General features: G+C 47.3%; 50 protein-coding genes (2 of these 50 only partly in view). 28 read left to right on the top strand and 22 right to left on the bottom strand.

Features of this window, described 5'->3' with window-relative positions; all coding sequences use genetic code 11:
- Positions 1-251 carry the beginning of an acyl transferase gene (locus L3C95_RS07740; protein ID WP_236386386.1) on the bottom strand. Its footprint begins 733 nt before the window's first position, so only the first 251 of its 984 coding nucleotides appear in the window; its start codon is at positions 249-251; the stop codon falls past the left edge of the window.
- 128 nt (positions 252-379) lie between these two features.
- On the opposite strand from L3C95_RS07740, the gene L3C95_RS07735 reads away from it, so the two are divergent.
- From L3C95_RS07735 to bioB, 5 genes are all read left to right on the top strand, one after another.
- Positions 380-820 (top strand): hypothetical protein, encoded by a 441-nt coding sequence (locus L3C95_RS07735; RefSeq protein WP_236386384.1) that lies wholly within the window; start codon positions 380-382, stop codon positions 818-820.
- 69 nt (positions 821-889) lie between these two features.
- Complete coding sequence (locus L3C95_RS07730) at positions 890-2,428, top strand: acyl-CoA carboxylase subunit beta (protein ID WP_236386383.1); 1,539 nt, start codon at positions 890-892, stop codon at positions 2,426-2,428.
- 98 nt (positions 2,429-2,526) lie between these two features.
- Positions 2,527-3,369 (top strand): UbiA family prenyltransferase, encoded by an 843-nt coding sequence (locus L3C95_RS07725; RefSeq protein WP_236386381.1) that lies wholly within the window; start codon positions 2,527-2,529, stop codon positions 3,367-3,369.
- Positions 3,370-3,443: 74 nt separating this feature from the next.
- Positions 3,444-4,544: a M42 family metallopeptidase gene (locus L3C95_RS07720; protein WP_236386379.1), complete on the top strand. Its 1,101-nt coding sequence runs from the start codon at positions 3,444-3,446 to the stop codon at positions 4,542-4,544.
- 122 nt (positions 4,545-4,666) lie between these two features.
- Positions 4,667-5,662 carry a biotin synthase BioB gene (bioB, locus tag L3C95_RS07715; protein WP_236386377.1) on the top strand — a complete coding sequence of 332 codons (996 nt, stop codon included), beginning with the start codon at positions 4,667-4,669 and terminating at the stop codon, positions 5,660-5,662.
- A 501-nt stretch (positions 5,663-6,163) separates the two neighbouring features.
- On the opposite strand, the gene aroQ is transcribed toward bioB, so the two are convergent.
- The 3 genes from aroQ to ytxJ form a co-directional block, all read right to left on the bottom strand.
- The gene (aroQ, locus tag L3C95_RS07710) at positions 6,164-6,577 is read right to left on the bottom strand and encodes a type II 3-dehydroquinate dehydratase (RefSeq protein ID WP_236386375.1); all 414 of its coding nucleotides are present in this window, start codon (positions 6,575-6,577) and stop codon (positions 6,164-6,166) included.
- Between the two features lie 44 nt (positions 6,578-6,621).
- Positions 6,622-7,191, bottom strand: a complete 570-nt coding sequence (locus L3C95_RS07705) for a UbiX family flavin prenyltransferase (RefSeq protein WP_106602662.1) — start codon at positions 7,189-7,191, stop codon at positions 6,622-6,624.
- Positions 7,192-7,283: 92 nt separating this feature from the next.
- Positions 7,284-7,613 (bottom strand): bacillithiol system redox-active protein YtxJ, encoded by a 330-nt coding sequence (gene ytxJ / locus L3C95_RS07700; protein ID WP_089832944.1) that lies wholly within the window; start codon positions 7,611-7,613, stop codon positions 7,284-7,286.
- Positions 7,614-7,945: 332 nt separating this feature from the next.
- Between ytxJ and L3C95_RS07695 the strand changes: the two genes are divergently transcribed.
- The 8 genes from L3C95_RS07695 to L3C95_RS07660 all read left to right on the top strand — a co-directional run bounded on the left by L3C95_RS07695 (position 7,946) and on the right by L3C95_RS07660 (position 17,499).
- Positions 7,946-9,298 (top strand): UDP-N-acetylmuramate--L-alanine ligase, encoded by a 1,353-nt coding sequence (locus L3C95_RS07695; RefSeq protein ID WP_236386373.1) that lies wholly within the window; start codon positions 7,946-7,948, stop codon positions 9,296-9,298.
- A 9-nt stretch (positions 9,299-9,307) separates the two neighbouring features.
- Positions 9,308-10,081 carry a 3'-5' exonuclease gene (locus L3C95_RS07690; protein WP_236386371.1) on the top strand — a complete coding sequence of 258 codons (774 nt, stop codon included), beginning with the start codon at positions 9,308-9,310 and terminating at the stop codon, positions 10,079-10,081.
- Between the two features lie 68 nt (positions 10,082-10,149).
- A complete protein-coding gene (locus tag L3C95_RS07685) occupies positions 10,150-10,896 on the top strand; it encodes a polyprenol monophosphomannose synthase (RefSeq protein ID WP_236386369.1) in 747 nt (248 codons plus the stop codon).
- 6 nt (positions 10,897-10,902) lie between these two features.
- Positions 10,903-11,784: a DMT family transporter gene (locus L3C95_RS07680; RefSeq protein ID WP_236386367.1), complete on the top strand. Its 882-nt coding sequence runs from the start codon at positions 10,903-10,905 to the stop codon at positions 11,782-11,784.
- Between the two features lie 60 nt (positions 11,785-11,844).
- Positions 11,845-14,613: an alpha/beta hydrolase family protein gene (locus L3C95_RS07675; protein ID WP_236386365.1), complete on the top strand. Its 2,769-nt coding sequence runs from the start codon at positions 11,845-11,847 to the stop codon at positions 14,611-14,613.
- Positions 14,614-15,191: 578 nt separating this feature from the next.
- Positions 15,192-16,016 (top strand): DUF6597 domain-containing transcriptional factor, encoded by an 825-nt coding sequence (locus L3C95_RS07670; protein WP_236386363.1) that lies wholly within the window; start codon positions 15,192-15,194, stop codon positions 16,014-16,016.
- A gap of 95 nt (positions 16,017-16,111) precedes the next feature.
- Positions 16,112-16,624 carry a cupin domain-containing protein gene (locus L3C95_RS07665; protein ID WP_236386361.1) on the top strand — a complete coding sequence of 171 codons (513 nt, stop codon included), beginning with the start codon at positions 16,112-16,114 and terminating at the stop codon, positions 16,622-16,624.
- A gap of 260 nt (positions 16,625-16,884) precedes the next feature.
- Positions 16,885-17,499 carry a DUF4230 domain-containing protein gene (locus tag L3C95_RS07660; RefSeq protein WP_236386359.1) on the top strand — a complete coding sequence of 205 codons (615 nt, stop codon included), beginning with the start codon at positions 16,885-16,887 and terminating at the stop codon, positions 17,497-17,499.
- A 120-nt stretch (positions 17,500-17,619) separates the two neighbouring features.
- Here L3C95_RS07660 and L3C95_RS07655 read toward each other — a convergent pair whose 3' ends face one another.
- Complete coding sequence (locus tag L3C95_RS07655; protein ID WP_236386357.1) at positions 17,620-18,339, bottom strand: hypothetical protein; 720 nt, start codon at positions 18,337-18,339, stop codon at positions 17,620-17,622.
- 191 nt (positions 18,340-18,530) lie between these two features.
- Here L3C95_RS07655 and L3C95_RS07650 point away from each other — a divergent pair, with 191 nt between their 5' ends.
- Positions 18,531-18,857, top strand: coding sequence for an RNA recognition motif domain-containing protein (locus L3C95_RS07650; protein ID WP_089832925.1), 327 nt, complete (start codon positions 18,531-18,533; stop codon positions 18,855-18,857).
- Between the two features lie 256 nt (positions 18,858-19,113).
- On the opposite strand, the gene L3C95_RS07645 is transcribed toward L3C95_RS07650, so the two are convergent.
- Genes L3C95_RS07645 through L3C95_RS07630 form a run of 4 tightly spaced genes read right to left on the bottom strand, consistent with a single transcriptional unit; the run spans position 19,114 to position 22,738 of the window.
- On the bottom strand, positions 19,114-20,520 hold the full coding sequence (locus L3C95_RS07645) for a dihydrolipoamide acetyltransferase family protein (protein WP_236386356.1): 1,407 nt from the start codon (positions 20,518-20,520) through the stop codon (positions 19,114-19,116).
- A gap of 42 nt (positions 20,521-20,562) precedes the next feature.
- Entirely contained in the window at positions 20,563-21,819 is a 1,257-nt protein-coding gene (locus L3C95_RS07640; protein WP_236386354.1) for a CinA family nicotinamide mononucleotide deamidase-related protein, read from the bottom strand.
- Between the two features lie 3 nt (positions 21,820-21,822).
- On the bottom strand, positions 21,823-22,290 hold the full coding sequence (locus L3C95_RS07635; RefSeq protein ID WP_236386352.1) for an acyl-CoA thioesterase: 468 nt from the start codon (positions 22,288-22,290) through the stop codon (positions 21,823-21,825).
- 40 nt (positions 22,291-22,330) lie between these two features.
- A complete protein-coding gene (locus L3C95_RS07630) occupies positions 22,331-22,738 on the bottom strand; it encodes a DoxX family protein (protein ID WP_236386350.1) in 408 nt (135 codons plus the stop codon).
- A gap of 533 nt (positions 22,739-23,271) precedes the next feature.
- Between L3C95_RS07630 and L3C95_RS07625 the strand changes: the two genes are divergently transcribed.
- The 3 genes from L3C95_RS07625 to L3C95_RS07615 all read left to right on the top strand — a co-directional run bounded on the left by L3C95_RS07625 (position 23,272) and on the right by L3C95_RS07615 (position 29,248).
- Complete coding sequence (locus L3C95_RS07625; protein ID WP_236386348.1) at positions 23,272-26,343, top strand: tetratricopeptide repeat protein; 3,072 nt, start codon at positions 23,272-23,274, stop codon at positions 26,341-26,343.
- A 17-nt stretch (positions 26,344-26,360) separates the two neighbouring features.
- Positions 26,361-28,010: a hypothetical protein gene (locus L3C95_RS07620; RefSeq protein WP_236386345.1), complete on the top strand. Its 1,650-nt coding sequence runs from the start codon at positions 26,361-26,363 to the stop codon at positions 28,008-28,010.
- Between the two features lie 131 nt (positions 28,011-28,141).
- Entirely contained in the window at positions 28,142-29,248 is a 1,107-nt protein-coding gene (locus tag L3C95_RS07615) for a hypothetical protein (RefSeq protein WP_236386343.1), read from the top strand.
- 351 nt (positions 29,249-29,599) lie between these two features.
- On the opposite strand, the gene L3C95_RS07610 is transcribed toward L3C95_RS07615, so the two are convergent.
- The 3 genes from L3C95_RS07610 to L3C95_RS07600 all read right to left on the bottom strand — a co-directional run bounded on the left by L3C95_RS07610 (position 29,600) and on the right by L3C95_RS07600 (position 34,454).
- On the bottom strand, positions 29,600-30,493 hold the full coding sequence (locus tag L3C95_RS07610; protein ID WP_236386342.1) for an SDR family oxidoreductase: 894 nt from the start codon (positions 30,491-30,493) through the stop codon (positions 29,600-29,602).
- A gap of 313 nt (positions 30,494-30,806) precedes the next feature.
- Positions 30,807-32,111, bottom strand: coding sequence for a hypothetical protein (locus tag L3C95_RS07605; protein ID WP_236386339.1), 1,305 nt, complete (start codon positions 32,109-32,111; stop codon positions 30,807-30,809).
- A gap of 267 nt (positions 32,112-32,378) precedes the next feature.
- Positions 32,379-34,454, bottom strand: a complete 2,076-nt coding sequence (locus L3C95_RS07600; RefSeq protein ID WP_236386338.1) for a prolyl oligopeptidase family serine peptidase — start codon at positions 34,452-34,454, stop codon at positions 32,379-32,381.
- Between the two features lie 383 nt (positions 34,455-34,837).
- Here L3C95_RS07600 and pfkA point away from each other — a divergent pair, with 383 nt between their 5' ends.
- Both pfkA and pyk read left to right on the top strand, forming a co-directional pair.
- A complete protein-coding gene (gene pfkA, locus L3C95_RS07595) occupies positions 34,838-35,818 on the top strand; it encodes a 6-phosphofructokinase (protein ID WP_089832908.1) in 981 nt (326 codons plus the stop codon).
- Between the two features lie 11 nt (positions 35,819-35,829).
- Positions 35,830-37,320, top strand: a complete 1,491-nt coding sequence (gene pyk / locus L3C95_RS07590) for a pyruvate kinase (protein ID WP_236386336.1) — start codon at positions 35,830-35,832, stop codon at positions 37,318-37,320.
- An 81-nt stretch (positions 37,321-37,401) separates the two neighbouring features.
- On the opposite strand, the gene L3C95_RS07585 is transcribed toward pyk, so the two are convergent.
- On the bottom strand, positions 37,402-40,248 hold the full coding sequence (locus tag L3C95_RS07585) for a TonB-dependent receptor domain-containing protein (RefSeq protein WP_236386334.1): 2,847 nt from the start codon (positions 40,246-40,248) through the stop codon (positions 37,402-37,404).
- Between the two features lie 512 nt (positions 40,249-40,760).
- Between L3C95_RS07585 and L3C95_RS07580 the strand changes: the two genes are divergently transcribed.
- The 4 genes from L3C95_RS07580 (at position 40,761) to L3C95_RS07565 (ending at position 44,806) form a co-directional block, all read left to right on the top strand.
- Positions 40,761-41,765 (top strand): helix-turn-helix transcriptional regulator, encoded by a 1,005-nt coding sequence (locus L3C95_RS07580; protein ID WP_236386332.1) that lies wholly within the window; start codon positions 40,761-40,763, stop codon positions 41,763-41,765.
- A gap of 102 nt (positions 41,766-41,867) precedes the next feature.
- Positions 41,868-43,226 (top strand): NAD-dependent succinate-semialdehyde dehydrogenase, encoded by a 1,359-nt coding sequence (locus L3C95_RS07575; RefSeq protein ID WP_236386330.1) that lies wholly within the window; start codon positions 41,868-41,870, stop codon positions 43,224-43,226.
- A 48-nt stretch (positions 43,227-43,274) separates the two neighbouring features.
- A complete protein-coding gene (gene coaA, locus L3C95_RS07570; protein ID WP_236386328.1) occupies positions 43,275-44,216 on the top strand; it encodes a type I pantothenate kinase in 942 nt (313 codons plus the stop codon).
- A gap of 17 nt (positions 44,217-44,233) precedes the next feature.
- On the top strand, positions 44,234-44,806 hold the full coding sequence (locus tag L3C95_RS07565) for a Crp/Fnr family transcriptional regulator (RefSeq protein WP_236386326.1): 573 nt from the start codon (positions 44,234-44,236) through the stop codon (positions 44,804-44,806).
- Here the strand turns inward: L3C95_RS07565 and L3C95_RS07560 are convergent.
- Positions 44,803-45,249, bottom strand: a complete 447-nt coding sequence (locus L3C95_RS07560) for a DoxX family protein (protein ID WP_236386324.1) — start codon at positions 45,247-45,249, stop codon at positions 44,803-44,805. The genes L3C95_RS07565 and L3C95_RS07560 overlap by 4 nt on opposite strands.
- Positions 45,250-45,423: 174 nt before the next feature.
- On the opposite strand from L3C95_RS07560, the gene L3C95_RS07555 reads away from it, so the two are divergent.
- Both L3C95_RS07555 and L3C95_RS07550 read left to right on the top strand, forming a co-directional pair.
- Positions 45,424-45,957 carry a YceI family protein gene (locus tag L3C95_RS07555; RefSeq protein ID WP_236386322.1) on the top strand — a complete coding sequence of 178 codons (534 nt, stop codon included), beginning with the start codon at positions 45,424-45,426 and terminating at the stop codon, positions 45,955-45,957.
- Positions 45,958-45,965: 8 nt separating this feature from the next.
- On the top strand, positions 45,966-46,361 hold the full coding sequence (locus tag L3C95_RS07550; RefSeq protein ID WP_236386320.1) for a hypothetical protein: 396 nt from the start codon (positions 45,966-45,968) through the stop codon (positions 46,359-46,361).
- Positions 46,362-47,732: 1,371 nt separating this feature from the next.
- Here the strand turns inward: L3C95_RS07550 and tssD are convergent.
- The 5 genes from tssD to L3C95_RS07525 form a co-directional block, all read right to left on the bottom strand.
- Entirely contained in the window at positions 47,733-48,119 is a 387-nt protein-coding gene (tssD, locus tag L3C95_RS07545; protein ID WP_089832892.1) for a type VI secretion system tube protein TssD, read from the bottom strand.
- Between the two features lie 115 nt (positions 48,120-48,234).
- A complete protein-coding gene (gene tssO, locus L3C95_RS07540; RefSeq protein WP_236386318.1) occupies positions 48,235-48,747 on the bottom strand; it encodes a type VI secretion system TssO in 513 nt (170 codons plus the stop codon).
- Positions 48,748-48,768: 21 nt separating this feature from the next.
- A complete protein-coding gene (locus L3C95_RS07535; RefSeq protein WP_236386316.1) occupies positions 48,769-49,944 on the bottom strand; it encodes a hypothetical protein in 1,176 nt (391 codons plus the stop codon).
- A gap of 103 nt (positions 49,945-50,047) precedes the next feature.
- Positions 50,048-50,908, bottom strand: a complete 861-nt coding sequence (locus tag L3C95_RS07530; RefSeq protein ID WP_236386314.1) for a TssN family type VI secretion system protein — start codon at positions 50,906-50,908, stop codon at positions 50,048-50,050.
- Positions 50,909-50,982: 74 nt separating this feature from the next.
- Positions 50,983-51,936 (bottom strand): type VI secretion system baseplate subunit TssG, encoded by a 954-nt coding sequence (locus tag L3C95_RS07525; RefSeq protein ID WP_236386312.1) that lies wholly within the window; start codon positions 51,934-51,936, stop codon positions 50,983-50,985.
- Between the two features lie 149 nt (positions 51,937-52,085).
- Here L3C95_RS07525 and L3C95_RS07520 point away from each other — a divergent pair, with 149 nt between their 5' ends.
- From L3C95_RS07520 to L3C95_RS07510, 3 genes are read left to right on the top strand one after another with little or no spacing between them, the layout of a single operon-like run.
- Positions 52,086-53,156, top strand: a complete 1,071-nt coding sequence (locus L3C95_RS07520; protein WP_236386310.1) for a PKD domain-containing protein — start codon at positions 52,086-52,088, stop codon at positions 53,154-53,156.
- Positions 53,157-53,173: 17 nt separating this feature from the next.
- A complete protein-coding gene (locus L3C95_RS07515) occupies positions 53,174-53,605 on the top strand; it encodes a GPW/gp25 family protein (RefSeq protein WP_236386309.1) in 432 nt (143 codons plus the stop codon).
- Between the two features lie 9 nt (positions 53,606-53,614).
- A complete protein-coding gene (locus L3C95_RS07510) occupies positions 53,615-55,444 on the top strand; it encodes a hypothetical protein (RefSeq protein WP_236386307.1) in 1,830 nt (609 codons plus the stop codon).
- Between the two features lie 193 nt (positions 55,445-55,637).
- On the opposite strand, the gene L3C95_RS07505 is transcribed toward L3C95_RS07510, so the two are convergent.
- The 3 genes from L3C95_RS07505 to L3C95_RS07495 all read right to left on the bottom strand — a co-directional run.
- Positions 55,638-56,687 carry a transglycosylase SLT domain-containing protein gene (locus L3C95_RS07505; protein ID WP_236386305.1) on the bottom strand — a complete coding sequence of 350 codons (1,050 nt, stop codon included), beginning with the start codon at positions 56,685-56,687 and terminating at the stop codon, positions 55,638-55,640.
- 12 nt (positions 56,688-56,699) lie between these two features.
- The gene (locus L3C95_RS07500; protein WP_236386303.1) at positions 56,700-57,572 is read right to left on the bottom strand and encodes a hypothetical protein; all 873 of its coding nucleotides are present in this window, start codon (positions 57,570-57,572) and stop codon (positions 56,700-56,702) included.
- A 90-nt stretch (positions 57,573-57,662) separates the two neighbouring features.
- On the bottom strand, positions 57,663-57,671 hold the end of the coding sequence (locus tag L3C95_RS07495) for a DUF5458 family protein (RefSeq protein ID WP_236386302.1). It continues 1,368 nt past the right edge of the window; the window shows 9 of its 1,377 coding nt (coding positions 1,369-1,377); its start codon lies off the right edge, out of view — the gene reads right to left on this strand; it ends in the stop codon at positions 57,663-57,665.

Here is a 57,671-nt window from a genome sequence, read left to right as displayed (position 1 = left end):
GTACCACTGCTTTCAAAAACCAGTTCCGGCTCGAAGCTGCCGCAGGTAACGGTATGCGTTTTAAAGAACTGGATAGGCAGAAAAGGGATCTGTTCCAATGAGCGTACATCCGACGGCCGTCTGCGCAGGGCATCCGTATAAGCCCGGTAAAGGGCATTTTCCCTGTACTGGTAATGGAACAGCTCCAGGGCTGCCGCTTCCATATCCTGCTCCCGCAATGTAAATAACGCTGCCGTATTAATGCCACTCATGTCGCTTGCTTTAAACGCACAAATTTAGGGGATACGTAACAATCAACCCAGATTTTACGTTATACCGGCAGTGGGCCGCTTATCCGTGCGCATTAGCTATAGTAAAAAAAATAATGTAGGTTTGTTATATGAAGAAAATACTCGTTTTATCCCTGTTTGCATTGGCAGTTATATCCGGGTCTGGCTGCGGAAAGGACACTATAGGCACCAAGCCGATGATCAGTTTCCTCTCCTACTCTTCCGACCCTGTAATACCTTCCATCGGACTGGATGTTCACTTCCAGATCAAGGATGGTGACGGAGATGTTGAAAATACGCTCAGCTTCGCGGCTATTTACGATCTCCAGCCAGAACCCGATACGGCGTTTACCCACCGTGATATGCCGAATCTGGATGCCCATAACGGAACGAACCTGACGGCAGAAGTAATATTGCACCTCGAGCCCATAGACTTCCCCAACACCGGTATTCAGAAGGACAGCGTGCATTTTGTCGCTTATATAACCGATAATGCCGGTAATATCAGCGATACCATCGCTACACCCAAAGTAGAGATCATCTACCAATAAATACACGTCAGGGATCAGGAATGTGTATACAGACATGTTCAATTCCTGATTCCTGATTATATTTGTTCCATGGACAAATTCCACGAACTCCGGAACAAGATCGCTACAGCCATCCTTGGTGGCGGCGAAGCACGCATCTCCTCCCAACATAAAAAAGGAAAACTTACAGCAAGGGAACGATTACAACTCCTGATGGACGAAGGTTCATTCGAAGAGCTGGACATGTTCGTACATAACCGTAACCGTGGTATGACCACCGACCAGGAACAATTTCCCGGCGATGGCGTCGTAACTGGCTATGGGACTATCAACGGCCGTTTGACCTATGTCTTTTCGCAGGACTTTACCGTGTACGGTGGTAGTCTTTCGGAGCCCCATGCCCGTAAGATCTGCAAGATCATGGACCTGGCCATGCAGAACGGCGCGCCTGTTATTGGTCTGAACGACAGCGGCGGCGCCCGTATACAGGAAGGCGTGGTAAGCCTGGGTGGTTATGCGGATATATTTTACCGCAATACCCGCGCTTCCGGCGTCATCCCGCAGATCTCCGCTATTATGGGGCCCTGCGCCGGCGGTGCTGTATACTCTCCCGCCATCACCGATTTTATATTAATGGTGGAAGAAACTTCCTACATGTTCGTAACCGGACCTAACGTTGTTAAGACAGTTACACATGAAGAAGTGACAGCAGAAGAACTGGGAGGTGCACACACCCATGCTGTGAAAAGTGGTGTAACCCATTTCTCCTGTACCAACGAGGTGGAATGTATCAATAACATCCGGCAGCTGCTCAGTTATGTGCCGCAGAACTGTGAAGAAGATGCACCTGTCTATCCATACGAACCTGCCGATGAGATCCGCCCCGGACTGAATACGATCATACCAGCCAGCTCTAATCAGCCTTATGATATGAAGGATGTGATCAGCGAACTGACGGATCCGGAGAGTTTCTTTGAAGTACATAAGGACTTTGCTGAAAATATCATTGTAGGCTTTGCCCGTATTGCCGGCAGGAGTATAGGCATTGTGGCCAATCAGCCGGCCCACCTGGCTGGGGTACTCGATATCCACGCCTCTGTAAAAGGCGCCCGCTTTACCCGCTTCTGCGATGCGTTCAACATCCCGCTGCTGGTACTGGTGGACGTACCAGGCTTCCTTCCGGGTACCGACCAGGAATGGAATGGTATCATCACCAATGGGGCTAAACTGCTTTTTGCATTGAGCGAAGCCACCGTTCCGAAGATCACCGTTACCACCCGCAAAGCCTACGGCGGCGCTTATTGTGTGATGAACTCAAAACACATCGGTGCAGATCTCAACTTCGCTTTCCCGCAGGCAGAGATAGCCGTAATGGGACCTAAAGGCGCCGTAGAGATCATCTACAAAAAAGAAATAGATGCTGCCGCTGATCCTGAAGCCCGTACCAACGAGCTGGTGGCAGAATATACCGAACGTTTCGCCAATCCTTACCTGGCCGCAGAAAAGGGATATATCGATGAAGTGATCGTTCCGGACCAGGCCCGTATAAAATTGATTAAAGGATACGCCATGCTGGAGAACAAAGTAGTGACAATGCCGAGGAAGAAGCATGGTAATATCCCGCTTTAATTGCGCATAAGAATCAGGAATTAATGCCATCTTCGGACCTATAATTCCTAATTTCGCATTCCAATTTCTGATTCTTAATTTCCTAATGCCGATTGTTAATGCTTCGCGGTCTCTTTAATTTTATCATCTTCTCGTCTCTTTACGTAGCCTGCTGCGCCATACTCATGATATGGCAGACAAATACGCTGCTGCACATCGGGGACATTAACGAGGCTTATTACTTTTTCGTCTTCTGCTCTACCATCTGCAGCTATAATTTCCACTGGTACCTGACGCCGGCAGATTATTCCACCTCTGAACGCATTCTGTGGGGCGCCCGTCATAAGACCTTGCAGCTAACGCTTTGTGCGTTGGGCGCAGTGGGCGCTGCCTATGGTTTCTGGTTGCTGAAGGAACACTGGTTACCACTCGCAGGCGCTGCCGTGCTCACTTTCCTGTATTCCGCGCCTAAATTACCACAGAGGGCGTTTGTATGGCTCCGGAAGATCGCCATCGGCAAAACCTTATTCCTGACCGCTGTCTGGATCTATGTCACCACATTGCTGCCCGTATTTATAGAAAAACAGCCTTATTCGCCCACTATATTATTCCTGACCTTACACCGCTTCTTCCTGGTGTACGCCATCTGCATCCTGTTCGATTACCGGGACCTGGAGTCAGATAAAAAAGAAGGCATCCGCTCTCTGATTACCTATCTGAGCGCACCAGGCCTTAAAAAACTATATATCGGCTCTCTGGTGCTCGCGACTATCTTTGCGCTGGCGCTTTTCCCTGTGGACGGCTGGATGCTGACCATCATCCTGCTGGCCCCGGTAGTGATAACAGCGCTGCTTACACGATACGCTATCCGTAACCGCTCAGATCATTTCTACTATTTTGTGCTGGATGGCATGGTAATGCTTTCCGCCCTGCTCCATTTTATAATAGCAACATTGGCATAACTAACACCGGGCTTGCCGTAAGCTGGCAAACACTTACTTTTGCAGCAATTAACTTAACAGCTAACTTAACAGCGATGTCTAAAAAGCAAAAATCCATACTCAGTAAAGAGGCGCTTACGTTCCTGCGTAAATATCTCAACAATCCCTCCCCTACCGGGTTTGAGAAAGAAGGACAGAAATTGTGGCTGGAATATCTGCAGCCGTTTATAGACGAGTATTTTGTGGACGCATACGGCTCGGCAGTCGGTGTTATCAACCCGAAGGCCCCGTTTAAAGTGGTGATTGAAGCACATGCTGATGAAATATCGTGGTTTGTCAATTACATCTCTCCCGAAGGACTGATATACGTGATCCGTAATGGTGGCTCTGATCAGCAGATCGCGCCTTCCAAACGTGTAAACATCCATACTGAGAACGGTATTGTAAAGGCCGTGTTCGGGTGGCCTGCCATTCATACCCGCCTGCGCAGCACAGAAGGAAAAGACCCGCAGCCGAAGGTGGAGAACATTTTCCTGGATTGCGGCGCCCGCAGCCGTAAAGAAGTGGAAGACCTCGGCATTCATGTAGGCTGTGTCGTAACCTTTGAAGATGGTTTTGAGGAACTGAACTACGACTACTACATCTGCCGTGCCTTTGATAACCGTATCGGTGGCTTTATGATCGCTGAAGTAGCCCGCATGCTGAAAGAAAAGAAACAGCAGCTGCCTTTCGGCCTGTACATTGTAAATGCCGTACAGGAAGAAGTAGGGCTTCGCGGAGCGGAAATGATAGCTAAAAGGATCAAGCCGGATGTAGCTATTATTACCGACGTAACGCACGATACCACCACCCCGATGATCAACAAGAACATTGAAGGTGAGATCCGCTGCGGTAACGGCCCAAGCATCACCTATGGCCCTGCAGTGCACAATATCCTCCGCGACCTGATCATCAAAACAGCCAAAAAGAACGAGATCCCTCACCAGCTGCATGCGGTAAGCCGTAGCACCGGTACGGACACGGACGCTTTTGCCTATTCCAATGACGGTACCCCGTCAGCACTGATCAGTATCCCACTGCGTTATATGCACACAACCGTGGAAATGATCAAGAAAGATGACGTGGAAAACACCATTCAGCTGATTTATCAGACACTCCTGAACATTACACCGAAAACCAATTTTAAATACCTGTAAACCAACTGGAAATCAGGACATAAGAATTAAGAATTAGTCGCAATTGAGCATAATTCCACATTCTTAATTCCTAATTTCTAATTCAATTTTAATTTGTAGGTTTGCTCTCAAATTAGATTATTATGCAAGATGTGCAGATCCGTCACGACTGGTCTATTGAAGAAATAAAAGAGATCTATAATACTCCCTTGCTGGAACTGGTTTTCCGTGCTGCTTCCATACACAGACAAACGCAGGATACTGCAGAAGTACAGGTTTGTACGCTGCTGTCCATTAAAACAGGCGGTTGCTCGGAAGACTGTTCTTATTGCCCTCAGGCTGCCCGTTATAATACCGATATCAAAGTACATGGCCTTCTGAAGAAAGAAGAAGTGCTGGCATACGCCCAGAAAGCAAAAGAGGCTGGTTCTACCCGCTTCTGTATGGGTGCAGCCTGGAGAGAAGTGAGAGATAACCGCGACTTTGACCGTGTATTGGATATGGTAAAAGGCGTGAACGAGCTGGGTATGGAGGTTTGTACTACCCTGGGTATGCTGACCGAAGAACAGGCCCAGAAACTGGCGGATGCAGGCTTGTATGCCTACAACCACAACCTGGACACTTCCAGCGAGTACTATGAGTCTATCATCACTACCCGTACTTACGACGACCGTCTGCGTACCCTGGACAACGTCCGCAAAGCAGGTGTGAGCGTTTGCTGCGGTGGTATCATCGGCCTGGGCGAGTCTCACGAAGACCGTATCGGTATGCTGCACACCCTGAGCAATATGCCGACCCATCCTGATTCCGTTCCTATCAACGCCCTGACCCGTGTAAAAGGAACTCCGCTGGAACACATGCCTAAAGTTGCGTTCTGGGATATGGTGCGTATGATCGCTACCACCCGTATCGTAATACCTAAGGCGATGGTACGTCTCAGTGCCGGCCGTGCTGAAATGAGCATTTCCGAGCAGGCTCTCTGCTTTATGGCAGGCGCCAACTCCATCTTCACCGGTGAGAAACTGCTGACAACCGACAATCCTTCCTTTGAAGAAGATCACATGATGTTCGAACTGTTAGGTCTGAAACCAAGAGAGGCTTTCAAAGATCAGCCAGTTGAAGCTGAAACATTGAACTAATATCATCTGAAAATAAGAAAAGGGTGCCAGCCAAACAGGTGGGGCACCCTTTTTTTTATATAGGTTGCATGTACTATATTCAGCTGTAAAGTCAATCCTGAACCTACCAGATTAAAACTGTAAAGTTTTTCTGTACTAAGAATATGTCCTGACTTCAATTTAATCAGGTTCAAACAATGCTTCTCCTATGCTCAACTTACGTTCATCTTACGTTCAAAGACGTAAGATGAACGTAAGTTGAGCATAGGAGAAGCATTGTTTGAACCTTGTCAAAGCAAAGACAAATCGAGGCTTAATCGAACCGGAAATATTCACAAGACCCCGATGAGGCTACCTATTTCAAACCTCGGCTATCCCCCCTTGCATTTCGTCCCCACGTTTTGGCGCCCTATGCACATGATTTTGCGTCCTGTGGACATTCCCCCAAACCGCATTTACATCTTTCCTAATATTGCCCCAGGTTCTTTGACATATGGACCTTCAGCAATGAAGGGAAGCCTGTTACAGGAAGTACGCTACTCCCAGCGCATATCCCTTCATGCCCAGGCCACAGATGCTGCCTACGCAGGCAGGAGCGATCATGCTTTTATGCCTGAATTCTTCGCGTGCATGGATATTACTGATATGTATTTCCAATACAGGGGTTTTGATAGCGGAAATAGCGTCGCGCAGCGCAACGGAGGTGTGAGTATAACCGCCGGCATTCAGAAGAATACCGTCGTAGGAGAATCCTATTTCATGCAGATGATTGATCATTTCCCCTTCAACATTGCTCTGGAAATAGGTCAGCTGCACATTCGGATACTGTGCTTTCAGTTTCTCGAAATAAGACTCAAAAGACTCATTTCCATAGATACCTGGCTCCCGCTTTCCCAGGAGATTTAAGTTAGGGCCGTTGATGATCGCTATCTGCATATGATTGTTGGTATTATTGTGGCTGTAAAGACGTCTGTGTATGCTTATTTTTCCTCACTTCCCCAACGGAAAGTATCCTGCTCTATCCCTGCAAGATCAAGTACTCTGTCTACAACGGTAGCAGCTACATCTTCCAGTGTTTTGGGAACGCTGTAAAAGGACGGTGTGGCAGGACAGATAATGCCCCCCGCTTCTGTCACCGCCAGCATATTTTTGATATGCATCAGGTTATAGGGCGTCTCCCTCACCACGCATATCAGCTTTCTTCTCTCCTTCAGCACCACATCTGCCGCACGGGTGATCAGATCATTGGAAATACCGGTGGCAATTCGTCCCAGTGTACCCATTGAACAGGGGCAGATGATCATGGTGTCAAACCTGCCGGAACCTGAGGCAAAAGGTGCGTGGAAGTCCTGCTGTGTGTATGTTTTGAAAGGTAATTGCTTGTAATCGTCAGTGCCCAGCTCTGTTTCCCAGACGGTACGTGCATTGGTGGTCATTACCAGGGCTATCTGGTCTGTCTGTGCGGAAGCCGCCTGCAGTTTGTTCAGTAACTGCCTGGCATAAATGGAACCGCTGGCACCTGTAACCGCTACAACTATACGATGTTTCATTCGCTCAATTAATAGAGTACAAAGCTAGGGCAAAAAAAATACCGGCCATAGGCCGGTACTAAATTCTTTGGATAAATAGAATAATTACTTCCTCAGTTTGACTTGCTCACAAGGTCATCCATGGTGATCCCGCTGTGACTTTCATCGTAAATGCATTCCCCGTTACGGATCAGCAAAACCTGTGGCGATTCATGCGGTACGTCAAAATCCGCTGCAATCCTGTTCGAAATGTCCCTGAATCTTATCAGGTCCAGATAGTAAAATGAGATCTCCTGCGGAGCGGCTCCTCTTTCGAGCCTGGATTTAGCTACAGCGCTGATGGAACAACGTGTGCTGTGTTTGAAAATTACTACCGGCTTCGCTGCCGATGCCTCCCTGATCTCTGTTAACTGTTGCTCTGTAGTAAGTGGTATCCAGTTCATTAACAATCCTTCGCATTTACTCCGTGCGTTGCTTTACCAATTTTCATCGGACAACCTAATTTGTTCTGTGACGCACAGGAAGTTAAGAAAGCCGCAAAGATAAGGATAAGACAGGCGCCGCCCAAAACTTTCAGATAAGATGACTGCATAAAGGGATATTTAGTTGAATAATGAAATTTCATAGGGAATGGTGATATCACTTTTTTAATCGCCAATTTTTGACGTTACTTTGCAAATATAAAATTTATATTAAAGATTTTAGATATAATATCGTTCCTTTTTCCCTAGGTATAAATATAACGATAAAACGCAGGTAACTGCCTTAAAATTATATGGCGAAAGTACATTTTATTGCTGTGGGCGGCAGTGTGATGCATCAGTTAGCTATCGCATTGAAAAACAAGGGTTACCAGGTAACCGGCAGTGACGATGAAATTTATGAACCTGCACTGGGCAATCTGCGGCAGGCCGGTATTGCTCCGGCAACAATGGGTTGGGATGATAGCCGTATTACGGCCGATCTTGATGCGGTTATCCTGGGTATGCATGCCCGTGGTGATAATCCTGAGCTGATCAAAGCCAAAGAACTGGGCCTTAAGATCTACTCTTTCCCGGAATATATTTACCAGGAAAGCCAGCAGAAGAAAAGGGTTGTTGTAGGCGGCAGCCACGGTAAAACCACTACCACTGCCATGATCATGCATGTACTGCAGCAGTCAGGACAGGCTTTTGATTACCTGGTTGGTGCACGCCTGGCCGGCTTTGCACAGTCTGTCAATATCACTGATGCCCCTGTCATCGTTTGTGAAGGAGATGAATACCCTGCTTCCGTTATCGAAAAGCGGCCAAAATTCCATTTCCTCCATCCGCATATTGCTGTATTGACCGGCATTGCCTGGGATCACATCAATGTGTTCCCCACTTTCGATAATTACCTGGAACAGTTTGCCATTTTCCTGCGTACCATGAAGGCCGGCCATACGCTGATCTACAACAGTACAGATCCGGAACTGGTAAAACTGGTAAAGACAGAAGGTCTGCACCTGAAACTGGTCCCTTACGATATACCACAACACAAGATCGTCAACGGCACCACAACCGTCACTTTCGGCAGCGGACAAACCGTACTCGAAGTATTCGGCGATCATAACCTGTTGAACATGCATGCTGCGCGCCTTGTTTGTAATGAACTGGGTATCAGCGACGAAACCTTCCTGAAAGCTATCGCCACCTTCAAAGGTGCTGCCAAAAGGCTGGAACTGGTAGGCAAAAATGATCATTGCGCTATTTACCGCGACTTTGCCCATGCACCGTCCAAAGTAATGGCCACCATCAATGCCCTGCAGTCCCAATATCCACATCGCAGGCTGATAGCCGTACTGGAATTGCATACGTACAGCAGCCTGAACGCCGAGTTCATGGTGCAGTACCAGGGTGTGATGGATAAAGCAGATGTGCCTGTCGTGTTCTACAGTAAACATGCACTGGAGATCAAACGCATGCCGGACCTGGCCCCCGACCTGGTGGCACAGGGCTTTGGCCGCAACGACCTGGAGATATTCACCAACAGGGAGCACCTGCAGGCATTCCTCGACAAGCAGGACTACCACAACGCTAACCTGCTCATGATGAGTTCGGGTGATTATGAAGGATTGGATGTAAATTCGCTGAAAAAGTATCTATAAAAATTAGTCATGCCCTCTTTGCAACTGAAAAGGCCCCTGGCCGTAATTGATCTGGAGACGACCGGCACCAATGTGGCTACGGACCGTATAATTGAAATTGCTATCATCAAGGTATTCCCTGACAAGACTACCCAATCCAAGGTGAAAAGAATTCACCCCGGCATGCCTATTCCTGCGTCCTCTACCGCTATTCACGGTATCAGCGATGAGGACGTGAAGGATTGTCCGAATTTTAAACAATGTGCGAATGAACTGCGCCAGTACCTGGACAATTGCGACCTGGCGGGTTATAATTCCAACCGTTTCGATATACCATTGCTGGTAGAGGAATTCCTTCGTGCAGGCCTTGAATTTGACGTGAAAGACCGCAAATTCATCGACGTGCAGAAGATTTTTCATCTGATGGAAAAACGTACGCTCAGCGCTGCTTATAAGTTCTATTGCGACAAAAACCTGGAGAATGCACACAGCGCTGAAGCAGATGCCCTCGCTACCTACGAGATACTGGAAGCACAGCTGTCCCGCTACGAGCAGCTGCAGGCCGAAGTGGCCCCGCTGGCAGAATTCACGAAAGAAGACGACTACGTTGACTTTGCAAGGCGGATGGTGATGCAGAATGGCCTGGAAGTATTCAATTTTGGTAAATATAAGGGCAGACCTGTAAGAGAAGTGCTGAAAATAGAACCTCAATACTATGATTGGATGATGAAAGCTGATTTTCCGCTGAATACCAAGCAGAAACTCACAGAAATATACCATAGTATGATGTTAAAAAAGATTTAATATTTATAAAACCCTTCCTTTATTTAGCGATTACACTAATTTCGCACTCCTAAACAACATTTGCTAGATTGGAAAAGCTCGTCATAATTCCCACGTACAATGAGAAGGATAACATCCGTAACATCATTGACGCGGTATTTGCCCTGCAACAAGATTTTCATGTACTGATCGTGGACGATGGTTCGCCCGACGGTACCGGTAATATTGTAAGGAATATGCAGCAATCCCACTCCGGCGAGTTGTTCCTGGTGGAAAGAAGCGGTAAGCAGGGATTAGGTACGGCCTATATCTTCGGCTTCAAATGGGCGCTGGAGAAAGGATACCAGTACATCTTCGAGATGGATGCTGACTTTTCCCACAGCCCGGCTGATCTTGTGCGATTGTATAACGCCTGTGCAAAGGAAGGTGGCGATGTTTCCGTAGGCTCCCGCTATGTAAAAGGCGGCAGAACGGAGAACTGGCCCTGGGATAGGGCAATCCTCTCCTATGGCGCTTCCATCTACGTACGCCTGGTCACCTGGATCAGGGTAAAAGATGCCACTGCCGGCTTTGTATGTTACAAAAGGCAGGTACTGGAAGCAATTAACCTGGATGCGATCCGTTTCGTAGGATACGCCTTCCAGATAGAAATGAAATTCACGGCCTGGAAATTGGGCTTCAAAATAAAGGAAGTACCGATCACCTTTAAGGACCGTAAAGAAGGATATTCCAAAATGAGTAAGGGGATTATTAAAGAAGGGATACTGGGAGTACTCAAAATTCAATGGGAAAGCCTGTTCCGCAAGTATGAAAGACGCGTAAGAAACAGCGAATAAGCGGAAATGAAAAAAGCACTGATACAATTACACCTGTCGGTATTTCTGGCGGGTTTTACGGGTATATTGGGAAAACTCATCACCCTCAATGAAGGAATGCTTGTCTGGTACAGGCTCCTGTTCACCATCATCACGCTCTACGTCATTTTCCGGTGGAAAAAGATGCTTACAAAACTCTCCTTTAAACAGATCGTTCCTATTGGCCTTACCGGCATGGTAGTCGTATTGCACTGGCTGTTTTTCTATGCCAGTATCAAATATTCGAATGTTTCTATTGGTGTGGTTTGTTTTGCGCTCACCAGCCTGTTCACGGCAGCGCTCGATCCGCTGATAAACCGGTACCGGGTTGATAAGATAGAGCTGCTGCTAAGCGGTATCACACTCTGCGGCATTTTCCTCATCTTCCATTTCGACGTACAGTACCGCACAGGCATCATCCTGGGTATCATTTCTGCCCTCTTTGCAGCCCTGTTCACTATCTTCAACAAACGCCTGATCGCTAAATACGACACGCCGACCATTACTTTTTATGAGCTGTCGGTGGGCTGGGTGGGCCTTTCCCTGCTCATGCCTGCTTACCTGTACTTCTTCCCGCAGCCTTTAAGCCTGCCTTCGTTTGCAGATTTCAGCTACCTGTTGATCCTGGCCTGGGCCTGCACGGTGTGCATGTATATGCTGCTGATGAATGCCCTGACGAAGATCTCTCCTTTTACGGTGAACCTCTCCTTCAACCTGGAGCCGGTGTACAGTATTGTGATGGCCTTCATTCTCTTCCATGAGAACCGGGAGCTGACTTACGCATTTTACATTGGCCTTGCCTGCATTGTATTGTCAGTAGCGCTGCAAATGACCAGGGTCACGCGAAACATAAGGCAAACTCATGCCTGATTTCGACCGTCTATCCGCAATTCGCGTGTAAGTAATACCGATTTTTATATTTTAGGCCACATGAAGCAAATCATGTGTGCAGCCGCATTTACCGGCATCTCCTTACTATCTTATGCGCAACAGCCTGCAAAAAAGCCACTTGATCATTCAGTGTACGACAGCTGGCAGAGCATCGGTAGTAAAGCTATCAGTAATAACGGTCAGTGGACCGTCTATACCGTCACGCCACAGGAAGGCGACGCATCCCTCGTTATCTATAACAACCAGAGTGGACAAAGACTGGAAGTGCCCCGTGGCAGCAATCCGGTGATCACGGAAGACAGCCGCTATGCCATCTTCTCTATCAAGGCGCCCTTTGCAGTAGTGCGACAGGCGAAGATCAAAAAGAAGAAGCCGGCAGACATGCCAAAAGATTCCCTGGGTATCGTTACCCTGGGCAGCAGCGATGTGTACAAAGTCCCGGCAGTACGATCTTTCAGAACACCTGAAAAAGGCAGCGGCGTTGTGGCCTATCTGAAAGAAAAGCCACAAACGGACACCGCAAGCGGCCATCTGGTCATCTATTATCCCGATAAAAAATCCGCAGATACTATCCGGAATGTACAGGACTATGTTTTCAGCAAACCGGGCAACCGCTTGCTGGCAGAAGTACTGACCGATAAGAAAGATTCTCTCTCAAAAGCCGCCGTATTGCTGTGGGATGTAGCCGGCCGCAAAGCGGATACCCTGAGCCGTGGTACCGCCCTCCGCAGTCAGTTTGCCTTCGATGAGGCAGGCGAACAGGCTGCCTGGTGTAGCTCCCGCGATAGTGCCAAAGCCCTTCAGCAGTTTTACTCCCTGTATTATTACCGCCCGGGACAGGACAGCGGTGTAATTACCGCCGACAGGAATACGCGGGCATTCCCCGCCAACTGGTCTGTCAGCGCCGATGGCAAAGTATGGTTCAGCCAGAACGGACAACGGCTGTTCTTCGGCACGGCTCCCATCAGGCCTCCGAAAGATACCAACATCGTAGACTTTGAAGTGGCGAAAGTGGATATCTGGAACTACCAGGATGATTACCTGCAGCCCATGCAGCTGAAAAATGCAGACAGAGAGTTGAAAAGAAGCTACCAGGCCGTGTACTACCCGGGTAACAAACAGATTGTACAGCTGGCAGATATGGACATGGAAAGCATAGCCTTTGCCAAAGAGGGTAACAGTCCGTATGCCGTAGGATATACCGACAAAGGACAACGTGTACCGATACAGTGGACCGGGCATTCCCTGAAAACCGCTTACCTGGTGAACCTGGAAAACGGCAACCGCAAACTGTTACAGCAAAACATGGACAGTATTGCCCGCATCTCTCCTGCCGGCCGCTACATCACCTGGTACAACCTGCAGCAGAAACATTGGTTTGCTTATGAAACAACGACAGGCATCACCCGGAACATAACAGAGAAAATACCGGTTTCACTTTCTGAAGAAGATGATGATCATCCGGAGTTACCCGGTCCTTATGGCATGGCCGGATGGCTGGAAGACGACAAGGCCGTGTACATTTACGACAGGTATGACATCTGGCAGGTTGACCCTACCGGGAAAACCCCTCCGCAGATGATCACAGCAGGTTACGGGCGCCAGCAGAAGCTGCGTTTCCGTTATACCAAAGTGGTGCAGGAAGAACGGTTCTTTAAACCGGGCCAGCAACTGCTGCTGGAAACCTTCAACGAGACGAGTAAGGAGAATGGTTTCTATATGGCCTCCTGTACGTTCAAAAAGGCCCCTTTAAGGCCCGAACTGCTTGTCATGGGACCTTACTCCTTCGGCGACCCTGTAAAGGCCGAAAACGCCGGAAATTACATTTTTACAAAAGCGAGTTATGTACAGTCGCCCGATGTGTACACCGGTACCTCATTCGCTAATGCCACACAGATCAGTCACATCAATCCACAGCAGCAGCAATACAACTGGGGTACGGCAGAGCTTTTCAAATGGACGGCCTACAATGGCAAGCCGGCGGAGGGCATCCTGTATAAACCGGAAGACTTCGACAGCACAAAGAAGTATCCTGTGTTACTGTATTTCTACGAGAAGCTGACAGATGGCCTGTATAATTATCAGCCACCGTCCCCTACCCCTTCCAGGTTGAATATTCCGTTCTTTGTGAGTCGTGGTTACCTGGTGCTGGCGCCGGATATTACCTACGAAAACGGTTATCCGGGACAGGGAGCTTACAATTATGTTGTCAGCGGCGCCCGTGCACTGGCAGCACATCCCTGGGCAGACAGCCTGAATATGGGCATCCAGGGACAAAGCTGGGGCGGTTACCAGGTAGCTTACCTGATCACCCGCACCAACCTGTTCAAAGCGGCGTGGGCTGGCGCACCTGTGGCCAATATGACCAGCGCCTATGGCGGCATCCGCTGGGAAACGGGTATGAACCGCCAGTTCCAGTACGAGCGTTCTCAAAGCCGTATCGGCGCTACTTTGTGGGAAAAACCGGAGCTCTACATAGAGAACTCACCGCTGTTCTACCTGCCTAAGGTAACAACGCCACTGGCTATCATGAGCAATGATGCAGATGGTGCGGTACCCTGGTACCAGGGCATTGAACTGTTCACCGGTTTGCGCCGCCTGGGTAAAAAAGTATGGCTGCTCAACTACAACAATGAGGCACATAACCTCGTGCAGCGCCAGAACCGTAAGGATATCCAGCGCCGCGAGCAGCAGTTCTTCGACCATTTCCTGAAGAATGCCCCTGCGCCGGAGTGGATGGAGAAAGGCGTACCGGCAACAGAAAAAGGAAAGAACTGGGGTTGGGAAACAGTAGGCAACGCACAATAACATTCAACTGATAAAAACACGAGAGCCAGTATCAAAAGTATGATACTGGCTCTTTTTATTCGGGCACCTGATGGAGTCAGATAGTCATTTACACGAATCTCAGGACATTCATGTATGTTTGATACATCCTCTCTTTTCTAAGCTGTAGCTGATGAAGTCCGGAAGCCATATAAGCGATTCTCAGAATGCTTGTTTGTTTCCTGGACATCGTCGTAAACAAAACGAGAGAACAAGCAGAGAAGAAGCAGAGAAGACGCAGAGAACAAAGAGAGGACAAGCAGAGGATCCTAGGTGGACTTGATACCTTCAAACAGATGTCATCCCTTGCTTAGTTTCAGTCCATACCAGCAGATACTCGTTTAAGTAATCCCTGTGAGCAGGTAAATTCCCCAACATTTCCCCGAAACCATTACTCAGCAGGGCTTCATCCATTTTAGCTGCTGCAACCATTTGTCTTTCAAGCTACTCAAATTATTTTTTTTTATATACTTACAAACCTATAAGTTTGTAGTAGAAAATGAAGACCTGATTCAGATCTGTGGATGTTTTGAATATCTGATAACCTTATACATGTTCCTATGAATTTCCGTATCTATCAACCGGCAACTTCGCTGGCACCGTATGTTAAGCAGTATTATCATTTACAAACCTCTAATAACGGATTGATCAACCTGCCGCAGAACCTGTTCTCCCTGGGAGATCTGTACATGGTATTTCTGCAGGAAGGAGAGGTGATCTTCCAACCTACTCAGCATGCTTCTTTTACTTTACCGGAGGCCTCCGTTGTAGGTCATTTTACCTGTCATCATCAGATCAGGGTAAAAGGTCCGGTAAAGATGACCGTGATCCAGCTGAACGCCTATGGCTGTTACAGGCTGGCGGGTCTGGACATGTCAGCCTTCAACAACTACTTCCGTGACTTACTGAAGCAGGACCGTGAATGCTGGAAAGATCTGGCTGATAAAATTGCTTCCGCGACAGATGTCACCAAACTGGATGCTGTGCTGGACGACGCATTTACCAACATGATGTGCTCACATGTACACAACCTGAAACAGGTAGATGTCATTGCAGATTACATCATTGACCACCAGGGCTATACGAATGTGGAGCGGTTGACGAAGAAGTTTAAGATGTCCCGTCACACGCTGGAAAGGAAGTTCATGGAGGTGATCGGGCTGACGCCACAGTTGTTTGCCCGTATGCTCCGTTTCAGGGATGCTATGCGTAATATGCAGCAGATGAACGTGGAAGAGTGGCAGACCTTCATCACTAACAACGATTATTACAACCAGGCTTTATTCATACAGGATTTCCTCTTCTTCAAGGGAGAACCGCCGGTACTGAACCAGGAAACAGCTATTGCGCAAATGCCGGTAGCACGTCCTGTAGCCGTGGCGTAACAAGTTTCAGACTAAGAAAATGAAAAATAAGAGAGCCGCCTCGTTCACGGGACGGCTTTTTCATTTTAATCTATTTTCCTTTCTTTTGTATTATCATGCAAAAACCAAGACACAATGCCGCCTACTGGCGGGAACATCTCAACTTACAGTCCCATGTAGAGGGAGGATCATTCCGGGAAACCTACCGTTCTTCCTGGGAGTTTAACCAATCCGAGCTGCCCCCGGCTATGAACGGCAAGCGCAGTGCTTCTACCGCTATCTATTTCCTGCTGGAGGAAGGACAGTTTTCCGCTTTTCACCGTATTGCATCTGATGAGATATGGCATTTCTATGATGGCCACTCCCTTGCTATCTACGATATTGCTCCCGATGGGGGGCTGACAGTCCACAAACTGGGGCTCAACATCGAAGATGGCGAACAACCGCAGCTGGTGATCAAAGCCGGCCACTGGTTTGCCTCCCGTACAGAGGTGCCCGGCGGTTTTGCCCTTGTAGGCTGCACTGTTGCACCGGGCTTCGATTTTGCTGATTTTGAGCTGGCAGGGAAAGATAGTCTGCAGGCAGTATACCCGCAGCATAGTGAACTGATTGCCTCTCTGGTACACTGATCCTACACACTGATCAGGATCATTATGGACTATCAGCCATAAATATTATATTCGCTGAAGTCGTCGGATATGTATTGTCGGGTACTCTTTTAGGAGTTACAACTTATATATTAAAAAGCACAACAAGCTACAACTGTATAACGGGGCTGCGGTCCGGCGTTTGTAGACTTTTGCATACATTACTAACAAACAAAAAACAAGATCACTATGGACCTTTGTTCCGCTATGGACTGCGGTCCACAGCTACTATCTCTTCCGTTATGAAAAGATTTTTCCGTTTCGTTTTCTTTCTGTCCCTGGCTGTTCTGCTGTTTTGGTTAGGCAAGCAATTCGGCAGTAAAAGTGTAAATCAGAGCATTCTTTCCAATAGTCAGATCGTGCGCGAGATCGCTGAACTGGCCAGCCTTGAAGTACAGGGTAATGCCACTATCAAGCGCAGTAACATTGCTGACGACGGAGAGTGGACCACCAATCTGAAAAAGGCATTCCTGGAGAATACTATCTGGGTATCTATCCCTTACCTGGCCAAATATGGCATCAATGCAGATGAGAAGAATTTCCGGATAACGGTATCAGATAAGAAGATCACTATCAATCTCCCACAGCCAAAACTGCTCAGCTACGAGCTGAAAGTTGACAAAATGGAAACTTCCAACAGGAAAGGATGGTTCCTGTTCCAGGATGATGAGACCTATACCGATGTGCAGAAAAAGCTCTACCAGACCTCCCGCGGGCAGCTGGAGAATAACAACCTGTACATTAACCAGTCAAAAGAGAAACTCACTAAGATCATCAGGCAATACTACGAGCCTTTTCTTCATGATCATGAACTGGAGATCACCTTTGGCAATAGTGCGCCTGTGTTACTGAACTGATCACCGTTTCACGGCCGATAAAGTAAAAGCCAGCGCTGCTGTTGCATCTTTCGGGCAATAGATCTCTGTATCAGCCATTGCTGATAGCTGTACCTGCCGTTCCACAGATGCGGACATTATCTACGCTGCATTATTAGCGATATACTTCACCAGAGAGCGCTTGGCAACAGGCAGTAAAGTCTCCGGTACCGGAAATACCAGGTTCGTATCAATGCGGTAAACGGCTGGAGTAGGCAGTTGTTTGCGCTGCCGGATCAGGCTGGTCTTAATATGCTCGCAGGTATGCACGAGGTCTTTTGTGTAGGTATCGAGGTATTGTGTATGAATACCGCGGTATTTTTCGTCATGGCGCTCAAAAATACTCAGTCTGTATTCATACACTATGACGTCCTGATAACGGCCATCACACAGGAAGAAATACCCTTCCTGCGAGTCCAGTGGTATCAGTCCTACCGGTGATATGTTCAGGCTTTCTTCCACGAATTCATAGATCTCCGTGCCTTCGCGGATAGCGCCGTTCATCTTCTGGATCGCGTACTGGATAATGGTTTCCAGCTCCTGCATCAGTTCATCATCTGCGATCATCTGTTCATAAAGTAATTGCAGGCGCTCCATATTCACGGCAGTCAGGCGTTTTGGGAACTGCTGTTGCAGGAACTGTTTGTTTTCTCTGAAAGCTACCAGGTTGTTGTAATGGAAGATAACGTCTCCCAGCTGCGGGTACAGCTTGTTTTGATTGAAATAGCGGGTTATCTGCTGCAGATAAGCCAGTAATGTATACTTTTTCTGCTCAAAATCGATATAACCGTCCGCAAACCATGTCTCGCTTAGGCCACTCATACCAAAATATTTTAATGGATTCTATGTATTAATTTACAAAAAATCAGCCAACTATCCATAAAACGGAAGTGGTAATTCGGGCCAGTATTACCGGTATATTTACTTTATTAAATTATTTCCGGACGCGGTGTATTTATTGAACTTATTTCTTTATCTTCAATATTATTTTTCATTTTTTTAATTTTTTAGTCATGAACATTTACGTAGCCAACCTGCACTACAGGTTGAACGATGAAGACCTTCACCAGATATTTAGCGAATTTGGAGAGGTTACTTCCGCTAAAATTATCAAGGACCACGAGACTGGCCGTTCACGCGGTTTCGGATTCGTGGAAATGCCCAACCAGGAAGAAGGTAGCAAGGCTATGGATAGTTTGAACGGTACTGAAATCGAAGGCAAGCAACTGATGGTAAACGAAGCAAGACCTAAACAACCGAATAATAACTCAAGAGGTGGTGGATTTAATCGCGGTGGCGGCGGCGGATACGGCGGCGGCGGCGGTCGTGGTCGTTATTAATTCTGTTGGCCTAAGCTTATCTCGGTCAAGAAATTGAAAAAGCTCCTGCAAAGGAGCTTTTTTTATGCTGATGAAGTGACACTTATTTCCAAAAACACAAATGATGAATACAGATCAGAGAGATCATCACTGTATTCATCATTCGTTATAAATATGATTCAAATGTGCTTATTGCCTAAGCGGGGCGGCTGAAAATATGCTGTGGCATGCAGCCCGGCGGCGTTTCAGCAGAGAGCCTGTGTAGCCCTCTTCTCAGTTAATATCCCCTGTTCACATCGAAATTCTCCAGCTCCTGCGCTACTGCACTTAAGAAAGTAGAGCCTAATGCGCCATCAACGATACGGTGATCGTAAGACAGAGACAGGTACATCATATGACGGATAGCGATCGTATCGCCATGAGGCGTTTCTATCACAACAGGACGTTTTTTGATAGCACCTACCGCCAGGATAGCCACCTGCGGCTGATTGATGATGGGTGTACCAGCCAGGCTGCCAAAGGTACCAACGTTGGTCAGGGTAATGGTGCCATTCTGTGTGTCATCAGGTTTCAGCTTGTTCTGACGGGCTGCATTGGCCAGCTGATTCACCTGACGGGTCAGGCCAACCAGGTTCAGCATGTCAGCATTGCGGATCACCGGAACGATCAGGTTACCTGTAGGCAAAGCTGTTGCCATACCGATATTGATATCTTTCTTGATGATGATCTTATCGCCGTCCAGCGAACTGTTTAACAGCGGGAACCTCTTGATACATTTTATCATTGCTTCGATGAAGAGCGGGGTAAAGGTGATCTTCTCTCCTTCCCTCTTCTCAAAAGCGCCTTTCACCTGGTCACGCCATTTCACCATATTAGTCACATCTGCCTCAGCGAAGCTGGTCACATGCGGACTGGTATGTTTGCTACGCACCATATGCTCTGCAATGAGCTTACGCATACGGTCCATTTCGATGATCTCAACATTGTTGCCGTAGTTGCCATTGCTAACAGCAGCAGGTGCAGGCTGTGAGCCAACACCGTTGCTAACCGGAGCTGCGGTTGGCGTCACGGCTGCTGCCGGACGACTTACCGGTTGTTCTGCTGCAGGCGCAGGCGCTTCTGCTCTCTGTGGCGCAGGCGCGGCTGCAGGAGTAAGCCCCTTGCTCTTCGCCTCCACAAACATCAGTATATCTTTTTTAGTCACACGGCCTTCATTGCCGGTACCAGGTATTTTTTCCAGTTCAGCAAAACTGATACCCTCCTGCTGTGCAATGGTGAGCACAAGCGGAGAATAAAAACGGGCCCCACTGGTCACAAACTGCGCCTCGTAAGGAGCACTCACCGTTTCATGTTGCGGGACAGCTGCTTCTTCCCTTACAGCGGCAGGCGCTTCCTGTGCTGCTACGGGAGCAACAGGAGCAGTAGTCGCAAAACCAGCATCAGCAGCGGTATTGATACGTGCAATGACAGTACCCACCGGTACTACATCATTTTCCGCGTAGAGTATCTCAGTAATCTCCCCATCAGCGATAGAAGGTACTTCACTATCCACCTTATCCGTCGCAATTTCAAGCACGGTTTCATCAGTTTTTACATGATCTCCCGGCTTCTTATGCCAGCGTAATATGGTGGCTTCCATAATACTTTCCCCCATTTTGGGCATTACCAGTTCTACAATGGCCATAAAATTGTGTTTAGCGTTTTGGTACGGAAACAAAAGTAAGGTTTATACTATCAACTTCCTCAATTCATTCATAGCATAAGTTGCTGTCATCTGTATGTTATTCAGGCGGTCATAACGCAACTGGTGCTTCACCGTCACCAGCTCTCTGGCGCTGCCGGCAGCTATCCATACGGTGCCGACCGGCTTTTCCGGAGTGCCGCCATCAGGCCCCATAATACCGGATACCGCTATGACATAATCGGTTTTTAGCTGCTGCAGGGCGCCTCTGGCCATCTCTCTTACCACTGCCTCACTCACCGCACCATTGGCCTGTAATGTTTCCTGTTTTACCCCCAGCAGACCGCTTTTAATTTCGTTGGCATAACTAACAATGCTGCCTTTATACCAGGCAGAACTTCCCGGCACCAGGGTAATATTGTGTGCAATAAACCCTCCTGTGCAGCTTTCCGCCGTGCCTACGGTCTTACCTTTTTCCTTCAGCAGCTTGCCCAGCACTTCTCCAATGGACAGATCCTCGTCCCCTACGGCAATATCTGCCAGTAGTTCTTTCATCTGGTGAAAATAGATGGACAGGGCCGCCGCCGTGGATAATTTATCTGTGCCGAAAGCGGTCAGCCGCAGTTTCAGCAAGCCATAAGAAGGCAGGTAGGCCAGCTTGATATGTGGAGGCAAGGCCGCTTCAAAATGCGCCAGCCGTTCTGCTATAAAGGACTCTCCCATGCCGGAGGTCAGTAATGTCTGATGCACAATTGCCGGCGTCTGGAAATATTCCTGTAAGCGTGGCAACACATGATCGGACATCAATCCTTTCATTTCGTGCGGTACTCCCGGCATAGAGACATAGATCTTTCCGTTCTTTTCGAACCACATGCCCGGTGCAGTACCCCGGGTATTGTGCAGCACAGTGGCTACATCGGGTACCAGCGCCTGGTCTACATTACGCTGGAGGGTGGGCAGGCCCCTGCTTTCAAAGAATTCCATTACCTGCGCATAGGTCGCTTCGTCTCTTACCAGCTTTCCGCCAAAATACTCACACAATACGGGTTTGGTAATATCATCTGCCGTAGGCCCCAGTCCTCCGGTGATCAATACGATGTCCGAGACCGCTCCCTCCTTCTCCAAAGCCTCCAGGATAGCTTCCCTGACATCTCCGATGGCTACACGACGGTGTACCCATATTCCCATCGCATTCAGGTGCTGGGCCATCCAGGCTGAATTGGTATCTATAGTTTGTCCTATCAGTAGTTCATCTCCGATCGTGATGATACTTGCTACTACCTTATCCGCTTGCATTGTCATGATTTACAGGCTTTTCTCAAAAAAAGGAGCCAGGCATTCCATCATGATCGGGGGCATCCCGTACCGCTGTTTGGTATCTGCATGCAGGAATACCAGGGTGGTGACGCCTACGTTCAGTAACTCGCCCTTTTCATTATATAGTTCAGAGTGGAAGCGGATCTTATGATCGACCGGCAACTCCTTCAATATAGTCTTCACTGTTATAAGGTCATCGTAATAGGCCGGGCGCAGGTATTTTGAATTCAACTCTGCCACTGGCATAATGATCCCCTGTTTTTCCAGTTCGGCATAGGTAAAACCCAGCGTCCGGATGGCTTCTGCACGTCCTACTTCGTAGTATAATGCATAATTGCCGTAGTAAAGGTATCCCATCTGGTCCGTTTCTCCATAGCGTACGCGTATCTGTGTCGTCTGTGTGAACATAATATCAGTCTTATAAGCCTGGGTGCCTGCATTCACCGCAAAATGCATTCCGCGTTTTATGGCAGATACAGGCACCCGGCTGTTTAAATTATTTTCCAATCAGGTGGTCCAGGCTGTATTTGCCAGGTCCGGCGAATAATATTGCAGTAAAAGCAGCCAGGAACAGGATGCCCATTTCCATCTGTGACAAAGGTGCATTTTTCATTACTACGAAAACCACGATGACCATACAAAACACCAGTGGAATAGCAGCAAGACGGGTCAGCAAGCCGACAACAACCAATGCCGCACAGAGGGCTTCTGCAAAAATGGTCAGGGACAGGGATACTGTTTGTCCAACATGCAGCGGATCAGGGAATTTGTCTACCATCTGGGAAAAACCCTTCAGTTTTGACAGGCCGTGCGTGAACATCAATCCACCAAAAACTACACGTAATACCAGCAGCGCAAGGTTGACAGCGCCAGTGTTCACACGTGATGTAAATAGTTTACTCATAGAGAAAATGGTTTAGTCCTGCAGATCTGTTTACCTCCTGTTTTGCCGACAGGAACCATGCAGGCGCGTTTTTAAATTTTAATGAACAGTTTACAGATTGCGCCAAAAATATGATTAATAATAAACAATTAAAACCCCGTTATATACAGACACTCTCTATTAGTTAGCATCCCTTCCGGTAATTGACCCCGGCAATTATTTTTTCAGCGTAAAGCGCCCTGAGAACCAGGCCTCCGGTACAAGAGGTACTGCGATCTCCAGCTGCCTGGATAAGTTGGTTTAATTCTTGCAAGTCAACACCTTAATTTCAGATCAGCAAGGCAAATCCGAAAGCAGGTTCCGCGTACCAGGTACCGGTCATCCGGTTCCCGCCATGTCCCTCCGGGGCGGCGTATAGCTTAATTAAATGCAATAGCTATATTTGTTGCTGTTTTTGTCTCCCTCAAAGCAATATATTATTGATTCTGAATAGAAAATAATTTCTGTTCGGGATCCGTTTTAAACGCATATTTAAGATATAACAGGTTAAAAGCATGCAATTCATAAGAAAGTTTCTTGTTCCCGGACATTGGTACTTATTCCTGGCGTCTTTCTGTATACTGGCTGCGCCTGTGTCAAAAGCACAGCAAACGCGCGTCTATACCGAGCCGGATAAAGTTTTCAAAGATGCCCAGCAACTTTTCCAGCAGGAAAAATATGCAGTGGCCATGCAATTGTTCCGGCAAACGATTGATAATATCAGCTATTTCCAGGAAACCAGCCGTAGCCTGGTAAAAACAGACGCCCAGTATTATTATACCGTTTGTGCACTGAAACTGGGGCAGGCCAACGCGGAGAAACTGGCGCTGGACTTCCTGGCCTTCTATAACAACAGCGCGAGGGAACAGCTTGTCAGTTACCAGCTGGCGAAGTACTACTTCCATCAGAATAAGCTGAAAGAGGCCATTCCCCTGTATGAAAAAGCCAACATCGAAAACCTTTCCAACAGCGAGATCGCAGAAGCCAAGTTTGAACTGGCTTATTGCTATTTCAATGTAAAAGACTTTCAGAAGGCACAACCCCTGTTTGGCTCCATCAGGGAGGTGCAGGGCAAATACTACCTGCCTGCCAACTACTACTATGGCTTCATCGCCTACTACAACCGGCAGTACAACGACGCGCTCACCAGCTTCCAGCGCGTGGTGAACGATCCTAAATACAGCACTATCGTTCCTTATTACATCGCAGAGATCTATTACTTCCAGAATAAAAAAGACCAGTTGATCAGTTATGCAGAACCGCTTGTTAAAAAAGGCGGACTTTATTATGAAGCAGAACTGAAACAATTACTGGGTCAGACATATTTCGAAAGAAGAGACTACCAGAAAGCATTGCCTTATCTGCAGGAATTCCAGGACAATGCCGAGGAAGTAAGGAAAGAAGATATCTACCAGCTGTCATACAGCTACTACCAGACGGGCAACTACAATAAAGCTATCAATGGTTTCAAGCAGTTGAGCAGTGAGCAGGATTCCCTGGGACAGAACTCTATGTACCTGTTGGGCGACTGCTACCTGCGTACCAACCAGAAAGCCAATGCCCGCAATGCATTTGCGTTCTGCGCCCGTAACAGCACCAATGCACAGCAACAGGAGATCTCGCGGTTCAACTACGGCAAACTGTCTTACGAACTTGGCTACCAGGATGCCGCCATCACTGAACTCACCAGTTTCGTAAACAGTTATCCACAATCTGCGTACAACAAAGAAGCCCGTGAGATACTGGTGAACCTGTTCCTGAACACCAACAACTACAATGATGCACTGACCATCATTGAGGCTACGCCGGACAAGTCACCGACGGTACTGAAGGCTTATCAGAAAGTGGCCTACGGCCGCGCCACAGAACTGATCAACGACCAGCAACTGGCAGAAGCTGACCGCCTGCTGGATGTTTCACTGAAGAATCCTTACGATAAGAACCTGGTGCAACTGGCACATTTCTGGAAAGCCGAAATTGCCATGCGACAGAATAAAACAGATGCCGCTATTGGTCACCTGAACGCTTACCTCACCGGCGGCGTACCTGCCTCCGGCGAAGCTAATGCGCAGACGGCCAGCTATAACATGGGTTACAGCCTCCTGAAGAAAGAGGACTATACCCGCGCCCTCCAGCACTTTGAAGCAGCTCAGCGCACCACTGGCCCGAATGCAGCACGTATCACGACCGATGCTGCCCTCCGCGCTGCTGACTGTTATTATATGCTGAAAGATTATGGGAAGGCACTGGGAATGTATGATAAGATCATCGCCAACAATCAGCCGGGATCTGACTACGCTACCTACCAGAAAAGTATCATCCTCGGTATCCAGGGTAAAACAAATGAAAAGGTGGCCCTCCTGAAACAGCTGGGCAGCAAATTCCCTTCTTCTGGTTTCGGCAACGATGCTGACCTGGAAATAGCCAATACTTACCTGGCAGAAGAAAAATACAATGAGGCCATCCCCTACCTGGAAAACGTATTGCAGAAACAGCCCAACGGACCGAATGCACCCCGTGCACTGCTGAAACTGGGTCTCTGCTATTTCAACAAGGATAATGATGACAAGGCTATCTCCTATTACCGCCAGGTGGTAGAGAAATATCCCAACTCTCCCGAGGCAAATGAAGCACTGGCAGCCGTAAAAGACATCTACGTGAGCCAGGGTAAAACTGATGCCTATATCGCCCTGCTGAGATCTACAGGCCAGTCGGTAAGTGCATCTGCGGAAGACTCCCTGAGCTATGCAGCAGCAGAAACGAAGTTCAGCAACGGGGACTGTGCCGGCGCTACCATCGCTTTCAACAGCTACCTGCAACGGTTCCCGAACGGCGCATTTGTATTACCGGCCAGCTTCTATAAATCAGAATGTGCTTACAATGCGAAGGATTACACCGGTGCGTTACCCGGTTACGAGTTCGTACTGACAAAGAACAATAGCCTGTATGCAGAGCGTGCCGCTTTGCAGGCTGCGAATATCAACTTCTACCAGGTGAAAAATTATGAGAAGGCCCGCACCTACTATCTGCAGCTGCAGGACCTTTCCACCACCAAAGAGAACACCTTCGCCGCTACCCGCGGACTATTGCGTAGTAATTATCAGTTGAAACACTGGGATGAAGTGAACAGCTATGCTGAGATCCTGTTGTCCAGCAGCAATATCAGTACCGACGATCAGATCATCGGTCATGCTTACCTGGGCCGTGCAGAACAGGAACAGGGCAACTACGATGAAGCGATCAAAGAATATAAGATAGCTGCAGGCCTTACCAAGTCTGAAATAGGCGCTGAGGCCCGTTATAACCTGGCATACTGCCTGTTGCAGAAGAACGACCTGGCAGGTGCAGAGAAAGCCGGTTTTGATGTAATAAAGAATACACCGGGATACGAAGTGTGGGTGGCTAAATCCTACATCCTCCTGGGTGATGTATATGCGCGTCAGAAAGACTACTTCAATGCAAAGGCTACCTTCCAGAGCATTGCAGAGAACTGTCCGATACCTGAGCTGAAACAGGAAGCAAAGGACAAACTGGCGAAAGTAGAAGCAGAAGAAAAGTCTGCCTCTAAAATCAAATCCAATAAATAATTCCGAATTACGTTAGCATGAACGCTTATATCAAACATATTCACCGGTTTCTGGCAGTAGCAGGTTGCAGTGCAGCAGGTATCATGATGCATCAGCAGGCTTACGCACAGGAGAACCTGAAGGAAGAAACTATCGATATCATTTCCAACTACCGGCCCAAACTGCGGGATGCAGCCAAACTGAACCTGACAGCTTCCCTGCCCGGTTTTGATACTACCCGTCCGCGGTTGCAGTACCAGGTACCGGCCCTGAACCTTTATTTCATGTACCAGCCCATTCCGCTAAAGCCACTGGCGCTGGGTAAGGATTCACTGAGCCGGTTACAGAACAACTTCATCAAGGTCGGTTATGGTAATCTGAGCACGCCCCTGGTACAGGCAGGTTTTGGTACCGGCAGACAGGAAAAATATAACTTCGGATTGTATGTAAACTATACCTCCTCCAAAGGAGATATCAAGAACCAGGACTATAGTGCGCTCAATGTACTGGGTTCAGGTACCTACTTCACTCCCCTGTGGGAAGTAAACGGTAGTATCGGGTACGACCGCAACCAGGTGCATTATTATGGGTATGATCATGCCACACTGGAGTTCGCCAAAAATGATATCAGACAGACCTTTAACCAGTTCACCGCACAAGTAGGCGCGAAGAACAGGACACTGAACGACTGGGCATTTAAATTCGAGCCTTCTGCAAAATTCATTTACTTCAGCGATTCCTATAAACGTAAAGAGCCTACCGCTATCTTCAAGATCCCGGTATCCAAGCAACTGTTTGAGGATATTTACCTGAGAGCAGAGGGCATCTTTGACCTGTCTTCATTCAAAGAAGACGATCATGAGCAGATCAACAATAATGTGGTGGCCATTCATCCGGCATTGGAGATCATCAAGCCACGCTTTGTATTGCATGCAGGTGTGAACCCTACCTGGACCAACAGTAAGTTCTACCTGCTGCCAGACATCGTGAACGAGTCGCATATTATCTACAAGAAAGTGATCCTGAGCAGTGGATGGATCTCTTACGTTAACAAGAACAGTTACCGCAACCTGGCTAACCAGAATCCGTTCATCGGCAGCTATGGCCCGGGGATCCTGAATACGAGAGTAGAAGAGAAATACACCGGTATCAAAGGAACGATCGGCAGCCATTTTAACTACAATACCAAGTTTGCCGCTGTGACCTGGCATAACCTGCCGCTGTTCGTGAATGACAGCATTGACGGTAAAACCTTCTACACCAAAAATGAGGAGGAGCTGAAAGCCTTTAACCTGCATGCAGAAGTGGGCTATATACAGGAGGAAAAGTTCCAGATGAGGTTAGCTTTCGACTGGTTCAACTATAACAAACAGAAGACCGAGATCAAGCCATGGGGCCTGATCCCTTTCCAGGCAGACGCCTTCGCGCAATACACTATTGCTAAAAAGCTGCATCTGAATGCGAACCTGTATTATCTGGGCGGTACTTACTACCAGGTATTTGCTACGCAGGATTTCGATAAAACCAAAGGTAAATGGGACCTGAGCGCTGGCGCGAACTACGATATTGGCAGGAATTTCAACATCTGGGTAAATGCCAATAACCTGTTTAACACCAAATACCAGCGCTGGTACGGATACCCCACCTACGGGCTGAATGTACTGGGAGGCGTGATGATTAAATTTTAAAATCGTAAAATTGCAGTCATAATCAAGGTTTAAGGATCAGGAATTAACATAATATATTGCCCCATTCCTGATCCTTAGCTCCTGATTCCGTTCGAGAGAGTCATTTTATAATAATAGGAATATCTACGTAATTGGTACTACAGCAATACATACAGGAAATTTTGTTCAGGCAGCATACCTGCTGTCTGCCCCAACTAGGCGTATTCAAACTGACGCATACCCCCGCACGTTACGATGTCACCAATAAAACAATATCCCCTCCGGGAGAGATTATCACATTTGAGGAAACATTGACTAACGACGGAGGTCTGGTAGAGTGGATCTCCCAGAAAGAGCTTCTGGTGCCTGCCATCGCACAGCTGAAGATGGAAAAGTACATAGATGATTTCAGGCAGCTGCTGAAAAAGGGCGAGCCTGTGGTGATACCTGGTGTCGGAAAGCTGCTCGCCAATGCGGTGGGCAGGATCTCCTTTGAACAGGAACCACCGGTCATCACAAGGGATGTACTGCATGTGAGCCCGGTGATCAGGCAGGATGCGAGTCACAAGGTAACGGTAGGTACGAAAGAGGTAGTGAATAAGCAGGTGGTGGATCACCTGACGGCATCACCGTCGTCATCATCTTCTTCCTCTGCTGCTGCATCTCCGGCTTCCACACCTTCATCAACCTCATCCGCATCTTCCATCCCGCCGGCAGCGTCTTCGGATCAGGGAATTAAACCGCCTGCGACGACTGCTGCTGCAACGGAGGACTATGAATATGAAGGATATACCAGGGAAATACCTTCCAAATTGCGCTGGCTGTGGATTGCCATCCCGGTAGCCTCAGTAGCGACGGCCGTTATTGTATGGTATTCTGTCAACAAGAACAGACCACAGATCACAAGAGCGGAAAGCGCCCTTAATCCGTCCCCTGTTGAGGCAGTGCCAGCACCTCAGCCACCAGCGGAGGACAGTTCATCTCAGGCAGCTGCCGCCACACCTGCAGACCCGGCGACGCTGGAATATGATGTTGTTTTTGAAACATTTAAAAACAAAAAGGCGGGATTGGCCAAGTACAAGACGCGAAAAAATGTATGGGGGCAACCGGTGGTACTGGACACCAATAATGATTCTACATTGCTTATGCTGGGCGAACACTTCAATACTCTTCCAGCCGATACTGCTGTGATGAAGGATTCAGTAGCCAAAAAGTACGGGGTTACTAAAGTCTTTCTGGTGAATTCACCCAAAAAGTAATCATAGATTATCCCAGGCGGATAAATAATACCAGGCGGGGTAGTACTTCCAAACAAGAAGTACTACCCCGCCTCTTTTTATACAAACTGCAGCCTGAAATACGGCCGTCTTACATGTGGTGGCCCTGGCGAAACACTTTGGATGGAATGCCCGGGCCCATAGGCCTACCTCCGATGTCCACAACAAATACATGAGAGACAAGAAGCCTCTGAGACAAGGTGCTTGCCCAGGACATCTCCCTGCCAACAGGCAACGGCACTCCCAAAGGCAAGATACCTTTCGATGGGAACTACAGCCAGCTCTGATCCTGAATTACATTGGGGAAACGTGTACCCTGGAGCTATAGATACACTAAATTTCTTTTGCAACGATTTCCAGTCCTTCTTCAAAACTATGGGGAGCAAAACCCAGCTCTTTCACGGCCTTGTCTATAACAAAACCTGTTTTAGCGGGGCGTTTGGCAGGTTGTGTGAAGCTTTTGGCGTCTACCTTTTCAAGAAGCTGTGTGTTCAGTTTGAAATAACCGGCAGTTTGTACTGCCATCTGATAAGGGGTCAGCGTTTCCTTTCCTGAGATGTGGAATATACCGGTGGCTTTCTTGTCTGCTACCAGTTTACATCCTACGGCGAGGTCCTGTACGAGCGTTGGGGTACGCCACTGGTCGTCCACCACCTTCAGTTTCTTACCCTGCTCCAGGTTGTTCTTTACCCAGGTAATAATATTACTGCGTTTGGGATCTGCCGCAACGCCATATACCAGTACCGTACGTACGATAGCCCAGGGAAGCTTACTGTTGCGGACCATACTTTCTGCCGCTACCTTGCTGGAACCATAATAGCTGATGGGGTTGACTGCATCTTCTTCTGCATAGGGTCCCTGTAAACCATCAAATACAAAATCGGTAGACAGGAAAATGAAGAAGGTGTTATGCTTTTCTGCAGCCTGCAATAAATAACGCGTTGCCGCTACATTGGTATCCCAGCAGAGGTCTTTATTGCGTTCACAATCATCTACCTGGGTCATAGCCGCAGCATGGATCAGTATATCCGGCTGATGCTTTTCCAGCAGGTGCCGCACGCTGGTGGCATCCCGCAGATTGGTAGCTTCGTAGGTATATCCCGTCTGCATCGGCAAACGGTTAGGACCTCGCCCGCTGGCTATTACCTGATACCGGCCATCCTCCAAAAAAACTGGAATTAGGTGCTGGCCCAATAATCCGTTGCTTCCTGTGATTAATACCTTCATTTCTATGCCTTTTACTAAAATTACGAATTCAGTTTCAATTCCGAATTACCAATTACTGCGGAACAACAGGATTATCGATTCCTTCTGCAATGAAGGACACCGGCGCAGCAGGCAGATTGCAGCCAGACAGGAAGGAAGAAAGCATGGAGGGCAGCGGGTTTGAAAGCCTGCAAGCATATAAATCAGCTCAAAACAAGAAGATCGCTTACACGGACATACGATTATTGTTAAAGATATCTGGTCAAAAAAACAAGGCTGACCTACCGGTCAGCCTTGTTTTTTTGAATATCCATGGCTCAGATAAGCAGCAGATTTATTCCCACCATAATTTTAACGGATGGTCAAAATCTGTATCCAGTCTGAATGGTCGTTTACCTGCGGGGGCAGTAGTACCGGCCGGCCATTCCACTACTTCCAGCGTAGCCGCCTGTATACCAAGTTCTGAGATGTTAGTGGCCATTCTTACGCCTGGTTCGGGAGTACCTGCCGTTGCGAAACAATTGGTGATAATAGTAGTGCTCGTGGGCGTTAAAGGCCCCATAGAAAGGAAGCGGGATACATCTGCGTTGTAATCATGTACAATAGCATAACTATTGGAGATATGGCCATCTCCTGCCGGCACACCGGCGAGTCCGCCAGCACCATAAGCATCGAAGGAGAAATAAGCGTAACACATGTTGATGTTGCACCCTCCAAAACTGCCCATCAGGCCCCCCACGTTACTTGCTTTCAGATGTCCCCTGAAAGAACAACCTGTCATATTGGTATTGTAGTTAAATCCCGAAATGCCGCCCGCGTAAGAAAATACGCTCTTATCTACCACAATGTCACCTTTCACCGAACAGGCAATAATATTTGCATGCCAGGAAAAACCTACTATACCTCCATATTGTCCCTCTACGCCTGCAAAACCCTCCGGAGCAAGTTCGAGTCTGATATTCTTTATTGTGCTGCCGCTGTCTGCATCAGCGAACAGGCCTATGTATGAAGACTGATTTTCTTTATGTGGTGCGTTGATCTTCAGGTTGGTGATCTTATGCCCCTGGCCGTCATAAGTGCCTTTCAGGCTGCGAAAGCAAGGCGCCCTGTTGAACATTGTATCGGGGAAAGCGAAATCTTGCACCTGCACATAATGATCTGATGCATCAGGATTACGCATGGCGTACATATTAATGAAATCACGGTAATCCCTGATCTTGTATTCAGCCTTCTCGGTTTTTACCTGTATTGTTGTATCGGGGCCGCTAAGTGTTACCTTCAGGGTCATTTCACCATCACGGTAACGTATCAACCCATTTAATCCAAGTGTAGCGCCACCACTTGCATTCAGCTTACCGCTGCCTTTCACCAGTGTATCTGTTGCCTTTTCCAGACCATTGCTGCCAACCAGTTCATATGTAAATGCCCGGCCAGATACACCATTGCTGATTGTTGCATAGATGCCAGGTCCGTTGATCATAGTAGAAAGCTCGAATGCTCCGATCTGGTTATAATTAAAGGTAACCTGGGTTTTGTCGGGGGCCGGTTCCGGGGTAGGAGTTTCAGAACCGCCGTCTTTACTGCAGGCGGTTGCTAACAGCATGGTTGCTGTCAAAGCACATAGGTATAAGTGTGTCATGTATAGGAATTCTTGGTTAGTATTGATGTAAAATTATTAAAAATAGTCATATAAATGCCGGACAGGAAAGCACCTGGCAAGACAATACCAGCGTTTCCAGGAATTGTATCATCTGCAAGACGACACTACTGTGAACCAGATACAAGCTGTCGGGATCATAATATTGCTGATGGTCAACAGTTAAAAGGCTACGGCAAGGGAAGTAAGCTGAATAAAAAAGGCCGTATCGGTTTGATACGGCCATTGACGTTAATGATCTAATATATTTTACTTAAAGCTCATACCCAGATTATACATCGTGAATGCCCATACATCGGCGGCTTCCTCGATCATTTTAGATGTCGGTTTACCCGCTCCGTGGCCCGCCTGGGTTTCAATACGTATAAGCGTTGGGTTAGTACCGGCGTTGGCGGCCTGCAGGGCAGCTGCAAATTTAAATGAGTGCGCTGGTACTACACGGTCGTCATGATCAGCTGTTGTGATAAGGGTAGCCGGATACTGCGTACCCGCTTTCAGGTTATGCAGCGGAGAATATTTGTACAGGTAAGGGAATTGATCTGCCTTCGCGCTTGTACCAAACTCGGTCACCCATGCCCAGCCAATCGTGAAGTTCTGGAAACGCAGCATGTCCATCACCCCTACTGCAGGCAATGCCACCTTGAACAGGTCAGGGCGCTGTGTCATACAGGCGCCTACCAGCAAGCCTCCGTTGGAGCCACCACGGATAGCCAGTTTCGAAGGACTGGTATATTTAGATTTCACCAGAAATTCGGCAGCCGAGATGAAGTCGTCAAATACGTTCTGCTTTTTTTCCAGCATACCTGCCTTATGCCATGCTTCACCATATTCATTACCACCTCTCAGAGATACTACAGCGTAAATACCTCCCTGCTCCATGAACAAGAGGTTTGAGACACTAAACGCGGGCGTCATGGGAATGTTGAAACCACCATAGCCGTACAACAGCACGGGATTCTGACCGTTCAGTTGAAGCCCTTTCTTATAAGAGAGGAAGACAGGCACTTTCGTTCCATCCTTGCTGGCAAAGAAAAGCTGTTTGGTCTCATAGTCTTCCTGGCGGAATTTCACTTCCGTTTTAGCGAAGAGATTTGACTTACCCGTAGCTATGTCATATTTATATATAGTTGCCGGGGCAACGAAAGACGTAAAGGAATAGAATAATTCCTTATCCTTAGCGGTCGCGGCAAAACCGCCGGTGGTACCGATACCTGGCAGACCGATCTGCCAGTCAAGTTTACCGTCATAGCTATATTGTGCGACCCTGGAAGAAGCGTCCTTCAGGTAGGTGGCGAACAATCTCCTGCCACCAGTGCTTACTTCCTTCAATACCTCTTTCTGCTCAGGGATGATCAGCTTGCGACTGGAAGGGTTCTTCGGATCTACAAGCTCTACCTTATAATTTGGCGCGCCCTCGTTGGTGAGCAACAGCAACTTGTCGCCATCATTGTCGATCACATTAGGCTCGAACTCGAAGCCTTTCACCAGCAATCTGAATTCTTTCTGGGTTGGGTCCTGCAGGTCCCAGTAAGACAACTGGTTGCCGGAGGTTCCTTCAGACTCGTGCAGAATGAGGAAGCGCTCATCTTCTGTAGCCTCTACGCCGAGGTTACGCAGCGGATGTTCTTTGTCCTGGTAGATCAGCTCATCCTGGTCCTGGGAGGTACCCAGGCGGTGATAGTATACTTTATGGAATTCGTTCTTTTTAGATAATTTGTTCTCTTCTGTAGGTTTATCGTACCGGCTATAGTAGAAGCCGTCCTTCCTCCAGGAGATATTGCTGAACTTGATCCAGTCAATCGAGTCTTTCAGCAGCTGCTTGCTTTCCACGTCCATTACAAAAGCCTGTTGCCAGTCAGAACCCGCCTTGGCGATCTGATAGGCCACATATTTAGCATCTTTTGAAAATGAGAGGCTTCCAAGCGCTACAGTACCAGCTTCCGAGAACTTGTTGGGATCGATAAAGACCTCGGGAGTGCCTGTCAGCGATCGCTGGCGGTACAGCACGGCCTGGTTCTGCAGACCATCATTTTTGAAGAGGTAGTAATATTCTCCTCTTTTGAATGGTGTACCCATCTTGGGGTAGTTCCACAATTCTTCGAGCCTCTTTTTAACAGCTCCGCGAAAAGGGATCTTGTCGAGATAAGCGCTGGTAACGGCATTCTCTGCCTTCACCCATGCCTTTGTTTCAGGACTGTTATCATCTTCCAGCCAGCGATACGGATCAGCAACGATGGTACCATGGTAGTTGTCGGTAACGTCTGTTTTATTAGTTTGCGGATAAATAATTCCCGTCTGTTGCGCAATGGCAGGTCCTGTTATCATAAATAAGTACAAAAAAGTAAAGATAGGGCGTCTGAGTTTACTTGCTTCCATTTGAATTGTTTGGGTTTACATTTAAATTATATCTATGTATATTTTTTAAAAAAATTATCTGGTTGATTAATTAAAAATGAAAATTTCGTGTAATTCATCAGAATACTATTAGAAAGAATACGCAAAATGTTATTTTTGTGCGCCACTTAGATATTTTCCTGGCAATTTATGCATAAGCAGCGTGATTTTCAGGAAAAAAGATAAAAGCAGGGGGTTGGAAAACAGGGGATGCAATATCACACGTTAGGGGTATTTAGAGGTATAGGAAGCTAAAAAGACACCGGATTCCCTGAATCCAACATAAAAACGTAGAGAGGGAAATAAACATAACTATGAAAAAAGTTTCTAACATCGCAGTCCTTACATCAGGTGGAGACGCGCCGGGCATGAATGCCGCCGTTCGTGCAGTTGTAAGGACCGGAATTTACCATCAGTTAAATGTGTATGGTGTTATGTATGGCTACAGGGGAATGCTGAAGAATGAAATATTTCCCTTGGAGTCCAAATCTGTGGCCAATATCATTCAGCGCGGAGGTACCATTCTAAAGACCGCACGTTGCAAAGAGTTTTACGAAGCAGAAGGCAGACAGAAAGCCTACGAAAATCTCAAGAAACACAATATTGATGGTATCGTAGTTATTGGGGGAGACGGTTCATTCAACGGAGCTTATAAGATGAGCCAGGAATTCGACATTCCATGTATCGGTTTACCCGGCACTATCGATAAGGATATTGCGGGTACTGATTTTACCATTGGTTTTGATACGGCAGTGAACACAGCTGTGGATGCTATTGACAAGATCCGCGATACAGCTGATGCGCACGACCGTTTATTTGTTATAGAAGTAATGGGACGTGATGCAGGTTATATTGCCCTGCACAGTGGTATTTCCACTGGTGCTGAGCACATCATGACCCCGGAACACCTGATCGATGTACAGGATATCATTGAAGACCTGCAGACCAACGAGCGCCGCAGGAAGCTGGTGAATATCATTGTGGTTGCTGAAGGTTCCATCGCCGGCGGCGCTGAAGAAGTAGCCCGCCAGGTAAAAGCCAGCTGTCCGCAGCTGGATACACGTGTATGTATCCTCGGGCACATACAGCGTGGTGGCTCTCCCTCCTGTCAGGACCGCATCCTGGCCAGCCGTATGGGTTATGCAGCAGTAGAAGCACTGTTGAACGGTACTTCTAATGTTATGGTAGGCATTGTAAACAACAAAATCCAATATACCCCTCTGGAACAGGCTATCAAAGCCAAAGAGCACCTCGATCCGGAATGGTTAAAGATGGTTAAAATACTTGCGAGTTAAAAAATAGAGCTATGAGTACAAAAGATTTATCAAAATACGTACACAAACAGATGGATCATGAAGCTTCACGTGCACATTCCCAGCACAAAACCAAAATCGTAGCAACTGTCGGCCCGGCCTGCGATACCTATGAAGGCTTACTGGCATTAGTAAGAGCCGGCGTTAACGTGTTCCGTCTGAACTTTTCACATGGCTCTCACGAGGATAAACTGCGTATTATCCAATATATCCGTCAGATCAACAAAACCGAGCCTTACAATGTAGCCATCCTGGCTGACCTGCAAGGCCCTAAACTGCGCGTTGGTGAGATCGAGAACAATGCATTACCACTGGTAGCTGGTCAGATCCTGACCTTCGTGAATGAGAAAGTGGTGGGTAACGCTGTAAAGATCTATGTTTCCTACGCAGACCTGCATAAAGACGTTAAACCAGGCCAGAAAATCCTCCTGGATGACGGTAAAATTGAAACAGTAGTAAGAGAGATCACTGCCGATGGCGAGATCAAAGCTGAAGTGACCCTGCCAGGTGTACTGTCTTCCAAGAAAGGCTTCAACCTGCCAGACACTAAAGTTTCCCTGCCAGCACTGACCGAAAAAGATATCGTGGACCTGGAATTCATCATCGATCAGGAATGTGACTGGGTTGCCCTGTCCTTCGTTAGACACGTAGATGACCTCCAGCTGATCCGCAAACGCCTGAAAGAGCGCAATTCCAAAATGAAGGTGATCTCCAAGATCGAGAAACCTGAAGCAATTGCGAACCTGAAGGAAATCATCTGGGAAAGCGATGGCGTAATGATTGCCCGTGGTGACCTGGGTGTGGAACTGCCGGTTGAGCAGATCCCAATGATCCAGAAAGATATCATCCGTAAATGTATCCACCGTGCCAAGCCTGTAATCGTGGCTACGCAGATGATGGAAAGCATGATAGACCGCACCCGTCCTAACCGTAGTGAGATCACTGACGTAGCGAACGCGGTACTGGAAGGCGCTGACGCGGTAATGCTGAGTGGTGAGACCGCAACAGGTCAGTTCCCTGAGCTGGTGATCCAGACCATGAGAAAGATCATTGGTGAAGTAGAGAAAGAAGACATCATCTACAACCGTAACCTGATCCCTCACCGTCACTCTCCTACCTTCCTGAGCGATGCACTGTGTTACAATGCCTGTAAGATGGCAGAAGACCTGGATGCAGATGCGCTGATCGGTATGACCCAGAGCGGTTACACCGGCTTCATGCTGAGCAGCTACCGTCCACGCTCTCCACTGTTTATCTTCACTAAGGAGAAAACACTGGTTAATCAGCTGAGCCTGAGCTGGGGTGTACGCGCCTTCTTCTATGATGGTGAAGAAAGCCTGGACGAGATCATCTCCGACCAGATCAACATCCTGAAAGAAAGAGGTTTCGTGAAACCAGCGGATGTTGTAGTAAACACCGGCAGCACACCAGTAGCAGAACACCTGCCTACCAACACGATCAAGATCTCTACCGTTGTTGAATAAGCATGAACGGAACAACATTATAGTATAAATAAAAAGGTCTCGTTTAATACGAGACCTTTTTATTTATACTTACATCATCCATTATAGTGTCAGCACAAAACGTGTAAAGAGACGGATACCATTAAAGCCCATCTGCACAGCATCCCATGCGCCACCACTCTCACTGTCGTAAGCCGATAACCTTGCTCCATCCGCAACTCCCAGTGAAGGGTGTACATTGAAGATGTTATCAGCACCGATAAACCAGTTCAGCTGTTTGGTGAATTTATAATTTACAGCCAGGTCTGTTACAGCCTTGCCTTTATATTTAAATAGCTCAGGCACCAGTTTGTTAGGATCGTTATCCAGGCCTACTACCGGATTAATACCTGTACCGGCCAGGTCTCCGCTCCAGCCATAACCATACAGTTCCACTTTACCGAAATAGGTGACGTGCGCACTTACGCCAAATTTATTGATACCATAGTCCAGGTTCAGGCCAATCTTCATCGGAGGTGCAGAAGCCAATACAAAGCGCTCCTCACGGTCGCTGAAGAAAGATTTTCTATGCAGATAGCTGTCGTTAAGTCTTTCCGGTACATTGATCTTGTCGATCTCCATGTGCTGGAAGTTAGCTGCCAGCAATGCCCTGAAGCGCTGGTTCGCCCAACGTTTGTTATAGTCGATCACCACATCGATACCAGTGTTGGTGGTATTTACCGCATTGGCGAAGAACTGCGCATTGTCTATATGCAGTTCGTTCAAAGTATTGTACAGTTCCTGAGACAGCGTAGTATCGCTGGCGCTGAACTGACCTGATAATACGATCCTGTCTTTTACTTTCACAAGATAACCGTCCACAGTTACCGACAGTGCGCTAACCGGTTTCCAGGTGAAGCCCAGGCTTGCGTTCACTGATTTTTCCTGTTTCAGGTCAGGGATGCCGGCAGCCCTGGTAATACTGTTGGTATTAGGAGCGATCTTCACCTCAGTGATCGTGCCTCCCTGTACGTTAGTATACTGGGAGCTGAAATTGATCTGCTGCAACGAAGGAGCGCGGAAACCAGTGCTCACAGAACCGCGGATGTTAAAGTTGGGCGTTACTTTGTAACGTGTTGCAAACTTATAATTGCTGGTGAACCCAAAATCGCTATAGTTCTCTGCACGTACAGCAGCCCCGATCAACCATTTCTTTGTTACATCCAGCTCTGCATCCACAAAACCGGCAACATTGGAACGGTTGGCATCCACTTCATCGGAAGGACGGTACCCCGGGAAACCTTGTGCACCGGTGGCTTTGAAGAAGGTAGGATCATAGTTTCTGTAAGACGCCTCTTCTCCCGCATAGATCTTGTAGTTCTCATACCTGTATTCCGCACCGAACGCCAGGTGCAGGCCTGCGGCTACGTTAGGCAGGTCCTTACCCAGGGTCAGATTGGCTGTATTCTGCAGGAAGGAGAATCCTCCATCGTCAAAATGGGTAGGCGTGTTAGCGCCCATAGAGGCGTTGAAGGTTTTATCGCCATAGAAATGAAAATCGTTACGCCCCAGCACATTGCTCAGGTCCCAGGTCCAGCCATTACCGAATTCGCCTTTGATACCGGCTGCCGCAGACCAGTCGTTGATCTTGTTCTGAATGTGTGGATCAAATACGGTATCGTTAGGTAAACCTCCGGGAGATGTAACCGGATACATGATATCCGGATAGAAGATCAGATTTCCGTTCGCATCTGTAGGGAAACGATCGGAATGCGCACTGGAATTAGGGTTATTCCCGTTAAAATGCCTGGTATAGGCATATGTGTCGGAAAATTTATGGTTATATCCGCCGAAGGCATAAAAAGTAGTACGTCCGTCAGCGAAAGGCAGCTCGAGGTTCAGCATACCGCCACCTGTAGTTTTGGAGGCATCCCCGTAAGACCTTCTTACTACGTTGATAGGCAAAGCATCTTCGTGGGCCAGATTGGTATCCAGCACCTGGCGGAAGGTCTTGCCCTGTTTCAGGAAATTGCCTGAGAAGTTCAGGAAGCCGCCGTTCTTGCCCAAAGGCACGCCATAGCTTAATCCCACGGAAACTGCATTACCATCAATTGCTCCGTTATTTTTGTATTGATTTAATTCCTTACCGAAATAGGTGTTGTATTTATGGTCATAGTAACCGGCATAACCGGCATTTACATAGAGGTGATTCACCTCTTTCTTAAGAATGATATTGATCACACCAGCGATAGCATCTGAACCATACTGGGCGGAAGCACCGTCACGAAGTATCTCCACCCGGTCGATCGCCGCTTCCGGAATGGCGTTCAGGTCTGTACCGGAATTACCACGGCCACGGGTACCGTATACGGCAACGAAAGCTGTCTGGTGACGGCGTTTGCCATTCACAAGTACGAGGGTCTGATCTGGTCCCAGGCCACGGAGGGTGGCGAGGTCTACCTGGTCAGCACCATCACTGCCGCTTTGCTTGTTGTAGTTAAAGGAAGGTGCAGACACGTTGAGCAGGGCTGTCAGGTCCATCTTGGCAGTAGGATAAGCCGCCTGGCTCAGGGAAATGACATCAACCGGAACGGGTGTTTCGATCTTTGCCCGTCCGCCTGACCGGGTACCCACCAACACCACCTGACTAAGTTCCGACACCGTGGAAACCAGCTGGATATCCACCGTTGTACGGCCGTTTATAGGCACAGATAAGGGTCTGAAACCAATCGCACTGAGCTCCAGCACGTCATCTGACTTTGCTTCAATAGAAAAGGTACCATCCTTCGCGGTCAGCGTACCAGAACTGGCTTCTTTCACCCTCACAGTGATTCCTTCGAGCGGCACTCCTGTGGTGGCATCTGTGACTTTACCGGTTATTCTTTGTTTCTGAGCATATGCGGCTGCTACTGATACATAGAGGCATAGTAATAACACTACGATACGAATTAGACTCCTGGTTGACATCATTATTTGTTTGGTTTGGGTTATTGTTAAATATAACCTATTTCAGGCATATAGATAAAATCACCTTGTTATACTCAAGTATTCATTACTGAGAGTTATAACATTTATATCTCATCTATTAACATATTGCCTATGAGTATTAACGCTTATCTCCCGAAACTTGTTTAACACAAACCCCGGGTACGATGATCGTTTTGAAACAAAATAACTGGTAAATGGATCAGCTATCATTAACGAGCTATTAACTTTTAACAATAAACAAAAGAATAATTTTATGATCAGATAGCCATTAGAACTATCATGTGAATGCTAGTTTTTGTCACTGTGAAAATTACTAAACCTAAATAACGATATCCCTGTCTTGTTATCCTAAGGTTACCGCCGCCTTTTCATCGCAAGATGGTTGTTAGCACTACAACTGATACCACGTTGTGCAGATCCCGACGACGTTCATACCTGTGTCATGCGGGATGAATGCCTCTATATTATTTTATCATCCAAAAACCAATCTTGACATGTTTCTGCTTTCGGCGTCTTTTGAATTTTTTAAAGGTATATTCTCTGTTACAGATGTTCCCCGGAGATTTTCCGGCGCTGTTATCGAACACTCGACCATGGTCCTTCATGGCTTTGCTCAGAAAACTGTTTTCCAGCAGAAAATGGAGGCGGGCTTGTTTGAAGTATTCGAACACCAGGTAATATGTAAAGCGCGCGAATTAGATGTATTACCTACCCCGTCGAAACCCTCGTTTCATCTGCACATTTCCCTTGACAAAACCAATGTGGATGCATTTGTGAACGGTACAGACAACGTGGAGCTGAAAAAGGAGGAACTGAACCTCTTTTACCTGGAAGCGGTTAATGTTGCCATTATTCCGAAAGGCAAGCATTGCTTTTTCCACATTAGCTTCAACAATGACACATTGTTCTATGTGTTAAAACAATCGCGATTCAGGAAGCTGCATGCCGATATCAGGCAGAAGGTAGAGGAGGCACAGAAGAACAAAGGCGGCATGATCAACGCTCCCCGCCAGGTAGTGCTGGACGCATATTTCATGATGCTCATACAGGACATCCGGAGTTGCTGTTTTAACGAGCTGGCTACTATCTTTTACCGCGAGAAAAAGTCGATGCTGATGCTCGAACATTTTATGCGGCAGCTGCTGCCTCAAAAGAAGAACAGGATTGAAGTGACGGCTGATGATGTTATTTTGCTGGACAGTGTAAAAAAATATATCAAACTATATGTAGACAGACCGCTTACTTTGCAATTCCTTGCTCAGCGATTTAACATCAGCGCTGACCTTCTTGCGAAAAGCTTCCTCCAGCTGAATGGTATTTCCGTCAATCATTTCATACATCTTTACCGTATGGAAAGCGCAGCCGGCTTTCTGGCCATTCAGGACATACCGCTGAACGATATTCCGCCGCTGGTCGGTTACAAAAGCTTTAAATCCTTTGCTGCCGCTTTCACAAAGTACTTCAATTGCAGTCCCTTTCTGTTCCGTTATCCATTATAATTTCCACACATCATCCATTCGGCCGGAGATACTTTATAAACGTTACATTTACACTGTTGCAGACGGCATGTATGTTGTCTGCAATAGTGTAAATTGTTTTATATGAGCACCTTCAGAAGTATCAATCCATATAATCAGGAAACAATAGCTGAATATGCCTCTCATACGGAGGCTGACGTTGAACAGCGGCTCGCATGGGGGCACCAGGCTTACCGTCATTTATCGCATACCAGCCTGCAGGAGCGTTGCGACTGGATGCTGGCGCTGACAGGTTTGCTGAAGGCGAATGCAGATAAGCACGCAGCCATCATTACCCGTGAAATGGGGAAAACGCTCAGGGAAGCAAAAGCAGAAGTATTGAAGTGCGCTACATCCGCTGAATATTACGTTGAACATATCGCTGAAATACTGCAACCCAAACTCATCACCTCGGATGCACAGCAAAGTTATATATCGTATGAGCCGAAAGGTATTATTCTGGCTATCATGCCCTGGAATTTTCCTTACTGGCAGGTGTTCCGTTTCGCTATTCCGAACCTGCTGGCCGGCAATACCGCCCTGCTGAAACATGCCAGTAATGTAAGCGGCTGTGCGCTGGCCATGGAAGACCTGTTTCTGCAGGCAGGATTCCCGGAAGGAGCTTTTCAGGCATTACTGATCAATTCAAAGAATATTGAACCTGTAATAGCAGATCCCAGGGTGCAGGGAGTAACCCTCACAGGCAGCACAGGCGCGGGTATGAGTGTCGGCGCACTGGCGGGAAAATACATTAAGAAATCCGTCCTGGAACTGGGCGGAAGCGACCCATTCATTGTACTGAAGGATGCCAATCTGGACGAAGCCGCTAAGATTGCAGTGAAGGCCCGCATGCAGAACGCAGGACAGTCCTGCATTGCGGCTAAACGCTGGATCGTGGAGGAAGCCGTATTAGGCGACTTCACCGACAAGGTGAGCGGTATCCTGGGGCATATGCGTCAGGGTGATCCTTTCGATCAGGAGACAGATATGGGACCTATGGCGCGCCCTGACCTGGCAGCCGAGCTGGCACAGCAACTGAAAAAAACCGTTTCCCAGGGCGCCAGCCTGGCATTGGGTGGGCAGCACCAGGAGGCTAACTTCGTCCCTACCCTGCTCACCGGCGTACAACCGGGCATGACAGCCTTTGAAGAAGAGACCTTCGGTCCACTGGCGGTGATCATCAAAGCGGCCAATGAAGACCATGCCATTCAACTGGCCAACCAGACACCGTTTGGATTAGGCTCCTCCCTCTGGACCACCGATCTAGATAAAGCCCGGCGACTGGCCCGCCAGATAGAGAGCGGAAACGTGTTCATCAATGCCATGGTGCGCTCAGACGCGCGTCTGCCCTTTGGAGGAGTGAAACAGTCCGGCTACGGCAGGGAACTGGCCCTTGAAGGCGCACATGAATTTTTGAATGTTAAAACGGTTTATATAGCTTAGCAGCCTGAAAAGACAGGTACCAACACGTAAACTGGCAACAAAATCTTCATGACGAGGAATAATTATGCTCCCTATATTACAATCAGCAGGGAAGAATGGGCGAAAAGGAGTGACGATCCTATGTTACACCTACTGAATGACATCGACACGCTGCAGGGGCTGAACGAGCCACTGACGATGGACGAGATCACCCAGATATATGTACCGCTTTCCCGCCTGCTGAATTTGTATGTGAGCAGTGCACAGCGGCTTCATGCTGCCACCAACAGCTTTCTTGGCAGTCAGTTCCTGAAAGTGCCTTTCATCATCGGCATTGCCGGTAGTGTGGCTGTAGGTAAAAGCACAACAGCCCGCGTGCTGCAACGTTTGTTGTCGGCCTGGCCTAACCACCCGAAAGTGGACCTGGTCACCACGGATGGGTTCCTTTATCCCAACCGGGTACTGGAACAACGGGGCATTATGAACCGTAAGGGTTTCCCCGAGAGCTACGATATCCGCCGGCTGATACAGTTCCTCGCCAATGTTAAATCTGCCAGGGAGAGGGTTTCTGCCCCGGTGTACAGTCACCTGGAATATGATATCCTTCCGAATCAGTTACAATGGATAGAATCTCCTGATATTGTGATCGTTGAAGGTGTGAATGTATTGCAGGTAAGACCAAGACAGCAGCAGCGCGAGCCTACTATCTTCGTTTCTGACTTCTTCGATTTCTCCATCTATGTGGATGCGGAGCTGGAAGACCTTCAGCAATGGTACATCGCCAGGTTCAAGTCCCTGCGACAGACAGCCTTCCAGAATCCCGACTCCTACTTCCACCGGTATGCACATTTATCGGATGACGAGTCAGTAGAATTTGCTACCAACATCTGGAATGAGATCAACAAGCCCAACCTGGAACTGAACATTATGCCCACCCGTTTCAGGGCCAGCCTGATACTGGAAAAGGGCAGCCATCACTTTGTACAGTCGCTGAAACTAAGAAGGATCTGATCTAAAAATACCGAACGATGCCAGATGTCAACCAGGTAAAACAGGCACTATTACAGCTTGACAAACATTCGGGGGATAACTGGCATTTATTTGAGCCGTTACTGCAGCCAGTGGAGTTCAGTAGCGGCTCTTTTCTTGCACATGCGGGCAGGGTATCTTCCGCCATCTATTTTATCTTGTCGGGCATTGTACGGGTATTCACGGTACACCAGGACAAGGAAGTATCGCTCGATTTCGCATTTCCCGGGCAGTTTTCGACCGCCTACGCCTCTTTTATTACACAACAGCCATCCATCGTCTCTTTGCAGGCTATAACGCCTGTAAATGGCTTTGCTTTCTATTATGCCGATCTGCAGGAACTGTACAAGAGAAGTCATGCAGCAGAACATACCGGCCGCCTGCTGGCAGAATATCAGTATGTCCGCAAATACCACCGTGAACTGGCCTTTTTACAATACAGCGCCAAAGAGCGATATCTCCAGCTGCTGGCCGAACATCCACAGGTAGTGCAGCAGATACCCGTAAAATACATTGCCTCATACCTGGGCATAGAACCTGAGAGCCTAAGCCGTATCAGACGGGGACTTTAACGCACACACCACCACACCCACGCAATATAAACAGGTTGAAAGGCCAGTCTGCTCCACGTATACCAGGCTTTTGCCGGTAGTCCGCCGGGGGCTGGTAATTGTTTTACTGCCACATAGATATTCGCCGGGAACATGAGCACCAGCAGTACGATCAATCCCCATGCAGCATAGATCCTCAGGCCCGGTATCAGCAATCCGATTCCCAATATTATTTCGAGTAGACCGCTGATCAATACCAGCTCCAGTGCATATGGCAGCCAGCCTTCGATCATGTACGTCAGTTTCCGCGGAGTGGCAAGGTGCATAAAACCTATCAGTATAAACATCACCGCGGCTGCCACCCGGGCATCATGTTGCCATTGCCGGAGCAAGGGAATGTTGAATAAATGACCTGCCAGTAGTAATAATAAGCCTATTGATAAAAGACCGGAAAGGAATGCCATAACCTTGAATTTGACACAAAGTTCCGGTAAAACTCCTCCCGCCGGACTAACATTTGTTAGCTTTTACCGCTTGCCAGGCAGTACTTATTAACATTTATTTATAGGTATCCTTTTTGCAGTAGAGTAATTATCCGATTACTTTTGAACCACACAATCACACTAATGAACACTACAATGAAAAAAGTATTTTATCCGTTTGCAGCTGCCATCATTCTGCTGGCTTCGGCGTTCACCTTTGTATCTTCCCAGAACTGGAAGATCGCCGAGGGACATTCCATTAAGTTTTCCGGCTCCGGCGCCAACGGTATCTTCAGAGATCTGAAGGGACAGGTGCTATTCGACGAAAAGAACCTGGCCGCTTCCAAATTTGACGTGACTATCGACGTAACTTCCATCAATACCGGCAATGGCTTAAAGAATACACATGCTAAAGGCAGTAAATGGTTTGATGCTTCGAAATATCCTACCATTCATTTCATCGCATCAAAAGTGAATAAAACTGCATCTGGTTATGAGGCGCAGGGTGAGCTGGAAATGCATGGTGTGAAGAAACCGTTCACTGTTCCTTTCACTTTCACGAGAAATGGTAATGGTGGTACTTTCAACGGTAACTTTGATGTAAACCGTGTTGACTTTGGTATTGGCGAAGCTGGAGGCAGGGTTGACGACGTATTCAAATTGAATGTAACCGTTCCCGTTACTCAATAAGCAATTACATGTTTAAAAAATATTTCTTCACCGGATTGGCAGCAGGCATACTTTCAGGGCTTGCTGCCTTTTTTTATTACCGCATCTACGTTACTGCGCTGGAGGTTTCTTACGATAGCATCGTATCGTCAGCAGCTATCTTCAGTGCGTCACTGTTTGCGGGAATGTTGATTGCGTTGTTCGCTTTTGGCATGGATAAACTATTCAAAAAGGAAATGGAAACCTTAACGGGTATTTTACTTGCTGGTGGTACGCTTGTGAGCCTCATCATTCCTTTTATGATCAGTCTTCCGTTAGATGTGGATCGGCCTGAATTATTTCCGGGGCTGGTTGTACCGATGCAGTTATTTCCTGTACTGGGCTGGTTTGCGTTCAAGCCTTTCTTTGGCAACTTGCGCTCCTGAGATACTCTTCCCGCATTGTTTTGTTATCGCATGATGATAATTGGCTCCCCTAATCGGCAACCATTCTGGTTTCGTATAGTACCCGGTCATTGCCTGCTTCTGACGCATCATGTGTTAACGCAATAATTGGCTTAGTTGTCCGGCAACCATTCTGGTTTCGTATAGTACCCGGTCATTGCCTGCTTCTGACGCATCATGTGTTAACGCAATAATTGGCTTAGTTGTCCGGCATCCATTCCGGTTTCATATAGTACCCGGTCGGTGCCCGCTTCTGACGCATCATGTGTTAATGCGATAATTGACTTACTTGTCCGGCATCCATTCCGGTTTCATATAGTATCCGGTCGGTGCCCGCTTGTAACGCTGTTAGAGATTTGTGAAAAAGATGAACATTGGTGCATTTATCAGCGGCACCGCTATGCAGGGAACCGGGCAAAGGCCCGGATACTATATGAAACCTCCACTACTTCCTGGCCCCTTCATATACTTAAAGTTGCTGTTCTTTATGGTACTGTTCTATACATGACTCCCTTCTACATATCCAGCCTAAAAGAGCTTTATAATCGCATTATTGTGTTAATGCAATACAATTAACTTACTTCCCGGCATCCTTCTATATTTAAACCTTTTGTGCCCGTTGATACCATTCCTCACATAACACCCTCTTCCTCCTACACACTCAGCTTAAAAGAAATTATCAACATCGACTGACAAAAAGTAAGCGGATAAACGAACAGTAAACGAGGAGCATATGGAGATAGTGTCCTCTAATTGAACTGTAATTGAACCGTAATCGATTTGTAGTTGAACTGTAATCGAACTCCAATTGAACACATGAACTGCAGGTCGTTTTCAGAAAAGACAGCTGCCTTTATTTAAGTCGAAATCTCAAAAGCAGACAAAAGTTTTTGACAGAGATAGCTCACTTTAGACAGATACAGTTTGCTTAATGGGAGACAAAAAGAAAGGCATGTTCAGATAGCGTCATTGCCATTAGTGGAGCCCTCAAAGTAGCGGAGGGTTTCAGGTGGAGATCACGGCCTCAGTTGTTTGAAGCCAGTAGACACGATTGATAGGGGTTAAATAGACAAACCAACGCCCACACGATTTCCAATGCTCAATAGCACGCAGCTTCAAAGAACTCAGCCGTGATCCCACCTGAAACCGCAGCGTATCTCAACAGAACAACAATCACCGGCAACTCTGAAACCGCAGCGTAACCCAAACGACAAATCACCAACAGCCAACGCAACCAAACAGCATTGCATTCTCTGAAACACGCAGCAATAAGAAAGGAACTAACACCAAAAAGCCCCCGCGTTATCCGCGAGGGCCCTGGCATAATTTCGTTAAGCTAACAAATCATACCACTCATACCCATTCGTTGATATGGGTGCCACTGCCCATGCTCAATTCCCGGGCAGAAATGGTGAATGCAACGGTCATCGGGCTCTTGTCATCAGAATCAAAAGACTCTTCAAACTTTACCAGATAGCCTTCTTTAAAATTGAGCTTTTTCAACTCGGCATCAGAATCTCTCTTGAAGAATGTAACGGTGCCATCTTTTCTTTCAAAGTTGTTCACCATCCATTCAAAGAGGTCTGTTTCACCAGTTGATTCAACAACGAGACGGATGCGACCACCACGGGTTATTGATGAGGGGCGGCCGGTAGCGTCTACTTCCTGTGTGAGATCGTAGCTGCAATGTTTTACTACCATTTTTTTGCCAGCTACTTCAAAGACTGATTTGAAGGACATGATGGGTTAAATGTTTAAGGTTTGCAATAAAGAATTAACAAATGAAGCTAACTATTTATGTATTTATCTATGTTCCAAATTTAAATTAATCCTTTAATACAACCAAAAATTTAACTCATCTTGATCTCATAATCTGCCTGTTATAATCAAGTTCATTCCTGGTCGTTTCCAACTCTCTGTTAAGGTCAGCAATCTTCTCTTTCAGTTCTGCAATAGTCTGTTGTGCATTCTGTAAACCTCTCATTTGTTGTTTACTCTGCTGAATGGACAATAAATTCTGAATAATATTATTGTACAGACCGTAGTGCGTTACTGATTCTTTTGGGATGGTATTACGCATATTCACCAGGTCCTGGGCAATGACCTGGTCCATGTAATTGGCATTCTGGTTAGGCAGATTAATAGAATCAAGATTGTTCTTCACCTTCTCCATCCGCTGCAGAAACTCGCCCTGAAACGCCTGTTCCTGGCGGAAAGCGCTCAGTTGCTTACGCAGCGAAGCGTTCTCTCGTGAAGGTACCTGGAAGTTAAAGAATATGGCCAGTACAAAGAGCCCTACGGTAATAACGAAGAAAAGCAGGAACCATAAGAAGGCCGATGTTCTCTCCTGTTTGTTTAGTACACGCATGTATTATATTGTTTGAATAAATTAATCTGTGAAGAACCATCTTTTGGTTTTGTGCTTACGCAGGTATTCTGCATCTTCGGCCGACTCCTCTTTCACAAAAATGCCACTGTCTGTTTTACGTCCGATGTAATCCAGTCTGCTCAGGCTCTCAAACAGCTTGTTGACTGCACGTACAAAGGGGATCATAGGTTGCAGGCATTCCCTGACGTCTATATGTTTATAGCGGATGTTAGCGCAATTTACCATGAGTGCTTCCAGCTCTCCCTGCCGCAGTTCACACCATTCTGAGAAATAGTTCAGCAACTCTTCCTTGCCTGTGCCTGCACGCAGGTCAACTGCATTTTTAATAGTGCGTGCCAGGCCGGCTACCACCTCCAGCATCGCTGCGGGCGACTGATACATACCTAACCAGCGGAACTGCGAAATACGTGTGCCCAGATATTGTACAAGCCTTTCTGTGATATACAGCACCACCTGTGCCAGATCATTGTTCTGATTTCTGCCATAGATTTTCTGCACGATCTGTACACCGTGCAGCTCCAGGTGGCCGAGGAACTGGTCCAGCTCCTGATGCAGGTCTGCCAATGCGGGATGAGCGGCTACAATGCTGGTAGGCGGTATATAATCGTCGTCCAGTTGAGGTCTTCCATCTGTAACGGAGATACGGCCAAGCACCATCTGATAGCTGCCCAGCTGTCCCTGTGGCAACTGCGATACCGGCTGCACGAACAACTGGTATTCCGGTGTTGCATAGGGAAGGCGGGGCGGATCTTCATGCAACAGCGGTTCTCCGCTCGGCTGACGCTCAAAGGGATTCACCTGGATCATGATATAGTAAGCCCCCTCAGTATGTTGCGGGTCCCAGCTGAAAGTTGCTTCCGGGAACGTCGTTGCATATTTCAATGAATGTACCGTATGCTCAGGGATCTCTATACGTGCGCCACCCGGCGTAACGGCACGGCACTCGGTCAGTTTGACACGCCACTGATGCTGATTGTCTGTTACAAACCAGCAACGGAGGGATTCCTTGTTTTCTGCTTTAGCCGGCAGCAGTCCATAGTTCTGCGGATGCAAACCGCTGGAAATAGCATCCCGGATCTGATCAAGCATCGCATTTTCTGTCTCTACGAAATGCTGCTTCTTTATTTTCATTCCATCCACCCAGTTAACGGGAAAATGTTTGAGCGGCTCTGCCATGGGATGATTGTTTACGTAATAAGAAATGATTGTTTACATACATAATATAAGGGATCAATTGTGCAGGTCAACTTCTACTATTGATCATTCTACTATTGACCATTCAATTATTGTTCAACACAACCCTGTTACAAATGATCACACTATTTTCCTGCATGCCATTCATGAACACCGGCTTTTCAGGATCCAGCGTCCGGGCTATTCCCAGCCATCTTGATTTCAGATGGAATACCCATCCATAGGGTTGTCCGTTCTGGTCCATCACATCTATCGGTGTATTCGGATAGCGGTCGTTGTAGTCATTTACGAAATGATAGAACAAGTCACCCAGGTCCATCTTAATAGGCGTACGTGCCCTGAAATAAGTACGGTCATTGTCTTTGCTGTTCTTCTCCAGTTCAAACCCGATTACGATGAGGTCTCTCATATCGTCTTCATTCACTTCCGGCTGCTCATGATAAGCTGGGTACTGCCACCACTTATGTACTTTGGCTGGTATGGCCATCATCTTTTCAAAGGTCTTGTACACGAACGTTGGTAGCGCGAATGCGAGGAAACAGGTCAGCATCGGATAATACAGGAAATCTCCTTTGGTGAAAAGGAACTGTACCAGCATAAAGCCTACACCGCCAAACAGACAGATGGCCAGGATGAAGGATAGTTCAGAGCCAAGTGTACGCTCATTTGCCCAGAACCGTGTATACATAATATGGCAATGGGCAATGCCAAGACCGAGGAACCATACCTGATAGAAGAGATATTGGCTGACCAGATTCTGATGTGTGAACAGGAACGGAATGGAGCTGATAACTGCAAATACGAGCGTGAGCAAAAACAGATACCACAATGCCTTTTTCTTATATAGGGTAAAGTTTTTAATATAACGGCTCAGCAATCCAACTATCAGAGATCCGATCGCTAGTATCGCGGCTAAAACAAGATAAATTTTCGCTTTAAGTATCATAGTTTTCCAATTGGGAAAAGGGTTAAAACAGTTTACAGAGCCAACATTACATGCAAAAATAGTTCCATTTAAGGCTACAGGAAAAAATTATAGCCCATAATTCCCTCTTTAAATCTGCTATCGGCCACAACTACTTGTTTTTCATCCGGATGGGGTTCCAGTAAGGTTTCCACTTCCACATCTGCAGGCATCAGGAAGCCCAGACAAGTCTCCAGCAATTTACCATAAGGTTGCCAGGAAAGGAAATCGTATACCCGGTGATGTTGCAGGGGACCTACTTTTACAAGTACCCGCGGCATATCGGTGTAAAACAGGTTGCCAGTCATTGTATCTACTCCCAGCCTGCATTCTCCCAGGCCAGTCTGATTGCCGGTGGATACGGCTACGGGTCCATTTTCACGGGAGATCTCCACTGGTTCATCTAATATAGCCTGTAAATATAATTGCACCAAAGGCAGATTACCTGCTATACGATGAATATACGGCAATAACCTGATAAGTTTATTAACCGGTCCTTTGGGAAGTCCCTGCGGAATACCCCAGAAAGACAGGAACAGCGCATCAGCATCTTTCCCGAAAGCATCAAACAACAGGTGTTTTTCCCGCTGTTCAAGAAATACCCGCTGCAGAAAGAACTCATGCTCCAGCGGCCGGAAGAACTTACGGGCTTCCTGTTCCTCCTGCTGATGCTTCTTATAGTTTGCTACCATTTCACTTACCTCCTGTTGTTTCTGTGGCGAGAAGGTATGAAACATTCCCTCAGGTAAGCGGTCGTACAGTCCGTCGCGGGAGAGTGTTAAAGTTATAAATGGATGATACGGTTGTGAGTCATCCAATTGTGCATCTAAAATATCTTTATTAAAAGCTCTTGTAAAAACGTTCTTCATCTGTACCGCCACCTCTGCTTCCTGTACATGATTATCCAGCAGCTCGCCTACCACTACTTCGGCGCGCACGTCATAATGCAGACGGTGGATATGATCGATGACTTCTTCGAGCACTGCGGCTTTTTGGGCATTATTTACCATCAACGGGTTAATTTAGGTTTTTCGATTAATCAGGGTCGTATTTTCAGGCTTTCAACCAACACAACAATTATTAAAATTTCAACTACGAATGTAGGTTGTTTAGTCATTTATCTAAAAAAATATTTAAAATTGCAGAAATTGAAAAACCCATGACCCCGCGCAAGACCCAAAATGAGCGAAAGGTGAATTCGTACAGGCCCTTCAGCAAGATTACAAGCCATATTGACCCGATGGTGTTGTATACATTCCTGTCATTATTGGCTATCAGCATAGTTTTGCTGGCATTCCAGGCGTCTAACCGGGAGACCTGTAGTGAGGCTGCCATTGTATTGGCCAGTCAGCAGCATGCCGGTAAAACCAATTCATTTACAGCCGGTGAGGTGATCACGTTCAGGGCAGACCTGAAAGGCAGCAGCAATGATGGACTGAGCTGGGATTTCGGTGATTCTACCGCTGCTGCACCCGGCTTACAGGTGTATCATGCCTTCAGCAAAGCAGGCAGCTATACAGTTACCTTACGCCGCGGCAAATGTGACTGGCGGCAGGAAGTGATTGTCCTGAATGCCCCACCCGAGAAAGAGCCCGACACCAGAGGTGATATCTACCCTGTCATAGAAGGTCCGGATGAAGTGTTTGTAGGAAGGGCTGTAACCTACTCCAACCATCTGCCTAATGCCACCAGCTGGTCATGGCAGTTGCTACAACCCAACGCTGAAACCCATTCAGGCAATACGGTTAAGTATACCTTTGGCTCTCCGGGAGAACGTATCCTGTCATTGATCGTGAACGGCGACAGCAGTAAAATGGTGACAAAACGTATCACTGTATTCCCTGCTCCTGCCCAACGCCCTTCAAATGACCATTTTGAGCCCATTCCTTTCCCTGAAGAGCCGAAACCTGCCGATCCATCAGCCGGAGCTGCTGCGGTGCCAGAAAAGCCTAAAACACCCGCTATTTCGGATGATGAATTTAAGTTCTTCCTGACACAGGTGGTCGACAAGCAGAAAAATGCCTCCGACTTCTCACAATACCTCTGCGATAATCTCGGGGCACGCGTGTTACTCAATGATAAAGAGACTGATACATTTTCGCATTTCTGCTCCAGGATCCGTGGTAAAAAACGGTTCAAAATAGAACTCGTGAACCTGATCAAAGATCAGAACGGTTGTGTAAAGGAGATCCGTGTGAGATACGACAAAAAATTCCTTGGTATATTCTGATCAGTTACATTATCTGTATGAAAAGTCAGTATTATAAACTGCCACTGGACTTCTCCCGCATCCTGCAAAAGAAGGACCTTCCGGACTGTAGTCTCGAAGACTCAGTGGCCCAGCATATACACCTGCTTATTACTACCGTACTGGGAGAGAATAAAGACGATCCGCAATACGGTTGTAAGTTGTGGGATTCGGATTTTGATATCCGGGCGTCCAACAACGAAGTGAAAGAACAGGTAGAAATGGCGGTAAAAGCCTCCATCTCGCGGTACGAACAACGGCTAACACAGATCAGAGTAATGGCCGTGGTCAGCCAGGAAGAGCTGACCGGCCTCAGTACCCGCAAGGTCAAGAAGAAGATCAAAGTGACGATCACCGGTACACTGTCCCGAAATAAAACACCATTCCACTACAGCAGCTTCTTCTATGTGAGCCCGCTGTCTTACGATTAAAGCCATGTCATGCCCAAAGAACAAAAAGAACGGATAAAAGACCGCATGCTGAAGACAGCCGCCAGGCTTTGGGGCTATCCCGATGCGGAGGTAGAATCTTCTTTCGACCCCATCGTGCAGTTATTACTGGAAGCCTGCGCCAGCGAACTGGAAAAGATCTCGGGCGAGGTAGATGTGTCACATGCCCGCCTGGTGGAAAGACTGGCGCAGATCATGATGCCGGAACCCATTACGAGCAGTCAGCCGGCCCATGGCATATTGCATGCTTCCAGCAGTGAAGCAGCTACCGTTATTACGGCCGAGCATCAACTTTTCTACACTTTGAGGAACGGCTTCAATTCAAAAGATCTCTTCTTTATGCCCCTGACCAGGCACCGCCTGTTCCGCGGACATATCAAATACCTGGCTATCGGCAATAAACTGTATGAGACCCGGGAACACTGGTTCAAAGAACAGGTATTACAGGGCTCCCTGCAGCCCGATACACCTCCCAGTCATTTATGGCTGGGGCTTTCCATGGAAGGCAATCCCTCCCTTGAAGAGCTGTCTTTCTTCTTCGATCTCAGGAATGCCCATCAGCAGGAGATGTTTTACTACTACCTGCCACTTGCCCGTTTCTTCCTCGGTAATACAGAACTCACGGTAAAAAGCGGTTACAGTCACAGCCGTGATGTAGCATCCGAAGAGCTTGACAGTATTATGCAACCGGCATTCGATACGAATACACGATACAGCCAGCAGATACTACAACGTTTCCGGCATCATTTCCTCACCATCAGCAAACCGGCTTCACTTCCCTCCCAGCCTGCCACACCTGCTGCCCTGCAACAGGTATTCGGGCAGGGACTCACGAAGCTGCAACCGGATATTCAGTGGATCAGGGTTGAATTCCCCGAAGCCATCCGGCACACTTTACTGGAAGATCTGTTCTGCAATATCAACTGCTTTCCGGTTGTCAACAAACGCATCAATGAGCAGTCGCAACGCCTGAACCGCTACCTCAATATCATGCCATTGCATACATCAGATATTTACTTCGACATAAAACGGGTGCATGATGTAACAGGTACTGATTACCACGTCCGTAACTTCACCACTACCGGTGAAATGCAGGAAGGTGAGCTGGTGGTGCGTAGCAGTGGTATCGGCAGATTTGACTCCCGTGAGGCAAAAGAGATCATTGCCTACCTCATTGAAGTGATCAGGGATGAAAGCTCTCTCTTCGAAGAAGTACGGAATGACTATGTTGCCAGCCGTATACGTGAACTACATCAGTTGATTGCTTCTCTTGAAGAACAGTTACAACCAGGCATCAACCGCGGCAACATCCCTTATCTGATGATCAAGCCCCGGGAAGATGCGGACTTCCTCTTTATTGAATTTTATACTACCAATGGTAGTATTGCCAACAACATACGTATGGGCACCCGTCTGCAGGAGTACGGTAGCGTACAGTTACAGCCGGGATCCATTACCCTGCTGTCCAACACACAGGGTGGTAAAGACCGTCTGAGTATAGATGAGAAGATCAATCTTTACCGTTATCATCTGCTAAGCCGCAACCGTATTGTTACACCTGAAGATATTAAAGCACTGTGCCGTTATGTGATCGGCAATGAGCTGCGCGAGGTAGCTGTTTCCAAAGGTGTATCGGTACTACCGGGAGCAGCAGAAGGTTACAGCCGTACTTTAGATATCCGGTTAACGCTTTCCAGGCCTGCGAACACTTATGCCGCGGGAAATCTCGTTTATCTGAAAGATGAGTTGCTGTCACAGCTAAAAGAGCATTCGGCTAATAATTATCCTTACAGGATATTTATAAATGAGATGTTGATGTAAGGTAATGTGATGAATACCTTTACCTGATTTTTAATAAGGAAAGAGGTGTGGTTATTTTAAATTTTCAAGTGTTCTCAACCACTGATCAAAATGGCTGCACTCTTTTCTTAGCAACATTTATTCCCCGGCGCAATATTTGGCGCCGCAAACATATAGGGATTCAGCAACAAAAACCAATTATTAAACAAAAGCATCACATCTTCATTAACCGCACATCCTCCCCTGACTTCAACGATCCCGCCGGCACGCCTTTACGCCCGCCTGCATCACACAACGTAATGGTATTTCCAAAACCAAGATCTACATAAACACGATCGCTCACAATCCAGCCCCTCCCCGACAGCTTGGTATTCTTCCTGATATACACACCATTCGCCTGCAGATCATCCAATAAAAGAATACTTACCAGCTGTCCGTCTTCGAAGGTATTATTCTGTTGCAGCCGGGCAGCAAAAACAGCGGCTACCACCGGATTCCTGCCCCTGGATTTGACATCCACAGTTATACGGATCGATTTAAAATCTTTATTCGTTTGTCCCGGCTGTACTATTCCTGATGAGGGTTTGGAAAATACTGAGACATTCGCATTCTCTTTGTTGAACACATTATATCCGAAGCCCGGAATATACAACTCCGGACTTTCGAACAATTGCTTAATAGCAATGATCTTGTAGATGTATTGCGCAGTTTCATTGTTCAGCACCAGCTGATAATAATCACTACTCCCCTGTCTTTTGATATTACGGGATATGTTGCCTGCGCCCGCGTTATAGGCGGCAGCCGCCAGGGTCCAGGAATGCAGCTGACCATAGAGTTGCTGCAGATAACGACAGGCAGCGTGTGTAGATTTTAACAGGTGATTGCGTTCGTCATTGTCATATCGCACCTCCAGTCCCATCGCTGCTGCTGTAGCCGGCATGAATTGCCACACACCCTGTGCCCCCACCGCGGAGGTGGCGTTGGTAAAACCGCTTTCAACGACAGGCAGGTATTTAAAATCTTCAGGTATATTGTACTGATGTAAAATGGGGATAATGACCGGAAAGTAAATATCGGTCTTTGCTTTCAGTACCGGCAAAAAGTTGCGGTACTTCAGATGCCCTTTGATGACATCCATTAGTTTGTAGGAAACAAAGTCGCGTTCCATAGGCACCATCTCCCCGCAGAAAGTTACCTGTGCGGTGCCTGTCAATGCAACCAGGCAAAGACAGCCAACAAACAATATGTGAATAATGGTACGCACGTGAATAGATTACTATTTGCTGATCATATATTTTGGCAGAGCACTCACAGGTGTATACAATACTACCTGGTTTTCACTGGCCTTGTTGTACATTACCAGAATGATCTCATCATCTTTTTTGAAATCGCGTGCAGCCGCGACAAACACTATATTTTCGTCCGCTTTACCGGCAATAGAAGAAGTCCCTTTTCTGTAAAGCACCGGCATGGTGAACAAGCTGGCTGTATCTGCCTTCGTCTTGTGCATCAGCGTTACTTTTCTGATCACATAGGCTTTCCCTGAACGGTTCCTGATATGAAAGCTGTAATATACCAGGTTGTTAAGGCTCATTGCCTGTGAAAAGCTCAATGTGATACCATCTGCGGTCGTCTCATACTGGCGGCCACCCCTTTTTTGTTTACGGAAATCTTCTGCAATATTGCCAACCGTTACTGTATCAATACCTGATGCCGCAATCGCTGCATCTTCATTCTCCGTTGCATTATCTTCATCTTGCGGGGAAGTGGTGTTACTTCCTGCACTGGTATTGCTGCTACCTGCACTGCTTGAACCGCTTGCAGAAAGATTGTATTTCAAACGTGATAATTCTGCTTTATCACGGAATGCCAGTATCAGGTAATGGATATTATTTCCTTCCCTGATCACCAGGTTGGTAGCCCTAGGATTGGCTACTGTTGGCCGTATGAATACTACGTTACCATCTACTATGCGATAATCATAATCTGAATTCTTACCATCTCCTATCTGGAATGTAGTGATTGCTGATCCACAGGTAATAAGGGTGACAGCGCCTTTAGTTGTAATAATGCTATCTGTCTGTGATTGTCCGAGCGCATTGCACCATGACAACAAAAAACAGAAGACGCCTGTTAAGACATACTTCATCTGATATTCTTTTCCTTTCTTTAATTTTCAAAATAATGAGAAACAGTGAAGCTGAAGACCCTATTGCCATTCAGCTTCACTATTTTCATATCAGGATTT

The sequence above is a fragment of the Chitinophaga filiformis genome (assembly GCF_021646545.1).
Classification (GTDB): domain Bacteria; phylum Bacteroidota; class Bacteroidia; order Chitinophagales; family Chitinophagaceae; genus Chitinophaga; species Chitinophaga filiformis_A.
This window is presented reverse-complemented; position numbering and strand designations above follow the sequence as displayed.

What these genes read in the sequence shown, in the direction of transcription:
- L3C95_RS07735 (WP_236386384.1), top strand. Translation starts at nt 380, where the DNA reads ATGAAGAAAATACTCGTTTTATCCCTGTTTGCATTGGCAGTTATATCC.
- L3C95_RS07730 (WP_236386383.1), top strand. Translation starts at nt 890, where the DNA reads ATGGACAAATTCCACGAACTCCGGAACAAGATCGCTACAGCCATCCTT.
- L3C95_RS07725 (WP_236386381.1), top strand. Translation starts at nt 2,527, where the DNA reads ATGCTTCGCGGTCTCTTTAATTTTATCATCTTCTCGTCTCTTTACGTA.
- L3C95_RS07720 (WP_236386379.1), top strand. Translation starts at nt 3,444, where the DNA reads ATGTCTAAAAAGCAAAAATCCATACTCAGTAAAGAGGCGCTTACGTTC.
- bioB (WP_236386377.1), top strand. Translation starts at nt 4,667, where the DNA reads ATGCAAGATGTGCAGATCCGTCACGACTGGTCTATTGAAGAAATAAAA.
- aroQ (WP_236386375.1), bottom strand. Translation starts at nt 6,577, where the DNA reads ATGCAGATAGCGATCATCAACGGCCCTAACTTAAATCTCCTGGGAAAG.
- L3C95_RS07705 (WP_106602662.1), bottom strand. Translation starts at nt 7,191, where the DNA reads ATGAAACATCGTATAGTTGTAGCGGTTACAGGTGCCAGCGGTTCCATT.
- ytxJ (WP_089832944.1), bottom strand. Translation starts at nt 7,613, where the DNA reads ATGAACTGGATACCACTTACTACAGAGCAACAGTTAACAGAGATCAGG.
- L3C95_RS07695 (WP_236386373.1), top strand. Translation starts at nt 7,946, where the DNA reads ATGGCGAAAGTACATTTTATTGCTGTGGGCGGCAGTGTGATGCATCAG.
- L3C95_RS07690 (WP_236386371.1), top strand. Translation starts at nt 9,308, where the DNA reads ATGCCCTCTTTGCAACTGAAAAGGCCCCTGGCCGTAATTGATCTGGAG.
- L3C95_RS07680 (WP_236386367.1), top strand. Translation starts at nt 10,903, where the DNA reads ATGAAAAAAGCACTGATACAATTACACCTGTCGGTATTTCTGGCGGGT.
- L3C95_RS07675 (WP_236386365.1), top strand. Translation starts at nt 11,845, where the DNA reads ATGAAGCAAATCATGTGTGCAGCCGCATTTACCGGCATCTCCTTACTA.
- L3C95_RS07670 (WP_236386363.1), top strand. Translation starts at nt 15,192, where the DNA reads ATGAATTTCCGTATCTATCAACCGGCAACTTCGCTGGCACCGTATGTT.
- L3C95_RS07665 (WP_236386361.1), top strand. Translation starts at nt 16,112, where the DNA reads ATGCAAAAACCAAGACACAATGCCGCCTACTGGCGGGAACATCTCAAC.
- L3C95_RS07660 (WP_236386359.1), top strand. Translation starts at nt 16,885, where the DNA reads ATGAAAAGATTTTTCCGTTTCGTTTTCTTTCTGTCCCTGGCTGTTCTG.
- L3C95_RS07655 (WP_236386357.1), bottom strand. Translation starts at nt 18,339, where the DNA reads ATGAGTGGCCTAAGCGAGACATGGTTTGCGGACGGTTATATCGATTTT.
- L3C95_RS07650 (WP_089832925.1), top strand. Translation starts at nt 18,531, where the DNA reads ATGAACATTTACGTAGCCAACCTGCACTACAGGTTGAACGATGAAGAC.
- L3C95_RS07645 (WP_236386356.1), bottom strand. Translation starts at nt 20,520, where the DNA reads ATGGCCATTGTAGAACTGGTAATGCCCAAAATGGGGGAAAGTATTATG.
- L3C95_RS07640 (WP_236386354.1), bottom strand. Translation starts at nt 21,819, where the DNA reads ATGACAATGCAAGCGGATAAGGTAGTAGCAAGTATCATCACGATCGGA.
- L3C95_RS07635 (WP_236386352.1), bottom strand. Translation starts at nt 22,290, where the DNA reads ATGCATTTTGCGGTGAATGCAGGCACCCAGGCTTATAAGACTGATATT.
- L3C95_RS07630 (WP_236386350.1), bottom strand. Translation starts at nt 22,738, where the DNA reads ATGAGTAAACTATTTACATCACGTGTGAACACTGGCGCTGTCAACCTT.
- L3C95_RS07625 (WP_236386348.1), top strand. Translation starts at nt 23,272, where the DNA reads ATGCAATTCATAAGAAAGTTTCTTGTTCCCGGACATTGGTACTTATTC.
- L3C95_RS07620 (WP_236386345.1), top strand. Translation starts at nt 26,361, where the DNA reads ATGAACGCTTATATCAAACATATTCACCGGTTTCTGGCAGTAGCAGGT.
- L3C95_RS07610 (WP_236386342.1), bottom strand. Translation starts at nt 30,493, where the DNA reads ATGAAGGTATTAATCACAGGAAGCAACGGATTATTGGGCCAGCACCTA.
- L3C95_RS07605 (WP_236386339.1), bottom strand. Translation starts at nt 32,111, where the DNA reads ATGACACACTTATACCTATGTGCTTTGACAGCAACCATGCTGTTAGCA.
- L3C95_RS07600 (WP_236386338.1), bottom strand. Translation starts at nt 34,454, where the DNA reads ATGATAACAGGACCTGCCATTGCGCAACAGACGGGAATTATTTATCCG.
- pfkA (WP_089832908.1), top strand. Translation starts at nt 34,838, where the DNA reads ATGAAAAAAGTTTCTAACATCGCAGTCCTTACATCAGGTGGAGACGCG.
- pyk (WP_236386336.1), top strand. Translation starts at nt 35,830, where the DNA reads ATGAGTACAAAAGATTTATCAAAATACGTACACAAACAGATGGATCAT.
- L3C95_RS07585 (WP_236386334.1), bottom strand. Translation starts at nt 40,248, where the DNA reads ATGATGTCAACCAGGAGTCTAATTCGTATCGTAGTGTTATTACTATGC.
- L3C95_RS07580 (WP_236386332.1), top strand. Translation starts at nt 40,761, where the DNA reads ATGTTTCTGCTTTCGGCGTCTTTTGAATTTTTTAAAGGTATATTCTCT.
- L3C95_RS07575 (WP_236386330.1), top strand. Translation starts at nt 41,868, where the DNA reads ATGAGCACCTTCAGAAGTATCAATCCATATAATCAGGAAACAATAGCT.
- coaA (WP_236386328.1), top strand. Translation starts at nt 43,275, where the DNA reads ATGACGAGGAATAATTATGCTCCCTATATTACAATCAGCAGGGAAGAA.
- L3C95_RS07565 (WP_236386326.1), top strand. Translation starts at nt 44,234, where the DNA reads ATGCCAGATGTCAACCAGGTAAAACAGGCACTATTACAGCTTGACAAA.
- L3C95_RS07560 (WP_236386324.1), bottom strand. Translation starts at nt 45,249, where the DNA reads ATGGCATTCCTTTCCGGTCTTTTATCAATAGGCTTATTATTACTACTG.
- L3C95_RS07555 (WP_236386322.1), top strand. Translation starts at nt 45,424, where the DNA reads ATGAAAAAAGTATTTTATCCGTTTGCAGCTGCCATCATTCTGCTGGCT.
- L3C95_RS07550 (WP_236386320.1), top strand. Translation starts at nt 45,966, where the DNA reads ATGTTTAAAAAATATTTCTTCACCGGATTGGCAGCAGGCATACTTTCA.
- tssD (WP_089832892.1), bottom strand. Translation starts at nt 48,119, where the DNA reads ATGTCCTTCAAATCAGTCTTTGAAGTAGCTGGCAAAAAAATGGTAGTA.
- tssO (WP_236386318.1), bottom strand. Translation starts at nt 48,747, where the DNA reads ATGCGTGTACTAAACAAACAGGAGAGAACATCGGCCTTCTTATGGTTC.
- L3C95_RS07535 (WP_236386316.1), bottom strand. Translation starts at nt 49,944, where the DNA reads ATGGCAGAGCCGCTCAAACATTTTCCCGTTAACTGGGTGGATGGAATG.
- L3C95_RS07530 (WP_236386314.1), bottom strand. Translation starts at nt 50,908, where the DNA reads ATGATACTTAAAGCGAAAATTTATCTTGTTTTAGCCGCGATACTAGCG.
- L3C95_RS07525 (WP_236386312.1), bottom strand. Translation starts at nt 51,936, where the DNA reads ATGGTAAATAATGCCCAAAAAGCCGCAGTGCTCGAAGAAGTCATCGAT.
- L3C95_RS07520 (WP_236386310.1), top strand. Translation starts at nt 52,086, where the DNA reads ATGACCCCGCGCAAGACCCAAAATGAGCGAAAGGTGAATTCGTACAGG.
- L3C95_RS07515 (WP_236386309.1), top strand. Translation starts at nt 53,174, where the DNA reads ATGAAAAGTCAGTATTATAAACTGCCACTGGACTTCTCCCGCATCCTG.
- L3C95_RS07510 (WP_236386307.1), top strand. Translation starts at nt 53,615, where the DNA reads ATGCCCAAAGAACAAAAAGAACGGATAAAAGACCGCATGCTGAAGACA.
- L3C95_RS07500 (WP_236386303.1), bottom strand. Translation starts at nt 57,572, where the DNA reads ATGAAGTATGTCTTAACAGGCGTCTTCTGTTTTTTGTTGTCATGGTGC.